This window comes from Longitalea luteola, assembly GCF_017356035.1.
Classification (GTDB): domain Bacteria; phylum Bacteroidota; class Bacteroidia; order Chitinophagales; family Chitinophagaceae; genus Niastella; species Niastella luteola.
This window is the reverse complement of the sequence record NZ_JAFIQX010000002.1, coordinates 980,416-1,032,695: the sequence shown is the minus strand read 5'-3', so window position 1 is coordinate 1,032,695 and position 52,280 is coordinate 980,416. Positions and strand designations below refer to the sequence as shown.

The following is a 52,280-nucleotide window of genomic DNA, read 5'->3' as shown; positions in this document are numbered from 1 at the left end:
CTTCTGCACGGGGAGTTCGGGATATTAATTTCTTCTTATTTAGACTCCAAAAAATCTATGCTTAACAACCTAATCCCCCAACAATTTGACTTGATCCAGAATATACCGTCTTCAGATGATATAAAAGTGTATCAACGATTTGAACTGCAACTCTATAATCTTTGTCATCAACAACTATGTTCTTTGGCAGCTTGTCAGCCGTTTCCAGGTGGCGAAATGCAGAAAATATCATTGCTATTCTATAGCAAACTAAACAGGTACGTTTAACACTCGCGAGAATATGTTCACCATGTTCACTATACAATTGTTGTAACTTAGCACTAAAATACTGGTTTAACTGATTAATCTGTTCTTTGGTAAAATCAATAATTGTATCAAAACCTCCATAATGATCCTTCCATAGCTCTAACATATAGTCGGCAGCTTTATCAAAAAACGCTTCAATATCATTATTACGCTGACCAAACTGATCTTTCCAGACAACTGGCGCTTTAAAATCAATAAAAACAAATCTGCTAAAAAATCCGTTCTCAACACTTTCCAGCAATGAACTTATTTGATTAGGTGTGCCGCTTAACACAACTGATAAATGCGGCTTCTCTATTTCAATATATTCATTGTTACCTCGCCGAGCCATTGAAACAGTTTCATGGTGAAATGCTCGTCGTAGTATATCACTGAAATCACCCCAATCATTCTTAAATGCTTGAGTAAGTGTATCGCCTTCAGTTTCGAAAATTACACCAAAATTATTATTAGCACCCATCAGTTGAGTAATCTTTGATACTGAACTATTGGCGGGAATGAATAACGTTTTCTGTTGAGGTTCTTCAGGCATATCAGCATCCGGATTGCAGGAACCGTTTTGCCTATAATCGGCCATATCAGCCAAATATCTTTTATGGTCATTTTGGTACTTCTCCTTTAAAAATCTTTGAACCTTGTTTCCCAGTGCTCGACTCCACATCATTACACCTTTGCCAGAAGATGCGGGAGCGGAAACAAATAAATAAAGATTACAACCCACTTTTGTTCCATCATAGATGCCTTTAATCGTGGGCAATAAAGAACTTGTTACCCCTAAAGCGGAAAGCAGAATAAGTTCTTTATCTCTTTTATCTGTAAACTGAGAACATAAGATTTGTAAAAATTCAGGTAGATTTTCGTATATGTCACTGGGCAGATAAGGGGAATTGTCGGATAAATCTGTAGCAGTTGGTTCGCTTATCATATCAGAGCAGTTGTTGTGCGCTCTATGCTCAAGCCCATTTTTCAATTGCTCTACATTCATTCCTAAGTGCAGATAATCAGAAACATCTTTCCCGCCTAAATCTAATAGTTCATTGGGCAAATTATAAGCAGATACATTGAACTCACCTTTATACTTATTGACAATTGCTTCTGCTTGCTTCTTTCCTGTTTCATCAATATCGTATAAAACGACAATACTTTTATACCAGTGAAACAAAACTTCAGTTGCTACTATAGGTACTACCGCTGTTTCACTGTTAAAACAAACTGCATCAAAACCTAAACTTGATAAGGTCAATACATCTTTCTCGCCACCAGTTATTATTAATGTATCCCGATAAATTTGCTTCTTACGTCTCCGCCTTTCAATTTGATCAAACCCAAAAATATAGTTTTTGGTTTTCTTGCCAACATACCAGAAGGCTTTAGGATCAGGAGAATAGAGTTTGGTAAAGTTAGCATCACAATAACCAGCAACAAATCTTCCTTTCGTATAATACTTATGCTTTATGTTACCTTTCTGATCAACCCACTTATACGATAACACTGACCGTACATTATATTCTGACAGCACATCTTTTGTTATTCCGTACTTAGAAAAAAACCTGTGAGCATCGTTTAGACCATTGTCACTACCACGATAAATTATTTCAAAACCCATTAACCATGCAATGTAATCTTCTGGCTCACCTTGATAATTAAATAAAAGATCCTCCCAGTCATAGTCATATTGTTGAAATGGCACGTCTTCCGCCTCCAACTTTACTTTAAGATCACTGGCCATCTTCTGCATAATTCTTCCGAAATCTTTTCTCACATCCAGGTCATAATAATATGCTGCAAAATCGAACACATCACCTTTATAGTCGGTATCACCATAATCATAGAAAAGCCATTTCTCATTTTCATTATTGTAATAGATCCTAAGAGACGGATTCTTATCCCCATAAAAAGGGTTATAGGTATTTTTACATTTATCTTCATCAATAAACTCTAAATCAGGAATAACAAATTGATAGAAATCTATACCACCATTAGTTGCTGTAATAAATTCATTCTTTTTATAAAAAGTCGTTTTCATGTTTACTTATTTAATTGTTCAATGAAATATTTGTTTGCCTTCGATTTTACGTTACTTGTTTCTGCAGCGTTTTGCTTTAAGAACTCAACCACATCCTCCACATCGAAATAGATCATTTTGCCAAAGGGCCGGTAAAACTTTACTTTACCAGTTGATGTAAGATGATATGCATATGCTTTTGAAATGCCAGTATACGTACAGAACTCATTCAGATTTAAAACTCGTTTCTGTAAAGCAAGAAGCTGCTTAATTTCCTGCAGTTCCTGCAAAATCGCATTACCCATATAATTATTTTTAATATTTAATGAATACAAAACAATACCTCTTGCCGCAGTGAACAGAAATATTCACCACTTGAAATAAAAACCAATAAAATGTAGATGTGAATTTTTAGAATACCTAAAGGATCTCTTTAGTTAGGTTCAATGCGAGTTTTGTACGAGGTAATGTAGCGAAAAAGTGTCTGTGTGTAATGATTGTTTAAATCGGAATTAGACGATAAGCTACGTAAAATTGTACTTTATTAAAGCATTGCATAACAAATATAAAACAAAGGGAGTAAACTGCAAAATGTTCACTCCCCGCAATTCTTATTTAACTTTTCAAAAGGCTATCAACTCTGGCATTTTCTTAGCAGCTTCTATTTTCTTCTTGTCAATCACTTTCGCATATATCTCCGTTGTTTTCAAATGCCTATGGCCTAACAACTTTGAAACCGTGTATATATCTGTATTCATCGAAAGCTGTAACGTTGCAAAACTATGCCTTGCGCAATGGAAGGTTATCTTCTTTGTAATCCCAGCAGTCATAACCCATTCTCTCAACTTCAAATTATTCCATGCGCTATAATCAAGACTGTCAAATATTTCGACTCCCGAATTCTTTTTCTCCCCTAACATCTTAATAGCTTGCTCTGATACTGGTAATATCTCTGCTCCTTTTGTTTTCTTTTGGGTAAACTGTAAAGACCATCCATCGGTTTCACTATACTTAATATTCTCCCATCGAAGCGCTTTTACATCCGAGAATCGCAAGCCTGTCAATGCACTGAAAAGAAAAGCCCTTTTTAAAATCGGCAGTTCGCAATCTGTCTTAGCTAATTGCTGTAATTCTTCTAACGTCAAAAATTGTCGATGGGTTTCTGCTGATTTAACCGATTTAACTCTGGTTGACGGGTTTTCCTTAATCATTCTGTTTTGATACGCTTCCCGTAATGCAGCTCTCACTTTATTAAAATACGACAAAACCGAATTCTGGTTCAATTTAGCAGTGCCTTTGCCTTTGCGGGTCTTACACGATAATAGATACTCCTTGAAAGATTCAAGAAAACGGTCGTCGATGTTTTCGATTGCAATATCCTTTCCATTACAGAAATCATGTAAATGTTGATAAGTACTTAACCAATTACCATAGTTTCCCCCTGAATCAAAACGCTTCTCTGTTAATTTTTTAAAGTACGATAAAAATCCAACCTTCGATCTAACGCTACTTACAAAACCATGTGCTGTTGTTTGCGAATCAATAACTTTCTGCGCTTTGATTGTTTCTGCCAGCTTTAACGATTCTTTGTTATGGTCTCTTTCAAGATTGTTCTTCGGCTTATCGTATAGATATAAATCGAGAAATTCATATTCGCGTTTCTGGCCTGTACTGAAATGATATGCCAGGTATAAACTGATCTTTCTGCTTTTACCTTTTTTCTCGTTTTCAGAAGAAAGTCTACCTTTACGTTTCAATAAGTAAATCTTCATGACAAAATGCTTTATTTGTTACTAATTTTGCCACAACCTTCAGATGAATTTCTCAATCAAACAACAGCTCACCCTATTGACGCGGGTTTTACACGATCAAACCAGTATTCAGTACTTTCTACGTTAGAAAATACCTTCGAATTAGGCAAATAGATAAAAGTAAATGGCGGTTTAAAGCGTTTTAAAACGCCAAATTTTCGTTTTACCGCGGTTTTCCTATAATTCCTACGTTTCCTACAATTCCTCGTTTTATACCGATAGAATTACCTTTAAATACAGCTTTCTGAAATTGGCAATTATTATGCATAAAAACACCAATAATTTCATATCAGGTAACATGATATAACTGTATCAGATATTCGCTTATTACTTACTAGGTTACATGCTTTTTTATACTTTAAAAATAAATGCTGCAACACCTTTGAATCATCGATAAACAATCACTGCCTTTTAATTCTGAGAATCATAGTATACTGCATAATATATGTTACTGAATATAAAAGGGTTATCCTCCCATTTCTACGGCTATCTTTACCTAAGCACAACAAAAGCCATCTAAAAAAGTAAATAGATTTATTAAGGCTCGCACTTTTTATGAGCCAGCTTTAAATATTGGATGACTCGTAGGAATCGTGGGATTTGTAGGAAATAGTTTAGATTAATAATAACGTTCTTGTTGTACAGAACAAAAACTGTTGCGATAGTGCATGCAAAAATTATATGAATCATTTTCTTAATCGCCCTGACATATACAATCAACCTATACGCTTAACAAATGAGAGCCCGCAAGAAGTAATAAAAGACTTCTTTTTAAACTTTCACCTTTCAGATGTACGGCAGGAATTATGGAATATGGTAGAAGCTGTTCTTACTACTAATCACCCAAATTATTCTGAAGGCAAAAGCCGGGATACGCTATTGTACTTTTATTCTCAACTTGAGTTATTAATTGAGGCTGTTTTTATCGAGATGAATAAGCAACCCAAAAAGGAATAAAAAGTAGGGCTGAACAATACTAATTGATTACTGAAATTTCACCGTACCCAACTCTGCCCGGTGCTCCGCGTATATCGTCCTGTAAATTGCAGGATTAGGTGTTATTTCACTCTTATAAAACCACATCATTTCTTAGTAGTTAATGTGAAGCATTCACTATAACTCTTTAACAGGAAGGGAAGCACGAAGAATCAAGTGCTTTTTACCTGCCTTTTGAGATTTTACTTTACCGGATAGCACCCACCTCCTCATTGTGAGTTCGGATATATTGAGTAGGGTCGCAGCTTCTTTAAGTGTAAGTATTGCCTTGACATTAATCAGCTTAATTTGATCTTCTGTAATAAATGCCTTGGGCTTTTGCTTTATTTCAGTTTTCAAATTAGCCTGTGCGATCTTTTCATCTCTTTTCTTTCTCTTATATAATCGCTTTGCGCAATCGTCAGAACAGCATTGTGTAACGGTTGTCTTTGCAATAAAGTCTTTCTTACAGAATTCGCAGGTTTTTTCAATTCGTATATTGCTACTCATAGTTTGTATTTGTGATTGTCACTATTAGTAGCATAAAAATCCTTTTAAAAACCTTATAAGGCAACACAATTGGCTATACTGAAACTGGCTTGATTTATCCACGCATAAGAAAGTCGCTTTTCATTTTCTGCCTAACTAAATTCGGATTCTTAAGATATAGTTCACATGCTTTTCGCATCTCGCCTAAGGTCATATTATTTGTAATCCCTTCAATTCTTAATCCAAACTCAACCATGCTTTCAACTCGCTTATTGAACTCTTCAGGATTTTTTAATTTTTCTTCATACTCAGACACTATCCGATCGTAAACTATCTCGGCATGATAAAAACCAAATTTTTCAGTTAAATCGTTATTCTCATTCAACTTTTCGACAGCAAGATCAAAATCTATATCATTTAAATTCTCTGTAGCAAAAAGAAACTCAAAAAACCGAGTGAAGCTTGCCATAATCTCATCCGAAGTGACAGGATTCCACGGACCAATAATTGCAAAAAAAGGCGCAGGCAAAGAAGGTAATATGCTTTCATAAATAAAACCACCATAACAGGTGGCTAGCGAAACTATTGTGTTGTTTCTTGTCTTAATATTTATATCCCTTAATAAATCTGCAATTTCCTTCCATGACACAGCCTCATTAGAGTTTAACACCAATCCCTCTCTTGAACCATGAACTTCAAAATGCAAAAAGGGATGTGTACCATAAGCATGAACTTCTTCATTTAATCCCTTAAACAATTGTATTAATTCAATTTTGCTATTAACCTTAAATAGTTTGCATTTTAGAAATTCTATTTTGTATTGAATGTACCGCAATATACCATGCAGTGCTTCACCCGTTTGCATCTCATCATTATTCAATGAGTCAATAATATATACTGCGTTAAACCTAAGATATCTTTTATCATCATCATTCATAGACAAAATATTAAGCATTAATGTATCATACCGTATCATTGCGTATCATACCGTATCAATTTTCCACAGTAGTGACCATGAAATTCCCGTAATTTTTAAGTAGTAACCAAATCACAACAAGAAAACGGCTAGTAAAGGCAGAAAAAGACAATGAAAGGCAAATGTAAATCTTTCAGAATCAGTGAAAATCTCGTAAACCCCGCATTACACGTATATGCGGTTACTTCCCAATACAAAACTTACTAAATATATAATCTAACTGATCCTCGGTTGTAATTTCGCCGGTGATCTCACCGAGATAATGCAGGCAGCGGCGGATGTCGAGGGCCACCAGGTCGCCGGGGATCTTGTTCTCCAATCCATTTCGGATATCGATCAGCGATTGCAACACTTCCTGCAAGGCATGAAAATGGCGGGCATTGGTAATGATCGTATCGTCGGCCTGTATTTTGCCCTGCAACACCAGGTCTACCAACTTTTCCTTTAATACTTCCGTATGCGCGTTCGCTTTGGCAGAAATAAAGATAATACCGGGAATGGAGCTGAATTTCTCGCGCAGCCTGGCTTCAGGCAAGATATCTGATTTATTACCAGCCAGGATGTATTTCCTTTTTTTGCTATTCAGTTCATCGACGATGGACTGCAATTCAACGGCGTTGACTTCATTCACATCGAACAGATAGATCACCACATCGGCCTGCTGCATTTTGGCCAGCGCCTTTTCCATCCCGATGCTTTCTATTACATCGTGGGTATGTTCGCGGATACCGGCTGTGTCGATGAGCCGGAACAGGATGCCATCGATGTTCAGCACTTCTTCAATGGTATCGCGGGTGGTGCCGGCAATGTCGCTTACAATGGCGCGGTTCTCATTGAGGAGGGTATTGAGCAGGGTCGATTTACCGGCATTCGGTTTTCCAATGATCGCTACGCTCACGCCGTTCTTGATCACATTGCCGAGCTGAAAACTGTTGGCCAGCTGCTGCGTGGTTTGCTGCGCTTCGGTCAACAGGTTGAACAGCTGGGTGCGGTCTGCAAATTCTACATCTTCCTGGGAAAAGTCGAGCTCCAGCTCTATGAGCGCGGAAAACATGATCAGCCGTTCGCGCAGGTTCTTCAGGCGTTCTGAAAAACCGCCGCGGATATTATGAAGGGCGGTCTTGCGCGACGCTTCTGTATTACTGGCAATAAGGTCGGCTACCGCTTCAGCCTGCGCGAGGTCGAGCTTGCCATTTAAAAAGGCGCGCTGGGTAAATTCTCCGGGTTTGGCCAACCGCGCTCCCTGGTTCACGCAGGCCTGTATAATCTGCTGTAAAACGAAGGGGGAACCATGCCCTGATATTTCTACCACATCTTCGCCAGTGTACGATTTTGGGCCTTTAAACAGCGATACGACCACTTCATCGAGCACCTTCCCATTCTCCTTCAAATAGCCAACATGCAGGGTATGGGAAGGCTGCCGGGTCAGGTCCTTGGAGGAAAATAATCCATTGATGATATCGAACGCCTGCCGGCCGCTCAGGCGTATTACGCCAATAGCGCCAATTCCCTGCGCGGTTGCCAGTGCTACGATGGTATCCTCCCAGCCTATTGATTTTCCCTGCATAGCTATATCCTTGTTTGAATGAGGGCAAAAATACAATAAATGGGCAGAAGGCAGTTACCGGTTGGGAGTTCACAGTTCACAGTTCTAAGTTCACAGTTCAAAGTTCAAAGTTCAAAGTTCGCAGCGCCAGTTCGCGGTTCCGGCATTAAGACTACTGGCATCGTTCCCGGGGTGGTTGGTAAGACACAAAAAAGTGCCACGGCTTTGCACCGTGACACCAGTAAAAACTGAGACCCATTTAGAAAACCGTTGCTATTATTCTTCAGCCATTCTGAACCCGACAGGCTGCTTTTTGTAAGATTTCACCTTGTTACCATTTTGAATGGCAGGCGTCCATTTGCCGCTTTTCCTGATAACACGGATGGCTTCTGCCTGCAATTCCTGCGGACCGCTCACCGCTTCCACATCGCTCACATTGCCTTCTTTGTCTACTATGAACTGTACCACTACCACTCCCTGGATATTCTGATCAACAGCCTCCTGCGGATACCGCAGATTCTTGTACAGGAATCGTTGCCAGGCTGCCAGGCCGCCAGGATACTCCGATTCAATTTCCACTTTCCGGAAAATCCCGTCATCAGCTCTATCTTCTTTCTTCGGCCGTTCAATGATCCCTTGTCCCTGCACATCACCCGGCGGAGCGATCACCAGGTCGCCCTCGGGCACGCCATCAATTGTTTTGGAACCAATTTTAACATGCTCCTGGGCTTCTACCGGCGGCATTTCAGTTTGTGGTATCTGTTCGTCCGGAACGATGCGGAGTGGTGTAACCTTTAGCGTTTGCACCTGTACAGGCGGGTGCGATTGCTTAGCCGGTGGTGGTGGCAATTTTATCTCCTTCTCCACCGGTGGCGGCGGCTCCAGTATAACATCCGGCCCAATGATAAACTCTTTTGCTACGGTTGTTTTTTTGCCGGCAAATGCAAAACCAATGAACAACATACAGGTAACCAACAACATAACAGTAAGGGACATTGCCAATCGTTTATTATATGTGCGCCGCAAATCATAAGCGCCATATTCTTTATTACGTCCGTCAAACAAAATATCGAGTACATCTGCGGTTAGAATGGTAGAAGTTTCCATATGCTTGCTTTATTACTAAGACGCATACACTAATCAATTCCATAACCATCCAATTATTTGCAAGCAAACCCTCTTCTCAATGTGATAATGTGATGATGTGATAATATGATGATGTGATAATGGAAAACAAAAACCAATCATTATTGTATGAGTTTGCATAATTGAAGCCGCTATTAGTTATTAGTTTCAAAGAATTGTATTCATTATCAAATTATCAAATCATCTAATTATCACATTATAAAAAAGTCCTCCCAACATTGAGAGGACTTGAAACAATGTATATCACCGTTGTGTTTATTCTTCATTCACCTCCAAGACGAAAAAGGATCGACTGTGTCTTGTACGATTTTACCTGGCGGCCATTTTGTATGGCTGGTGTCCATTTACCGCTTTTCTTAATAACGCGCACTCCTTCCGGACGTAATTCTTCCGGTCCGCTAATGGCCACAACGTTACTTACGTTGCCCTCGACATCTACTACGAATTGTACCAGTACAGTACCTTGCACCTCGTTATCAATAGCCTCCTGTGGAAACCGAAGATTCCTGTTCAGGAAACGCTGCCAGGCAGCTGGTCCTCCGGGGTATTCAGATTCTATTTCCACTTTGGTAAAGGTTTTGCCCCAGTCTTCTTCTTCTTTCTGTGGTGCTACTACCACTCCCCTATTGCCATCCTCAACAGGCGGGGCTACTATACCATCATCTCTCAATCCTTCCTGGTTCATTGTTCCGATCCTGGTGTCTTCCAGTTTTGTCATTTCCGGCGGCTTCTCATCTTCTTTCACTTCATCATCGCGCACAATTTTGGGTGGGGTGAATTTTGCCATTTCCATTTTAGGCGGTTCTGGTTGTTTGGGTGGGGGCGGCGGCGGGAGTGGCTCTTCTTTTTTCTCTTCCTGAATTTTTTCCAGTGCAAGATCAGGCGGAAGAATAATGGTTGTTAATTTTTCTTTCTTTCCTCCTGCAAAGACGAACCCGATACAGCATAAAAGAATTACTGATAACATAACGGCAATGGACGTCCATAATCGTTTACTGTACGTGCGCCGCAGCTGATAAGCGCCATAATCCTTGTTGCGTCCCTCGAAGATGATATCGAGTACATCTGCCGTTAGAATGGTTGAACTTTCCATGGCGATACTTTATTATTAAGATGCAGGCCATGGTGGTTTCCACAAAGCCATGTCTCAAATGTTTGCTTTGAGCCCTAAAGAAGGCAATGTGCTAATTAGCTAATGTGCTAATTAGCTAATGTGATAATGTGATAATTCGATAATGTGATAATGGAAAACACACTGTAGATTGAAAGATGAGAAAAAAAGATATGGAGATCGGAAAGGTATAGGCCTGAGCGTTAGCATGGAAGCTTCATCGTAAATGCGTCGCAGGTAATGAAATCGCATGTTGCAGCGTAAGGTGTATCTGTATTTCATTAGCACATCAGCTATTTAGAACATTAGCACATGCCTTGATGTCTGCTATTAATTATTAGTTTCAAAGTAAAATTGTATTCATTATCGAATTATCACATCATCACAACTTGTCCCGGCTCTGGTCGGGATCATCACATTAGATTGATGGCTATAAAAACAAAAAAGTCCTCTCTGTAATAGAGAGGACTTAAATTATTTTCCAAAGCAGGGTTAGCTTATCCTTCAGCTTCGAGACGGAAAACGATCGGTTGCTTCTTGTACGATTTTACCTGGCGTCCGTTCTGCACAGCTGGTGTCCATTTACCACTCTTCTTGATTACGCGAACAGCTTCACCACGTAATTCGTTGGGTCCGCTGATGGCTTCAACATCACTCACATTACCTTCTTTGTCCACGATGAACTGTACTACTACTGCACCTTGTACTTCGTTATCGATAGCTTCCTGGGGATAGCGGAGGTTCCTGTTCAGGTAGCGCTGCCAGGCGGCTGCTCCACCGGGGTACTCCGACTCAATTTCTACCTTGGTAAAGGTTTTATCCCAGTCTTCTTCTTCTTTCTTGGGAGCTTCCACAACCCCTTTTCCGGCATCTTCAACGGGAGGAGCCACAATACCTTCGTCTTTCTGACCTTCCTGGTTCATGGTACCGATCTTGGTCTCTTCCAGTTTCTCTACTTCTGGTGGCTTTTCCTCTTCTTTTACCTCTTCATCTTTTACGATCTTGGGAGGTGTGAATTTAGCCATTTCCACTTTTGGTGGCTCTGGTGGTTTGGGCGGAGGCGGTGGTGGCGGCTCTTCCCTTTTTTCTTCCTGTTTTATTTCTTCGAGCTGCACGTCCTGCACCACCACTTTATTGACGTCTTCCTTTGTCTCCAGTAAAGAGGATACGAGATATCCTATAAACATCAGAAGACAAAGTGCACCAACTATAAGCAGCGATGTGATCAATCGCCTGTTATAGGTTTTGCGCAGTTCATAAGCACCGTAGTCCTTATTCCGGCCCTCGAAGATGATGTCAAGAACATCAGCGCTTAATATTTTATTGACTTCCATATTAAAAAATCTTTGTAATTAGATGCACAGAATATAAAATTCCATAAAGCAACTTTTATTTAACGCCGCCACTTGTTTCGGTAGCTCTCATCAAATCAAGTTCAGTTTGGAAAATATCTACCATCGCATAACGCTTAACATCATTGATGGTCATTTCATCAAGCATGTCAACGGTGTTTTTGTAGGTAGCCTCGGGGCCGGGTTTAATTACCACTACAAAATCCTGCGGGTTAGTAGATTTCTTTTTATTGATGATAACCTGACGGATATCTTTAAAGTTACTTGATTTGAAGTTGGAACCATCTGCTGCTAACTCGCCTTCATAATAATATACTCCATTTCCTCTACCGAGCATGATAGACAAAGCGCCAGACGCTTTGATCTTATTCTGCTCTTCGGGCTTTTCGGTGTCTTTCGGCAGGAAAAGCTTCATGGCCGTAGGCTGGCTCATGGTAGTGGTGAATATGAAGAACGTTATCAGCAGGAATCCCAGATCCACCATCGGCGTAAGGTCAACGCGCGTAGAAAGTTTCTTCCCCTTCTTAACGCCCGGGCCTTTTTTATGTCCTCCCCCACCGGAGGAGGTATCCATTTCTGCCATATCGCACTTTTTTTAAGTTAATAATTTAATTCGCTGTTACTCCTCTTTAGCACCGGTTGCTCTCTTCGTGGCCAGTGCGGTACCTTCAGGAACTCCCTCAGGGTTGGTTACCATCGAGAATTTAAAGATCTCATTTCTTTTAAATGCGTCGATTACCCCTTTGAATGACGGATACTTGGCGTTGTTGTCACCTTTTACCATCAGGGCCATTTTGGCTCCTGAGAAGGCACGGGTGGCAGCATTCATCCATACGACCAATTCGTTGTTAGCGGTATCTGTTGGAATACCCGGCGCCTTGTAATTCTTCAGCTGGTCGGGCGATAATTGCAGGTACGACTTCAACATGGCAAATGGAACGCCTACATACGAACCGGATCTTGTAAAGGCAGCTTTTTCCTGATCGGTCAAATTCAGGCTTTTTCCTTCATTGACCATATCAATGATCTGCGCTTTTTCATCCACGCTTTCATCACCAACAGAGAAGAACACTTTCCCCTCTTTGTCCATGATGACCTGCACCACATTCTTGGCCTCTACCGGTTTGGTTGACACCGAGTTTGGTGTTACAACTTCCACAGCATCAGGCGATTTGAACTTGGTGGTCAGGATGAAGAAAGAAAGCAGCAGGAATGCCACATCACACATCGCGGTCATGTCCACAGCGGTACTCTTTCGCGGCATTTTTACTTTAGGCATATTATAATTATTTCAGATTCTGGTATAAGATTCACTTTCTTCCAATTTCCATATGCATCACATGCACTTTTTTCAAAAAAAAGCTTCCCCATTTTGGGGATGCTGATTATTTGTACAGAGATGCAAAGCTTTGGGTCAGGGTGAAACCAGACTCATCGATGCCATAAGTTATAGAGTCGATCTTGGTTGTAAAGATGTTATACATGATGATCGCGATCGCTGAAGTACCGATACCCAGGGCCGTGTTATACAGGGCCTCAGAGATACCTCTTGATAACTCAGCGGCAGCACCACCACCACCATCAGAAGCCAGGGCAGCGAATGAAGTGATCATACCTAATACCGTTCCTAACAGACCCAACAGGGTTGCCACAGAGGCGATAGTAGACAGGAACACCAGGTTCTTCTCCAGCATAGGCAGTTCCAGTGCTGTAGCTTCTTCTACTTCTTTTTGAATAGCCAATACTTTTTGCTCGGTATCCAGCTCAGTATTAGAGATCATTTCTTTGTACTTGCGCAGACCGGCTTTCATCACATTACCAACGCTTCCTTTTTGACGATCGCACTCAGAAATAGCCTGGTCAACATTTTTGTTAGCCAGGTGATATTGTACTTTGCGGATGAACTCTGCAATGTTACCAGTACCGGTAGCTTTCAGAATGGTCATCAAACGCTCAATAACGAAAGTAACTACTGTTAAAAATGTTGCGATCAGCAGAGGTACGATAATACCACCTTCATACATTCTCACCAAACCACCTTTAGGTCCTTTATGATGAGGCCAAAATCCACCGGCTGGATCTGGTTGAGTAAAGTTGGATGGATCTCCGAGGAGAAAACGCCAGATAACATAACCGGCGATGATACAAACAACAGGGGCTACCCATGAAATGGCATTGGATCTCTTTTTTGGTTGAACGGATGTACTACTCTTCGCTGCGGTTGCAGTCGCAACGGGTCTTGTTTCAGCCATGATTGTGTTTTTTTAGTGTTTTATAAATTTTAAGCTATCAGTAGATTCTAAATGGGCTCACAATTCTAAGGAAAAAGTCTTTTCACTTGATCAAAAAGATCAAGAAAAATTTTGATAAGGTTCACAAGTTAAGAAATTTCTTAAATGGTCGCCTAAAAAACAGGCGATTTGATTGAATAGAACGGCAACAATATAGGGCATAATTAGAAACAAAACAAGCACTTGAACCAACAGGCAATGTGCAAGCTTCCAACCTGACTGCAGGCTGGCCGGTTGCCAAATAGTATCGGTAATGGCCTGCCTGCTGCCAATCGTCAGTTGCCTATTGTCTATAAGAACGCCATATAATACTTTTTTGATCAGCGGTAACGCGCCAGCATCTTCACACATTAGGATTTTGCTACCTTCATCCATTAATTTTTTGCAATGGTTTAATCATTCAGATGGATAGCGTAATACCGATTTTCAACGACCCCGAGCTATGAAATTAAGTATCCATTAAAATTCATCTGAACTTCTAAAAAACAATTACTATTAATGATGAAAAAATGTTTTTCCTTACTGGTGGTATTAGGCTGCTGTAGTGTAATGTCATTTGCACAACAAAAAAGATCCGGTAGCCCTGCTCCTGCAGCCGATACTGCCAAACGCCCGACTGCCGCCCCCAAACCGCCTACAACCGGCCCGAAACCTTACAAAGAAGTGATCACTGGCAAGGCAAATACCCGCAAAGGCCTTTTTACAGTGCACAAACAGGAAGACAAATGGTATTTCGAAATGGCCGATTCCTTATTAGGCAGGGATGTGCTGGTAGTGAACCGTATTTCCAAAGCACCCATCAATACCCGCGCCGGTTTCTTTGGTTATGCCGGTGATGAGATCAATGAAAATGTGATCCGCTTTGAAAAAGGTCCGAACAACAAGATCTTCCTCCGCAATATTTCCTACTCTGTATATGCCAAGGATTCATCCAAGCCCATGTACAAATCGGTTCAGAACAGCAATATTCAACCCATCGCTGCCGCTTTCGATATTAAAGCTTTTTCTAATGACAGTGCCGGCTTTGTGATTGACGTAACCGACTTCATTAACAGCGATAACGATATCCTGTTCTTTGCGTCTTACTTTAAATCATCACTTCGCATTGGTGGCGTTCAACTCGATAAATCGTATATCTCTGATATCAAGACCTTCCCCATCAATACCGAGATCAAAACAGTTAAGACCTATAATAAAACACCGGCGCCCAGTCCGTTCCCGGGCATGCCGGTAGCGCCTGCCGGCAACGCTACGTTCGAGCTCAACAGCTCGCTGGTGTTGTTGCCCAAGACGCCTATGCGGCCGCGCTTTTATGACGACCGCGTAGCCTATTTCACTACTGAATACACTGATTTTGACGCCGATCCTCAAGGTGTAAAAGACATCAGCCTCATTACCCGCTGGCGACTGGAGCCGAAAGAGGAAGACATGGAAAAGTACAAACGGGGTGAACTGGTGGAACCTAAAAAACCCATCATCTTTTATATTGATCCCAATACGCCTGAAAAATGGATCCCCTACCTGATCCTGGGTGTTAACGACTGGCAGAAGGCTTTTGAAAAGGCCGGCTTCAAGAACGCCATTATGGCCCGCAGAGCCCCCAAGCCCGAGGAAGACAGCACCTGGAGCCTCGAAGACGCCCGTTATTCTGCTGTAGTATATAAACCCTCCGAGATCCCCAATGCCCGCGGTCCGCACGTGCATGACCCCCGCAGCGGTGAGATCCTGGAATCGCATATCGACTGGTACCATAATGTAATGTCATTGCTGCGCAACTGGTACCTCATCCAGGCTTCACCCAGCGATCCCCGCGCCCGCACAGGCCGTTTCAGTGATTCGCTGATGGGCGACCTCATTCGCTTTGTATCATCCCACGAAGTAGGCCATACCCTGGGTCTGCCGCACAACATGGGCGCTTCTTCGGCCACACCGGTTGAAAAGCTGCGCGATAAAGCCTGGGTTGAAGAACATGGTCACACTTCTTCCATTATGGATTACGCCCGCTTTAATTATGTAGCCCAACCGGAAGACAAAGTCGGCATCGCCGGTTTGTACCCCCGCATCGGAGAATACGACCTGTGGTCTATTGAATGGGGCTACAAACTGCTGCCCGGCAAAACCGAGGAAGAAGAAAAAGATATATTAAATGACTGGGTAAAAAGCCGTTATGGCAATAAACGCCTGCGCTTTTTACATGCCGATGGCGTTGATCCCCGCGCGCAGACCGAGAGCCTGGGCGACGATAACATGAAGGCCAATGAGTATGGCATCAAGAACCTGAAATGGATCGTTCCGCAATTGCCTAAATGGCTGAATGAAAAAGGCGAGAACTATAAAAGCCTCGATGGCGTGTATGATGAAGTATATAACACCTTCAGCCGCTATATGGGCCATGCAGTTACTCATATCGGCGGTGTTTATACTGATCTGAAAACTACCGAACAGGATGGCGCCGTGTACACTGTAGTGCCTAAAGCAGTGCAAAAAGAAGCCCTGGCCTTCTTGCAGAGGAACCTGTTCACCACGCCGACCTGGCTGCTGAATAAATCGATTATGGAGAAAGTAACTTCTCCTACAGAGGACAAGATCAGCAGTTTGCAGGATACCTGGCTGGGCGCCCTGTTAAACACGATGCGTTTACAGCGCCTCATCACGTCTACCAACCGCGATGCGAATGCTTATCACATCGACGAGTTTATGAACGACCTGAAAAAAGGGATCTGGAGTGAACTGCCGGCCCGTGCGCCTATTGACAATTACCGCCGCAACCTGCAAAAATCTTTTGTAGAAAGATTGAGCACACTGGCTACCATTACTCCTTCACCGGCTGGCGGTGGTGGTGGTGGTATCACCATCACGTTTGGTCCGTCGGTAGATGTAAAGAAGACCGATATCATTTCTGTAGCTCGTGGTACATTACGTACGCTGAAAGCGGAGATCGCCGCAGCTATCCCGGCGTATACCGACAGAATGAGCCGGTACCATTTACAGGACCTGAGCGAGCGGATCGACCGGGTGTTGAATCCGAGATAATAGCGAAGCAAACGGGGGATTTATCTCCCGCCCTTAAAGGGGCTGAAGCAAACAAGCAGAGTATATCAAAATAGAAGGTCCGAAAGCGGGTAACCATTTTCGGACCTTTTTTATTTCCATTTTTTGGGAGTCTGCAGCGATTTAACCGATCGGAAATAGTTTGTAGCGGGGCGCTAAAAATTGTTTTCGACCCATGTACAGCTGTTCGCACCTCATATTCAGCTGGAAACCTTACGCCACAAGCTATTTTTACCCTGTTACCAGCTAGAAACCGTACGCCACATACTAATTTCATACTGTTTCCAGCCGGAAATGATACGCTAAAAATTATTACCGACCCATTTCCAGCTATAAATCATACGACGCAAACGCTTACAGTCCCGTTGTCAGCTATAAACCATACGCCACAAACTCCCGGAGACCCGTTTGTAGCTATATACCATACGCTAAAAACTATTAACGCCCCATTTCCAGCTATAAATCATCCGCCACCAACTTTTTGGGAAGGCCGTTAGTGGGTGGGATAATACGCCACGAGCATTTCACATTTGTCTAATTGCCAATTGGATATTGCGCATTGTCTATTGCCGATTGTCTGTTCCCCACTGGGTTACTCGTACCGCAATGCCTCGATCGGGTTTAACCGGGCGGCTTTGATGGCAGGATATAAGCCGGCCAGCAAGCCAACTACCGAGCAAATAATAACCCCGGTAAATACCCAGTTCCAGGGGATCACAAAACTGGTGCTCAGCAGGATACCAACCACATTCCCTAAAATAATGCCCAGCACAATGCCGATGGCAGCGCCCAGTAAACTGATGATGATAGATTCGTAGAGGAACTGGTATCGCACATTTTTTCGCTTGCCGCCAATGGCTTTAACCAGTCCGATCTCCTTGGTGCGTTCAGTAACCGCCACCAGCATAATATTCATTAATCCTATGGCGGCGCCCACCAGGGTGATCACCCCTATCAGCAGAGCGGCCATGGTAATAAGGCTCAGGTTGCGCAGCAGCATTTCGACAATGCTGTCGCTTTTGTCGATCATGAAATTATCGCTCTCCGTGACCGTTAGTTTCCTGATAGTGCGGAAAGTGCCGGTAGCTTCGCCTATAGCGCCATCCATATATTTAATATCGGGCACCTTCACCTGGATATTAAAGGATGCATTGGGATTGCTGTTGAAATAGCGGCGAACGTTTGTATAAGAAGTAATGATAATGTTATCAAGGCTGCGCCCAAAGGTTGATCCCTTCGGCTTCAGCGTTCCGACTATGCGGAACGGAATATTATTAATGCGAATGATCTTGTCGATGGGCCGTTCATAACTCTCGCCAAAGAAACGCGTAGCTACATCTTTTCCTATCAAACATACATTACGGCTGCTTTGAATATCCAGTGTATTCAGGTCGCGGCCATACAACACAGAAAAGCCATTTAAATTGGTGTAATTCTCATCACCGCCCACTACCCATACGTTGGGATTGGTCTTTTCGTTTTTATAGGCAATGATCGCATTGCGGCTACCCATGAGGTTGGTGCTTACCATCGCCGGAAACTGATAGGCTTCCTTAAACGCCTCGGCCTGCTTTTCGGTAATGATCTTGCCCATGCTCGATTTCTTCTCTTTTTTCGCCCCCTTTTTCTCTTTTTTTATTTCATCGTTATTGAAGTTGCGGCGCGGCTCCTGGTACCGGATGGTGAAGCCGGTAGCACCCATTGACGAGAAGCTTTCGAGGAATTTTTGCTGAATGGCAACAATGGCGGTATTGATGCCTATGAGCGCGGTAATGCCCAGGGCTATGATGGCCACTGTAATACCCGTACGTAAACGGTTGCTGCGCACCGTACGAAAAGACAGCGAAAGTGTATCGCGAATTGTCATGCTGAATTGGTATGCCTAATGTAAGAAATATTACGGGCCCGCAGGAAGAAGAATGATGAAAGGTAAAAGGGGTGTGCCACGTCTTAAAGAGGAGTGCCACGTCTTAGAGACGTGGCACTCCTAACAAAGCACAGTTTATAAATTTCGCTATCTATCTATACTATACTACAAATAAAAGAAAGAATACAACTGATTAATGAGCCAGTGCGGGAAGATACCCAGCAGCACTACGACCGCCGCGATCACGATCAGTAACCCTTTGAACCCGCGGGAAGTTTCAATTTCCTGGGGCTCGCCGTCTTTAAAGTACATAGCCTGAATTACGCGGAAATAATAATAAACGCTCACAGCGGCACATAATACGCCAACGATAACCAGCCACATTACATTGCCATTATTGATGGCGGCTGATAACATATAGAATTTGGCCCAGAAACCAGCGGTAGCAGGTATACCGGCCAATGATAACAGGAATATGGTATTGGTAGCAGCCAGCACCGGTTGGCGCTTGGCCAGCCCGTTAAAGCCTTCAAAAGTATAATCCTTCATTTTCAGCAGCACGGCAAAGATGCCAATGGTAGCCAGGCTGTAGGCGGCTGCATAAAAGATCAAGCCTTCTTTAGCGGTTTCATTCATGGCCACCAGGGCAAACAGCATAAAGCCGGCCTGTGCAATACTGGAGTAAGACAGCATTCTTTTCACGCTTTGCTGGAAAACAGCGGTGATATTGCCGATGAACAAGGTGGCAGCCGTAATAATAGCGGCCAGCAATTGCCATTGCTTGTGCACTTCGCCAAAACAGCCTTCGAACAAACGGATGAAAGCAATAAAGCCGGCCACCTTTACAATGGTTGCCATGAAAGACGTGAACACCGTGGGTGCCCCGTCGTATGCATCGGGCGTCCAGAAGTGGAAGGGTACAGCCGATACCTTGAACGACATAGCGAATAACAGCAGCAATAAACCGGCTGCCAGCATAGGCGTTAAGGTCGTAGTGCCAGAGCGGATCACTTCCATATTAAAGCTTCCTTTTGCGCCATAAAGCAGGGTAATACCCATCAGCATGATTCCCGTAGAGAAAGCTCCCATGAGGAAGTATTTCAGCGCTGCCTCATTGCTTTTTAAATTGCGTTTATCGCTTCCGGTTAAAATGTATAATGGAATAGAAATGATCTCGATACCGAGGAACAGCATCAGCAGGGAATTGAAGGCCGATACAATGGCAATACCGCACAGAACAAAGAATATCAATGCAAAGTATTCAGCCAGGTTTACGCCTACGCGTTCCATATCGCGGCCCGACAGCAGGAAATAGATCCAGGTGGCGGCAAAGGCGATGGTATTGAACAGCAGGCCAAAAATATCGAAGGCCAGCATACCGTTTACGTTCACATTAAAGAAATGATAGCCGCCCATGTCGAGCACGTTGGCTATTAGCAAACCTAACAGGCCAATAATAGCTACAAAACGCACAGCAGGTTTACTATTCGTGAACACGCCACAAAACATCATCACTACACCCAGAACAGCCGAAATTACAATTGCATTCATAGATCAATTTGAAAATTAGCAAAGTAGCCAATGTGCCAATGGAATACAGTATTTTTCATTTTCGCATTGCACATTATCACATTTGCACATTTATTAGTTCGCTTATGGTAATTTGATAAACATCTTTGAATAAATGGCATCTACCGCATGCTTTGTTGCTTCGATCATTGGTTTGGGATAAACTCCCATTATCACGATGCCTATCAACAATACAGCCAGCACAAACTTTTCATTTACCCGGATGTCGCGGGCATTGGCAGTTAAGCTGCTGGTGTTGCCATAAAATACTTTCTGGATCATATTCAAAGTATAAATAGCCGACAGAATGATGCTGATACCGCCCACCACCATAAAGATGTAATGATAGTTGGAAGCCTTGGAGCTGAATACGCCATTGAACATCATGAACTCACCAATAAAGGCATTGGTCAGGGGCAGGGCCACATTGGCCAGGGAAACTACCACGAGCATGATGGCCAGGGAAGGCGCCTGCTGGGCCAGTCCGCCCAACTCACTCATCTTACGGGTTCCAAACTGGCGTTCGATCAGCTCAACCACGATCCACATACCGATGATGTTGATACCGTGGTTGAACATCTGGATCATCACCCCCTGAATACCTATTGATGAAGTAACGAAAATGGCCAGTCCCATCAGGCCCATGTGGGCTATGGAAGAATAAGCCACCAGGCGTTTAAGGTCGTCCTGCTGCATGGCCACAACAGAGGCATAGATCATCCCGATCACACACATAGAAGCGGCGGGATCGCCATAGCCCCACAAACCAACCGGTAATACGGGCGCCAGCCAGCGCAGGATGCCAAACACCCCCATCTTAACCATGATGCCGCTCAATACCATGGTAACCGCCGTGGGCGATTGCTCATAGGTATCGGGCTGCCAGGTATGGAAAGGCCAAAGTGGTATTTTAATGGCAAAGGCCAGGAAGAACAACCAGAACAACCAGCCTTGCGTATTACCGGGCAGGTTCACCTTGTAAAAAGAGGTCATGGCAAAAGAGTGATCCGGTGTATGCATATACACCCAGATAATGCCCACGAGCATCAACAGGGAGCCTACAAACGTATAAATGAAGAATTTAAAGGTAACAGCCACTCTCCGTTCACCGCCCCAGATAGAGCACAGGAAGTAAGCCGGAATAAGCGCCAGTTCCCAGAAGAAGTAGAACAGCAGCGCGTCTGATGCTACAAATACCCCTAACAAACCGGTTTGCATCAACAGCATCAATGCATAGAACTGATGAGGATTCTTATAAGTTGAATGCCAGGTTGCGATAAATATTCCGGGATAGGCAATACCGGTGAGCAGGCACAGCAGCTTGCTCATACCATCCATGGTAAGGGAAAAACTACTGTTAAGGTTTGGTAACCAGGCAACATCGGTATGCAGGTATTCGGGTTTGTGAAACACAGCTATGCCGAGTATGGCAACCACCATTGTAACAAGCGATGTTAATAGTGACCATACTTTTACGTTCTTCTCCTGTTTTATCAGGAAAGCCAGTAAACCACTCACCAAAGGAATAACTATCAGCAGAACAGGTATCATTATAATTTCTTGATTTCTTGATTTCTGATTTCTAGATATATAGATTTTTCTCTACCCTACTCACTACTTGCTGTTCAGTAAGAATTTCACAACAAACAGCGCCAGCATGCTGAGCACCATCAACAACACGTAGTTGCCCACCAAACCGCTTTGCAGCAGGCGAACCTGGCGGCTCGAATAGTTTACCAGGCGGCCAACCCCATTCACCAGTCCATCGATAAACTTCTTCTCAAAAAAGCTGTTCAGCCATTTAGCCAGCCAGTTCAACGGTTTAACTATAACGAAGTTGTATAACTCATCGATGTACCATTTGTCGGCCAGTACTTTTCCAAAGCCTGCTGGCTCATGCAGTTCAGGCTTTTTGCTGTACCGGAACAGGGCCACCAGGATGGCGATCACTGCAAGGCCAACAGAAAGGCCCATCAGCATGTATTCTGTGTTGTGGTCGAGGTGATGCACTTCGCCTTTAATACGGGCAGACTCTGCAAATACTGGTGCCAGGAAATGTTCCAGCCAATGTGCTTCGGGTTTGAATACCTCCGGTACACCCAGGAAACCACCTGCCACGCTCAGGATAGCCAGCACGATCAAAGGAATGGTCATGGCGGCAGGGCTTTCATGCAGGTGATGCTTTTGTTCTTCGGTTCCGCGGAACTTACCCAGGAAGGTAGTAGCGTATAAACGGAACATATAAAAAGCCGTCATCATGGCGCCAACAATACCCAGGATATAATACAATTTATCTTTTGTATAGGCGGCTGCTAATATTTCATCTTTGGAGAAGAAACCACTGAAGGGTGGAATACCGGCAATGGCAATACATCCTATGAGGAATGTAATATGGGTGATGGGCAGTTTTTTCGCCAGTCCACCCATGCGGCGGATATCCTGCTCATGGTGCATGGCATGGATCACCGAACCTGCACCCAGGAACAACAGGGCTTTAAAGAAGGCGTGTGTCATTACATGGAACACAGCGCCGGTAAAGGCGCCAACGCCTAAGCCCAGGAACATATAACCCAGCTGGCTCACGGTACTGTATGCCAGTACTTTTTTAATATCGTTCTGTTTAATGGCAATGGTGGCCGCGAACAGCGCAGTGGCCAGACCGATAGCCGCTACCACGCTCAGGGTCTCGGGCGCCATTGTATATAATACGTTGCTGCGGGCGATCATGTAAATACCCGCTGTTACCATCGTAGCGGCATGGATCAGCGCCGATACCGGGGTTGGACCCGCCATGGCATCAGGCAGCCAGGTATATAAAGGGATCTGTGCACTTTTACCGGTAGCTCCTACAAACAGTAAAAGCGTAATGCCGATCACATCCGTTCTTGTTAATTTTTGATACAGATCAAACACTCCGGCGCCGTCAGTTGTAGTATATGTAACGGTGCCCAGTTTGGCAATGATCCAGAAGATAGCGATCAAAAAGCCCAGGTCACCAATACGGTTCATGATAAAGGCCTTCTTGGCGGCGTTGGTATACTCTGTATTCTTGAACCAGTAGCCGATGAGCAGGTAAGAACACAATCCAACACCTTCCCAACCGATGAACATGATCAGGTAGTTGGCGCCCAGTACGAGCAGCAACATGGAGAACACGAAGAGGTTGAGGTAACAGAAATAGCGGCCGAAATGCTCATTCCGTTCTTCATGCATATAAGCGGCTGAATACAGATGTATGAGGAACCCTACACCGGTTATGATGAGCAGGAAGAGGGAAGAAAGCTGGTCTATCTGAAAAGCGAAAGGAATTTTTAAATTGCCGGCACTGATAAAATCAAACAGGTTGACCACAGCGGTGTTCCCTTGCTTTACCTCGGTAAACAGCAGCACACTCACAATAAACGAGGCAAGTACCATACCGCTGCCAATAATGCTGATCAACGATTTGGGAAGTTGTTTTCTGAGCAAACCATTGATCAGAAAGCCAACCAGTGGAAAAAAGGGAACCAACCAGACTAATTGTAACACGTTCATATTTTTAAGCTTAACGCTGAACGCATAACGCTGAACGCTGCTCTCCGAAATTCGAACCTCCGCAAAGCGCCCGAACATCTAGAAATGCGGGCAGAGGCGTTGAGCGTTCCGCGTTTAGCGTTTCGCGTTTTTAGTGTTTTAACCTGTTTAAAAAATTTACATCCACCGAATGGGTATTTCGATACATCATAACAATAATGGCCAGGCCCACACTTACCTCTGCCGCCGCCACTACCATGATGAAGAAAACGAAAAGCTGTCCTTCAATTCCGGCTGTAGCTCCTTTGGCCACGGCAGCTGCATGATGCATTTTTGAAAAAGCCACCAGCAACAGGTTCACGGCATTCAGCATGAGCTCGATGCACATGAAAATGATGATGGCATTCCGGCGGGCAAGCACCCCTACAATGCCGATACAAAAAAGGGCAATAGCCAGGTAGATATATTTTTCAATTAACATAAATCACTTTTAAAAATTCCAAATCTCAAATTTCAAGAACCCAAAAAAATCTCAAATCTCAAGCTCCAAATAACTCTCAAACTTCAAATCACAACATGTCTTGCAAGTAGGATTTGGTATTTATTTTTTGGTTCTTGGTGCTTGGATCTTGTTATTTTTTTCCGATAACAACGGCACCAACCATGGCGCTCAGGAACAGAATGCTGCTGATCTCAAAAGGCACTACGAAATCGGTGAACAGGGCTTTACCCAGGTTACGGATCAAACCGATATCACCGGTTTCCAGCATAGCCACCTTTCCTTTTACTTCAGCCTGTTTCAAAGCAGCCACCAGTACCAGCAGCAGACATCCGCCTGCTACCACACCGGCCAGCTTCAGCCATTTATTCTTCTGTGGTTCTGTTTCGGCATTCAGGTTCATCAACATGATCACGAACAGGAACAATACCATGATGGCACCTGCATATACGATCAGGTTCACAATACCCAGGAACTGGGCATTCATTAAAATATAATGGCCTGAAATAGCAAAGAATGTTATGATAAGCCACAATACACTATGTACCGGGTTACGACTGATAACGACCATAATGGCGCTGCCCAGTGCCATTGCACTTAAAGCATAAAATAATACTTGTGATATATCCATTGCAGCTTGTTGGTGTTAATTGCTCTGTTCTTTGTTTGCTTTCCGGTTACCCACCGCTTTCCAGTATTCGCCGGGGTTATCCTTAGGGTTCGGGATCAACAGATCCTGCTTTCCATATATAAACCCTTTACGCTGATAATTCGAAGGCGCAAAGGTTTCACTTAAATACACAGCGTCTTTCGGGCACGCCTCTTCGCACAGACCACAGAAAATACACCGCAGCATATTGATCTCATATTTGGCGGCATACTTCTCTTCCCTGTACAAATTCTCTTCGCCCGGTAAACGTTCTGCAGCTTCCATGGTAATGGCTTCGGCCGGACAAGCCAGGGCACACAATCCACAGGCTGTACAACGTTCGCGGCCCTCTTCGTCGCGGTTCAGGATATGCAAACCACGGAACACGGGACTGAACGGACGTTTTTCCTCCGGATAACTAATGGTCGCTTTCTTTTTAAATAAGTGCCGTAAGGTGATCATCATACCCTTGAAGATGCTCCAGACGTAGAGCTTCTCTAGAAATGTCATGGGTTTACGATCAACCGGTTTGGCTCTGCTAGTTAATGCTTGCATTTATAATCAGTTAAATCAACTCACAATTTCAAATCACAAATCTCAAATCTCAAGACCCAAATAAATCTCAAATCTCAAGAACCAAATAAATCTCAAAACCTACATTTCTAGTTTGAAAGGAAAACCAAAATTCCAAATTTCAGTTCCGGGAAATCTCAAATCACAAACTTCAGGATTGGGGATTTGGGATTTTGTATTTGTTTTTTGGTTCCTGGTGCTTGGTTCTTGGTTCTTGTTATTCGGGATTTTGCGCAAAAGTATCTTATCCTTTCAATACTCCAATTAAATCCCGGCCTTAAAACTTCCAGCCATTGGTCTTCAACAATACGATCGCCGCGGTAACGATCATATTTACCAGGCTGAGCGGAATTAATGCTTTCCAGCCCAGGTTCATCAGCTGGTCGTAGCGGAAGCGCGGAATGGTCCAGCGCACCCACATGAACACGAAGATGAAGATGGCCACTTTTATGAACAATGACAATCCCTGCAACAGCACCAGCCAGTTCCCCATACCGGTGAGGCTGGCATCATTGACGAACGGAATATCATAACCACCCCAGAACAGGGTTGCCATTACCACGCTGCTGATGAACATATTGATGTATTCAGCAAACAGGTAGAAACCCAGTTTCATAGAGGAGTACTCCTGGTGATAACCAAAGTTCAGCTCATTTTCTGCTTCAGGCAGATCGAACGGTGTACGGTTACATTCTGCAAATGCGCACACCAGGAAAATAAAGAATCCCAGCGGCTGGTATAGTACGTTGTACCAGCTATCGATCTGCTGGCCAACGATCTCACTCATTTTCAAAGAACCGGTCAACATCAGCAAGGCGATCAACGACAAGCCCATGGGCAGCTCATAACTGATCACCTGTGAGGCGCCGCGCAGGGCAGCCATCAACGAGAACTTGTTGTTGGAAGCCCAGCCTCCGATCATAATTCCATATACCCCCATGCTCACAACGCCAAATACATATAAGATACCTATGTTAATGTCTGCGATCTGCAAATTCACTTCGCGGCCAAACACATTCAGCGTACCGCCCCAGGGAATTACTGCCGAGGTCATCATAGCTGCCAGCATAGCCAGACACGGACCCAGGATGAACAGGAAACGGTTCGATGTATTGGGAATGATCTCTTCCTTCATGAACAGTTTCAACCCGTCGGCCAGCGGTTGTAAGATCCCGAACGGACCTGCCCGGTTCGGCCCGCGACGATCCTGGATAAAAGCAGCTACTTTACGTTCGGCATACGTTTCATACATGGCAATAACCAATGAAATAGAAACGATGCCTACAATGAGTACCAGTTTCTCGATCACTAAAAACAAGTCAATAGCTAATAAAGCAGAATGCATCTTAAAATTTTATATAGTCAACTGTTTGTTCTCTTATCGGCTGCTGTTGCGTCGCACACTTCATGGCATGGTTCGCTAATCAGCTTTCTCGTGAATCGTCAATCGTCATTTTGTACTTCTTATTTCTTACTTCCTACTTCTTACTTCCTATATCCAATTCCTTTCCAACTTAGCCCTTACTCTCTTTAAAGTCATTCGAGTGCGCCGGGCCCAGGATCTTCGACAGATCGACATTCGGTTTATTCACTTCACTAACCGAATGAATATCCATCAGCAGGCGGGGCTGACGGCCTCCCAACACCTGAGGCAAGGCTTCCTGTGGTTTTGTGGTGCCAACATAATGGTTGGCGCTGATCACCGAGTGGCGGCTTACCTTGGTTGGACCTTCAATCACCCAATCACTCGCTTTCTTTTTCTCGAAGCGGCATTCATTACAGATCCAGTCCTGCACCTCACCCCACTGATCTTTACGGCCGGTTACCCGGAACACTTCATCGCCGCGGTGCCACAAGGTTACTTTACCAGAACACTTCGGACAATCGCGGTGCGCATCTACCGGTTTCAGGAACCATACGCGGTTCTTGAACCGGAAGGTCTTGTCGGTCAATGCCCCTACCGGACAAACGTCAATTACGTTACCGATAAAGTCATTATCCAGCGATTTTTCGATGTAGGTAGCTATTTCAGCGTGGTCGCCACGGTCCAATACCCCGTGAACGCGTTTATTGGTCAACTGGTCGGCCGTAAATACACAACGGTAACACAGGATGCAACGCGTCATGTGCAGTTGGATATAGGGCCCCAGGTTATGTTTTTCGAATTGACGGCGCGGGAATTCATAGCGGGTGCCTTCTGCGCCATGTTCGTAGCTCAGGTCCTGCAGGTGGCATTCACCGGCCTGATCGCAGATAGGACAATCCAGCGGATGGTTGATCAGCAACAACTCCACTACGCCTTTTCTGGCATCCTGAACCCGCTCACTGGTAATATTTTTCACCACCATGCCATCCATGACATTGGTACGGCAACTGGCCACCAGTTTGGGCATCGGACGCGGATCGGCTGTTGAGCCTGCTGCTACTTCTACCAGACAGGTACGGCATTTACCACCGCTGCCTTTCAGCTTGCTGTAGTAACACATGGCGGGCGGCGCTACATCGCCTCCGATCATCCGGGCTGCATTCAGGATACTTGTTCCCGCCTCCACCTCAATGGTGATATTATCGATGGTTACTTTAAATAATTTAGGTTGATCAGCCATATACCCTAACCCCAAACCCCTAAAGGGGCTTTTAAAAACTCGCGAAACCTTATGCAGACTTCACTTGTTGGTTAATTAATAAATTGATTTTCTCTATTACTAATTCTTTATTCTTAAGAACTTCTTCGTTTGTGAATCTTATCACTCTTAATCCATCGAGCTCCAGCTGTCGCTGTGGCTCTGCATCAGCAACTCTTACTTCGTTTTCTCCGTGCACACTTCCATCTACTTCAATGACCAGCTTTAATTTATGGCAGTAAAAATCCACTATATAAATGCGTAATGGATGTTGTCTTCTAAACTTATATCCATTAGGATGCTGTCTTAAATATCCCAAAGAACTAACTCCGCTTGTGTCATGTTCTCACGAAGCCCTTTTGCTTTTTGAAAAAGCAAATGCGAAGCACCGAGGAACATTTTTTTTCATCCGCTGCGATTTACCTCTCAGTTTCCCTTTTTTACTCCCCCTTTAGGGGGCTGGGGGCTAGGTTTTAGCCGCTACGGGCAGCGGATCGGCATAATGCGCCAAACCATAGTTCCTGTTCTGTGCCGCATTCGGATATAACACATGCCATTCAAACTCATCTCTGAAATGACGGATGGCTGCTGCTACCGGCCAGGCCGCGGCATCGCCTAACGGACAAATCGTATTACCCTCTATCTTCCGCTGAATATCCCACAACAGATCGATATCGCTCTTCTTGCCTTTCCCGTATTCAATATTCTTCAGGATCTTTTCCATCCAGCCCGTTCCCTCACGGCAGGGTGAACATTGTCCGCAGCTTTCATGACGGTAAAAACGCGCCAGCGTCAATGTATGACGCACCACGCACTGGTCTTCATCGAGCACAATAAAACCACCCGATCCCATCATGGTGCCGGTGGCAAAACCACCATCAGACAAACTTTCGTAGTTCATCATCCGCTTCTCCCCTTTTGCTGTTTTCAACAACAGGTTAGCGGGCAGAATAGGCACTGACGAACCGCCGGGAATACAGGCCTTCAAACGTTTGCCATCGGGAATACCGCCGCAATATTCGTCGCTGTAGATGAACTCTTCTACCGAAATGGTCATGTCGATCTCATATACGCCAGGCTTGTTGATATTACCGCAAGCCGAAATAAGCTTGGTACCGGTTGATTTACCAACGCCGATTTTCGCGTATTCATCACCGCCGATATTGATTATGGGTACTACAGCGGCCAGCGTTTCCACGTTGTTCACCACGGTAGGACTATCCCACAAACCTTTTACGGCAGGGAATGGCGGTTTTATCCTGGGGTTGCCTCTTTTACCTTCCAGCGACTCCAGCAGGGCTGTTTCTTCCCCACAGATATAGGCGCCGGCGCCACGTTGTACATAAATTTCCAGGTCGAAGCCGGTGCCGAGAATGTTTTTTCCCAGCCAGCCGTTGTTCTTTGCTTCGGCGATGGCCTGTTCGAGTATATCAACGATCCACGCATATTCGCCGCGGATGTAAATAAATGTTTTGTTAGAACCTAACGCATAAGAAGCTACGATCAAACCTTCCACCAGCAGGTGAGGAATGAATTCCATCAGGTAACGATCTTTGAATGTACCAGGCTCCGATTCGTCGGCATTACACACCAGGTAACGCGGAACACCTTCAGGCTTGGCCAGAAAGCTCCATTTCATACCGGCCGGGAAACCTGCGCCACCACGACCCCGCAAACCACTTTTCTTAACTTCTTCAGTAACCTGGTCGGGAGTCATGGTCTTGAGCGCTTTTTCTACACTGCGGTAGCCGCCTTCGCGACGGTATACCTCGTACGTGCGGATCCCCGGAACATGCGCTTTTTCTAATAATAGTTTTCTTCCCATATTTATCAGAAGAACCGTTCCAGGTTTCAGGTTTCATGTTACAGGGATTTCCCTGCAACACTTGTAACTTGTAACCTGTAACAGCCCACTACTTTTAACAACGTTATAATGAACTACAATCTTTAATTATTCGTTACGGCATTCCTTTCACACTCTTCAATAATAGCGTCGATCTTCTCCTTTGTCAGGTGCTCACGGTAGTGTTTACCCAGTTGCATCATGGGAGCATATCCGCAGGCGCCCAGGCATTCTACCGTTTTCAGCGTAAACAAACCATCAGCGGTTGTTTCGCCTACTTTAATGCCCAGCTTGTCCTTTATATATTCAATAATATCGTCGCTGCCGTTCAACATGCACGGACCGGTTTGGCAAACTTCAAATACATATTTACCTACCGGCTTCAGGTTGTACATAGAGTAAAAAGTAGCTACCTCATACACCTCAATTGGTTCTATTTTGAGTAAAGAAGCCACATAGTCCATGGTCTCTGCACTCAACCAGCCACCAAACTCTTCCTGGGCAAGATGCAATACGGGTATCAACGCACTCTTTTGCTTTCCTGCCGGATAGCGTGCAATGATCTCGTTTACCTTATTTAATTTCTCTGCAGAAAATTGAGCCACTGTTATTACTGATATTTATGTTTATTAATTTCTATAGCTAATTAGCAAACCGGCTTTTGTTTTCCATCATGACATTTGTCTTCCAATCATCACATTAGCTAATTATCAAATTATCACATTGATTACGCGTCCATCTCCCCTGCGATCAGGTTCAGGCTACTCAGGGTTATGATCGCATCGCTCAACATGGCGCCTTTTGATATTTCCTCGTATGCCTGATAGTAAACGAAACAAGGACGACGGAAGTGTAGCCGGTAGGGCGTACGGCCACCGTCGGAGATCAGGTAAAACCCTAATTCACCATTGGCGCCTTCCACCGATTGATACACTTCGCCAGCTGGCATATCAATTTCACCCATGATGATCTTGAAGTGCCAGATCAGCGCTTCCATCTTCGTATATACATCCTTTTTCTCAGGCAGGTAATATTCCGGGATATCGGCGTGAAAAACTTCGGCCTCTTTGCCTTTGAACTCTTTCACCTTTTTCATAGCCTGCTCAATGATACGCAGTGACTGCCACATTTCCTGGTTACGTACCAGAAAACGATCGTAACAGTCGCCCGTGCTGCCCACCGGTATATCAAATTCAAATTCTTCGTAACTGCTGTACGGCGTATGCACGCGCACATCATAATCTACACCGGCCGCCCGCAGGTTTGGACCGGTAAAACCATAGTTCAGCGCTCTTTCGCCGGTGATTGGTCCGCAGCCGATGGTACGTTCCATAAAGATGCGGTTGCGGGTGAACAGGTTCTCAAATTCTTTCAGCACTTTGGGGTATTCGCGCAGGAATTTCTCGATCTTTTCAAATGCGGTATTGTTGAAATTCCTTTCAAAACCGCCTATACGGCCAATATTGGTAGTAAGGCGCGACCCACACACTTCTTCATATATTTCGTAGATCAATTCACGGTATTGCATCACATACAAAAACCCGGTGAATGCGCCGGTATCAACCCCCACAATGGAGTTACAAATAAGGTGATCGGCGATACGCGCCAGCTCCATAACAATGACCCGCAGATAATCGACCCGCTTGGGGGTTTTTACCCCTAACAACTTTTCACAGGTGATATGCCAGCCCATATTATTGATGGGCGCTGAGCAGTAATTCAACCGGTCGGTCAGCGGGGTGATCTGGTACAGGGGTCTGCGCTCGGCAATCTTTTCAAACGCACGGTGAATATAGCCTATGGTTTGCTCGGCTGAAATGATGCGTTCACCATCCAGTTCCAGGATATTCTGAAATACGCCGTGGGTAGCCGGGTGCGTAGGCCCCAGGTTCAGGGTTGTGGTCTGCTTCTCAATGGAGCCTTCGGGTAATTTTATATGATGATCACTCATAAATTCGAAAATTAGCAAATTTGAAAATATGCAAATGGAGCTGCTGATTTCAATTCAAAATCGTTTACATCCTCGGTTTTCATTTGCACATCTTCTCATTTTCACATTTGCACATTGGTATTAGCGTCCGAACATATCATCGTCCTTATCAATACGGGTTTGCTCTTCCAGCGGAAACTCCTTACGCATCGGGAAATAATCCATTTCCTCCACATTCAGGATCCGCTTCAGATTGGGATGGCCGATAAAGTTGACACCATAAAAGTCATAGGTCTCTCTTTCCATCCAGTTGGCGGCTGAAAATAACGAAGTGGCACTGAAAACATCCGGGGTTGAAATATCAGTGAACACTTTGAACCGGATGCGTACATTATTGGTAAGGCTGTGCAGGTGATAAACAACCGCCAGCTCACGTCCTTTATTATCGGGATAGTGCACTGCCTGCAGGTCGGTCAGGAATTGAAATCCCAGATCGGCCTCATCGTACAGGAACTGAAGCACTTTCAGGTTTAGTTCTTTAGGCGCTTCAAAAGTAAGCATGCCATAAGGCTCCTGAAATTGCTGAACCTGCTCACCAAATTTTTCAGTTAACCGCTGTTTGATATATTCGTTCGTTAATGCCATATACCCCCATCCCCTAAAGGGGAGATATTTAATTTTTATAGTTAATGACAATTAAGTCCTCCTTACTCCCCCTGTAGGGGGCCGGGGGGCTATTGTATTCCGTAACTTTCCATTAATTGTTTGTACTTATCGCTGTTCCTTCTGCGTAAGCTTTCGTTGCCTATCAGGTCCTGAATTTTCATGATGCCATCGATCACTGCTTCAGGGCGGGGAGGACAACCAGGCACATAAACGTCTACGGGAATGATCTGGTCAATGCCCTGTAAAACACTGTAGGTATCGAAGATGCCGCCACTGCAGGCGCAGGCACCCATGGCCAGCACCCAGCGGGGCTCTGCCATCTGCAAATATACCTGCTTCACTACCGGCGCCATTTTTTTGGCAATGGTACCCATCACCATCAACAGGTCGCACTGACGGGGCGAAAAACCCACCCGCTCTGACCCAAACCGGGCCAGGTCGTAATGCGAAGCCATAGTAGCCATAAATTCAATTCCACAACAGGAAGTCGCGAAAGGCAGGGGCCATATGGAGTTCTTACGGGCCAGGCCAACCACCTTATCGAGGTTGGTTGAAAAGAAACCCTCACCCATATAACCTTCAGGACCTTCCTTAACCAGTTTTACATCGGTTTGACCGTAAATATTATATTGAACAGGACGTGCCATAATAATTTGATAATTTGATAATTAGCTAATTTGACAATTACTCGCTACTGTATAACACCCAGCACATCCTTAATGTTCCCGAAGGCCGCGCAAAAGCATTATCACATTATCGAATTAACACATTAGCTAATTAGTTTTAGTCTTCCCACTTTAACGCTCCTTTCTTGATAATGTATATAAAGCCGCACAGAAAAAATGCAATGAACATCAATACTGCACCGAAACCACTCCATCCCAGCTCTTTAAAGTTCACAGCATAGGGATAAAAAAAGATCACTTCCACATCGAATAACACAAATAAGATCGCTACCAGGAAGTATTTAATGGCCATAGGCTGACGGGCATCGCCATGGCTTTTAATACCGCTGGTAAATGTTTCCAGCTTGTCGGCAGTATTACGCTTGGGGCCCAGCCAGTGGGTAACGCCCATCATACCTGCAACGAAAATAATTGCGAAAATTAATTGAATAGCAATAGGAAGATACCAGAAGGAACTGTCGGGATCGTGGGCAACGGCGGTATTGGAGACTTGTAACAGGTACATATTCATAACCCGTTTTGGTTTAGGCGCAAAAATAAGACAGCGTTTTATATTTTCAACTTCTTAATGGATTAAAATAAAAATCCCCCGCCGTTTTTTGCCGGCAGGGGACTGAATATGATACGATTAATTGTTAGTTTACCATTTTTAACGGTTATTTCTTCTTGGCAGCTGCTGCGCCAGACTTGCTGGATGTAGTGCTTCCGCTTGATTTTTTAGGAGCAGGCGAAGAAGCAGGTTTGCTGGCTTTTTGCAAAATAGGCTTAACCTGGTTAGCGAATGAGTTGCCTGGATCGCTCGCCAGAATGCGGTCAACATAGGTCAACGCTGTTTTCGGGTCCCTTTTTACGTCATTATAATAAGAGGTCAGGGCCGCCCATGCGCCAATAGCCTGCGCTTTATACTTTGTAGAATCCAGCTTCATAGCCATTTCTGCCAGCTTTTCCTGGGCAGGTGCAAACCTTTCTGATTGCATGGTAGTATCGCTGGCCTGAATGGTACGGGCGCACCACAGGTAACCATAGATCTGATCGGGATATTTCGTTTGATAAACATTACAGAAAATGCTGTCGGCTGTAGCATAATTGGCTGCCTGGTAATTAGCCATGCCCCAGTTATACAGATCAGTCTGACTTGGATCTTTTTCCATCTTGTACGCCTCACCCAGCCAGTTGGCTTCCTGCAGGCGGTTGCCACTCTTCTTGGCCAGTGCAGCACCTTTGGTGATGTATTTTATTTTGTTTTCTACAACCGTATCTAAATCAACCGCTTTTTTCAGGTTTTCAAAAGCCTGTGCTTCCTGTCCGGGCGTTTTGCTGTTGATGTTAGCCAGCTCTTCGTAATCGGCAGGCACTACGGCATCAGGGCTTTGTTTGGCAAAATAGTCGGCCATGTATTTATTGGCGCAAGTCATGTCCTGGAGGGTATCACAGGCGTACGCCACCATTTTATACATCCGCGGCTCAACTTTTTCGCCATACTGGCTGATCAAACCCAACGCTTTATCCTTGGCTTCAGCAAATTTGCCGCTGGCAAACAGGAAGTCGGTTCTCAGGTATTCCACTTCGGGGCCCTGGTCGAAATTAGCGATGTAGCTATCGAGGTAAGGAGCCGCTTTGTTTACGTCTTTGAAATACCAGTAGTAGAATAATTCATAGTAAGTGGGTGCATAAGCCGGATCGAGCTTGATAGCCTCTTCGAAATTCTGGAGGAACAGCTCAGAATTCCGTTGAGTAAGGTACACTTTACCGATCTTATGTTTGGCAGCTGCATATTTAGGATCAATATTCAGGGCTTTCTGGTAAGAAAGAACGGCATTACCACCATCAATTAATTTACGGTAAGCATCGCCCATGATAACGTAGGTCTCAGGATTTTTGAAATTCTTTACCTGCGTAGCCTGGTTCAGTTTTTCGATGGCATAAGCGGCATCGCCATTCTTGGCATCTACATTGGCGCGGCCGATAGCATTAAATACCTCAATATCTTTTCCTTTTGTCAAAGAAATGGCGGTTTCAAAGCGCTGGCGGGCATCGTTGGTTTTGCCTTCGCGCAGTTCGATTTCACCCATGCCCACGAGGATCAACGGGGCATTGCCATTTTGCTGCAGTGCCTTCTGATAAAGATTTTTGGCTGCTGTAGAATCTTTTTGCTCAAGCATGGTTTGTCCCAACCAGTATGTTGCTTCAATATTATTCGGATTCGACGCCACCACTTTCTCAAAGTTCTCCCTGGCACTTTTGTACCGTTCGTAATAGAAAAACTTCCTCCCCTGCTCCACACTCTGGGCAAATAGCACATTGCTACCCAGTACAACCATGGTTACAAAACTGATGAATCGCTTGCTCATTGTAAGTCGCTATTTTTTTAAAGTTTTATAATGTATTAGGAATCCGCTGATTAATTTAATTGCTTATTTGCATTTTCCGCTCTACAAAGCTCATTCTGGCAGGCAATAAGTATGCCCGATTGAATATCTTCTGCCCCTTTTCGTAGATAAGAAAGTTTGCAAAACCGTTGCCAAGCCCGTCAAAATTCTCTTTTAAAATGAAATACAGGGGCCTGATCATCGGATACCTGTCATACGCAATATTATATTGAACAGGATCAACATACGTGCCATCACATCCCCGGCATTCTATTTTTGCAATTTTAACCTTTTTCAGGAAACTAAGCTGGGTGGTATCATCTTTATTCCCGATCCAGCTAACCCCCAGCAAACCAATGGCATCCTGGTTGTTAGACACATATTCGATCACCCCTTCGGAGTTCTGTGCCGCCACTACGTTCGGCGACAGCGGTTGTCCTTTTAACAGCGAATCCACTACAAACCGTACGGTGCTGGTAGCCGTTTTGCCATCGAGCAAAACCTTGTACTTATAACCACTGGTGCCTTTCGCCATCGAACGGATATCCTGCATGGTAAACAAAGTATCCTTTACCTGGTTGTTCACGATCACCGCAATAGCGTCAAAAGCGAGGGGACCATAACTGGGCCTGAATTGCAGCTTGTTGGTAAGGGCCTTTTCTTCTGCCTCGGTCAGCGGCCTTGTTACGATCACCATCCGGATACTGTCAACATTCAGATCGCGCAGGCATTCCGCCTCCGGTTTGTACTGAACCATTATGTGTGCGTCAGGATGTTGCGATTCGAATACCTTGATCTGTGAGTCGATCACCGGTTTGAAGCTTTCATCCACGCTGATGTGGATGGTGCCACTAACTGTAGTTTCCTGGGGTTTACTGGTGGGTGTACTACATGCAGTTACAAACAAATTAATGCCACTTATCACTACCAATCCCCGGAAAACCGATCGAGCGAACCCTATCCATTTCATCTTTATATCTTCTTTATTTATCAAAACCTGGCAGTCCCTTCAAACCTTTCATTTAATTACATTTTAATACCGGTTCCGCCAGTTAAATACCATTAACAATTTTTTTCAGCAACAGTAGGTACTCCACAGCGTTAGCGGATGCTGTACCTGTTTATCGGTAATAATTTCTCTTTATGCCGCGGTAGATCCTGAATCCGCCATACAACAAACATATTCCACCGAAAATGTAGGAAAAAGGCGCAGTAAATATCTCTCCCAATCCCACTTTCTCTGCAAACATCATTGCCCCTCCCATGCCGGCATAAATGATCCCCATTCCAAGATCCATAATTGACCGCCTGTTAACATACGCCCTTTGTTTTTTGTCTTCAATATCCGATGCCATTTTAACATATTTAGGGTCCGGGCAAGATAAGAAATAAACACGTTACGAAAATCCCGGTTTTCATGACTTTATTCAAAAAAATAAGATGCAAATGGAGGGGATTTCCATAAACAGGGGCACAGGGCCAACCTTCTAATCCTATTCTAATGCCGCCGGTGCTCCTGCGAACAAAGCAGAAACTATCAGTTATCTTTGCCGGCTGTAGAACCCTATCCCGTTAGCCCGGAATGGTTCTGCCTGGCTCAAAAAAGAATAATACAGCTGATGAAAATTTTAATGGTTTGTCTGGGAAATATTTGCAGGAGCCCGCTGGCCGAAGGCATTTTGCAGCATAAAGCGCAGCAGGCAGGTTTATCGTGGATCGTCGACAGCGCCGGCACCAATGGCTATCATATAGGCGAAGCACCGCACCGGTTATCGCAAAAAGTAGCGCTGCTGCACGGCATTGATATCAGCCACCAGTGCGCCCGCCGGTTCAAAGCGGCCGATTTCAAACAGTACGACAAGATCTACGCCATGGCCGAAGATGTGATAGATGAAATGCAACGCATCGCGGGTAAAGATTTTGATGCCGCCAAAGTCGATCTGCTGATGAATGAACTGCATCCCGGAAAAAATATGGACGTGCCTGATCCCTGGTATGGCACCGAACCCGACTACCATGAAGTATTTGCCATGATCGACCAGGCATGCGATAAGATCGTGGAGAAATACAGGGTCCTGAATAATGATCGCCCGCTATCCAGGTAAGAGCTTCTAACAACCATCATTCAATTAAAAATTACCAAAACAGCATAATGGCTAAACCAGGTTTACCACAGGGTACAAGAGATTTCGGACCGGAAGTGGTTCGTAAAAGACAATATATTTTCAATACTATTCGCAGTGTTTTTGAATTGTATGGATTTCAGCCGTTGGAAACGCCGGCCATGGAGAACCTCGACACCCTCATGGGTAAATACGGCGAAGAAGGCGATAAGCTGATCTTTAAGATATTGAATAACGGACTCGACAATGCCGACAAACACGAACAGGCGCGCGCCGATTTTGAAAAAGTGCTGGAAGGGAAAAATGTAAAAGGCCTCACTGAGCGGGCGCTCAAATACGATCTCACCATTCCGTTTGCCCGCTACGTGGCCATGAACCATGGTCAGCTTACCTTCCCCTTCAAACGCTACCAGATACAACCGGTATGGCGTGCCGACCGGCCACAGCGGGGCCGTTACCGCGAATTTTACCAATGTGATGCCGACGTAGTGGGTAGTAACTCCCTGCTGAATGAAGTGGAGCTGGCAAATATCTATAAGGATGTGTTCGATCAACTGGGGTTAACCGGCTTTGAACTGTGCATCAACAGCCGAAAGATCCTCGCCGCCCTGGCAGAATATTGCGGTGGGGCAGAAAAAATGACCGACATCACGATCGCCATCGACAAACTCGATAAGATCGGGCTCGATAAAGTAAAAGCAGAACTGGCCCAACGTGGATTGAACGACGACCAGATCAATACTATTGAAAAATATTTGGGCATTTCCGGTTCAAACGAAGAGAAACTGCAACGGATCGGCGTTTTGCTCGGTCACCTCGAGACGGGCAAAAAAGGTATTGAAGAGCTGGACTTCGTCAACCGGCAATGCGCCGGCGCTTCGGGGGGCAGTCTTGTGATCGACTTCACCCTTGCCCGCGGATTGAACTACTACACCGGCATTATTTTCGAGGCCAAAGCGCCTGCAACGGTAAAGATTGGCAGTATTGGCGGCGGCGGCCGCTATGATGACCTTACAGGTCTTTTTGGCGTTCCCAATATCCCCGGCGTGGGCATCAGCTTTGGGGTCGACCGCATTTACGATGTTCTGGAAGAACTGAACCTGTTCCCGGAAGGCGTTTACACCGGTACCCAGGTGTTATTCTTTAACCTGGGCGCCGAAGAAAGCAAAACTGCCTTCACCACCATGCAGGACCTGCGTAAACAGGGCGTTCGCTGCGAATTGTATCATGAACCTGCGAAAATGAACAAACAGTTCAATTATGCAGAAAAGAAAAATATCGGTTTTGCCGTAATTATTGGTAGTCAGGAGATACAAAACAATTCTGCTGTGGTGAAAAACCTGAAAACAGGCACCCAGGAAACCGTGGCACTTGCAGACCTAAGCAATAAATTGTTTATTTGAGCTCTATTTTAAACAAAACGATGATATGCAACGTAACCTGTTATCCATTTTAGTGCTGGCAATAGCCATGGTCAGCATCGTATCCTGTAAAACCAACAAATCGGGCATCGCCATCCCAAATGACGCTTCTTTTGCAATTGTAGTAAACACCAGTTCATTAACTTCCAAAGTGAGCTGGCAGGAAATACAACAAAGTGAATGGTTCAAAAAATTATACGCTGAAGAAACTGATTCTTTAAGCAGAAAATTACTGAACGATCCTACCAGTTCCGGAATTGATCTGAAAAATGAGCTGGCCTTTTTCGTTAAAAAACAAGGCAAAGGTGGTTATCTGGCCTTTGAAGGAGGTGTAAGAGACGCTGCCGCCTTCGAAGTATTTGCCTCCAGGCTGAATCAGGACAGTAAAAAAGCGGTTAAAAGCGGCGACGTGAGTGTGATCACTTACAGTGGCAAAAGCCTGGTAGCCTGGACCAACAACCGCTTTGTATACATTACCGATGCTCCCATACCGGATGCAGGCAAAAGTTATCTCAACAAAGAAGACAGTCAACCTTTCTCCTTTTCAACTGACAGCTTGCAAAAATTTGCCGTGCAGCTGTTCGATCTGCCAGGCAAAAATAACCTGATGAGCGACGACCGCTTTGCAGCTGTAAGAAAAGAATCCGGCGATCTGCATTACTGGGTAAATGCCGAATCTTATTACAACAGCCTGGGCGGCTTGTTATCGGTGCTTAAAATGAATGTACTGTTTGAAGGCAACGCTTATGGCGCTGCGCTGAACTTCGATAACGGCAAGATCACCCTGAAGTCAAAAGCTTTCTACAACAAGGACATGAAGGCCCTGATGGAAAAATATGCCGGTGGTAAAGTAACCGATGCAATGATCAACCGCATTCCTTCAAAGAATGTAGTGGCTGTATTTGCATTTAAATATCCGCCACAGGGATTGATCGACCTGTTTAAACTGATGGGTGTCGATGGCATTGTGAACGGCTTCCTGGGCGGCGAAGGGTTCAGCACCGAGGAATTCGTAAAAGCCAACAAAGGCGATGTACTGTTATCAGTAAGCGATTTCGAGATCAAACCAACTGAAACTACATTTACCGATCCGGAGACCGGTGATCCTGTTACCTTAAAGAACGAAACGCCCAATGCAAATATCTTATTTGCCACATCGGTGAACGAAAAGCCTGCATTCGACAAACTGTTCGGTATACTGCAAACCAAAGTGCAACAACTTTCACCAGCCATTACCAGCAAGGTGCATTTCCAGCTGAACAACGAATGGTTTGCAGCCGGTAATTCGCCCGAGCAGGTGAACGGCTTTTTAAAAGGCGGCAATAATCAGTTGCCTTTCACCAGCCGCATCAGTGGCAAACTGTTCGGTGGTTACATCAATGTACAGCAAATACTGAAGAACACCGCGCCCGCCATTACCGACAGCAGCGCGAAAGTAGCTATGGATCTGTCAGTGAGGATGTGGCAGGACATATACATGACCAGTGGAGGTTTGAAGAACGGTGCTTTTGAAGGCGAGGCAGAAATCAATCTTGTTGATAAAAGCACCAACAGTCTGAAACAACTGAACAAGTACCTGGATGCCATTTCAAAACAACTGAATGGAAACCGTAACCAATACGATGACCAGGCAGTGTTGAAACACAGCGACCCGGCCGCATTGAGCCTGGCAGCGCTTGAACCTGCTTTGCATTAGTAAACAATATTCAGGCATGCCCGTTACCTGCGAAATCGCTGAAAGCGTGGCACTCCTTTATTACAAGCCTGCTCACCGGACTAACAACCAGGGCAGGCTTGTTTCATGATCCAGTAATTATTTGGCAACATGCAACTTCAATTACAGCAACTCTTACCCGTTTATTTCGATGAAAGCCAGCGCAGTGCTTCTGAAGTGTGGCGTAAGGACCTTAGCTTTTCCAAAGGTGAGTACATAAAGATCGTGGCGCCTTCAGGCAGTGGTAAATCTTCCCTCATGCATTTTTTGTATGGACTGCGTAATGAGTATAACGGTAACATCGTGTACAATAACCGTCCCCTCAGGCAATACACGGCGGAAGATTTTGCCAGCTATCGCAAAGATCATGTAAGCATTGTATTCCAGGACCTGCGTTTGTTTCCCGAGCAAACGGTTTTTGAGAACATCGAGCTGAAACGGCAATTGAATCCCTTCCATCCTGCTGAAAAGATCAGGGAAATGGCAGAACGCCTCGGCATTGGCAATAAGCTTGCCTCAAAAAGCCGTATCTGCTCCTATGGCGAACAACAGCGGGTGGCTATCATCCGGGCGCTGATGCAGCCCTTTGATTTCTTACTGCTCGATGAGCCGTTCAGTCACCTCGATGATAAGAATTCGCAAAACGCCATGGGGCTCATGCTGGAAGAAGCCAAATTGCGCAATGCGGCCATCATCTTTGCCGACCTTGAACGCATCGATTATTTTCCATACACCCGATTGTTTCATTTGTAATTTTAATCCGTGGCAGCATCTTTCAAACCCATCCGCTCATTACTACAAACAGGCACCAACAGCGGTTCGCGCTGGTTCTCCTACATTGGTTTAGGTATTGGTGTATTGCTTTTGTTGTGCTCCATTCAAATGTTCATCAACATTCAGCAATTAGTAGGTGGTGAAAGCAAACGCAAGGAAGGTTACGACTTTATCTCTATCTCCAAGACCATTACCAATGAGACCATGGGCCAATTGGAGAAAAACCTGTTCAATGAAACTGACATTAAAGAAATCGCTGCCCAACCATTCATCCAGGGGGTGTCGCCGTTAGTGGCCAACCGCTTCCGCGTTCAGCTAAGCGCCGGTGATATTATTCCCTTCAGCACCGACATGTTCCTCGAATCGCTGGACAATAATTTTATTGACACGGTTCCACCCAACTTCAGCTGGCAGGAAGGACAGGATTATATTCCGATCGTTTTCTCTTCTGATTTCCTGGAAATATATAATGTATTTGCCCCCGGTTATGGACTACCGCAATTGTCTGAAGCAACTGCCTCGCAGGTAGTGGTGTATATTACCTGCTATGGACCCAACGGCGTGCAGCAAACTTTCCGCGGTTCTATTGTAGCCCTGAGCGACCGCGTGAACTCGATCATTGTCCCCAAAAACTTCCTCGACTGGGCGAATAACAAATTTGGCAATACAACCAGCGTACGTGCATCCCGGCTGTATATAAAGACCAACGACGCCAATAACCCTGATTTCCTCAACTACCTGCAGCAAAAGAATTACAAGGTCAATAAGGATAAAACAAAATTCGGCCGGGTTAAACAGGTACTGCAGGGCATTTTCAGCGGACTGGGCATATTCGGCCTGCTGGTGGTCATCCTGGCGCTGATGCTGTTCTCATTTTACCTGCAGTTGATGATCGCGCGCAGTAAAGATAATTTGCAACTATTGCTCCTGATGGGTTATTCGCCCAACTGGCTCAGCAAAAATGTGTCGAAGCAGTTTGTTCCTGTATATATTCTGGTGGTATTGGTGGCGTTGGCCCTCACTGGAGGCATGCAATGGGCTTTTCATCATTTTGCCATGTTCGACCGGCCTGAGCTCTCGTCTATGCTGCACTGGACCGTATTGGCCACCGCACTCTTCTTGATCGGGTTGTCGCTGTTCACGAACTACCGCATGGTCAGGAAACTATTATACCGGCTGGTGTAGGCCTTCAATCAAAGATCTGCCGCAGGTGGTGCTCCATATGCTCAACATAATCAATAGCGAGCCATTCGAGGGTTTTGGCATCGCCTGATGGAATGATGACCGTATAAGCCAGCTTATCAGCAGGGATGGTACTTACTACGTGCAGCACCTGCTTATTCAACAATTGCCATAATTGCAATAAATGTTCTATTGATAATTGCTGGTAGCGATTGATAATTACCAGCTCATCCTGGTTATAACGGATAACGGTGTAAGGCTGCGGAAAATATTGGGTATCGGTAAAACGCTTCAGATTATTTATGGCCGAATCAATGAGGTGCCCCAGTATTTCCTGTTTCGACCATTTGCCAGGCGCCGGCTTTGCGAGAATAATAACCGACGACAGTTGTTTAAACCGGGCAGGAACTTCCTGAATATGTTTCTCTAATTGTATTAAAGCAGTTTGCAGGTTCATACGCGCGTATTGAACCTGCAAACTAATAATTTATGACGATTCCTCTTAATTTCCATCTTTGGTGATCCTGTTTCCGCTCACCCGGTATTTTTCATAGCTGTCCTTATATGCCACTACCGTGCTGTTCTTGCAATTCACAAACTGGTATTCAAAAGGCAATACCACATTATTATGATTGTAAATATCAACCACGCCATACTTCCCGCCCTTTCCTGCTATTACCAGGAATGAATTCATATACTGCAGGTCGTCATAATTGAAGGGCAACAGTACATTGCCATTTATTTCTATCATTCCGTATTTACCGTTCCTGACAGCGATGATCGAATTATTGAAGTTCTCTGTGGAGCTATAGCTGTACTTGCGATAGCCGATCAGATCGTCATACACGAACTCGATGCGCGGTTTACCGCTTATGGCATCAACAACCCCTTTTTTTCCGTTCCGGGTGGCCAGCAGATAAGAGGTGCTGTAGCTATCTGCCATATACATTCTGCTCATGGCTTCGTATTCAACCGGCAGCAAAAATGCACCTGAACGATTCACCACACCATATTTACTGTCTTTTTTTATCATCAGGTAACGGTCGGCGTCAACAATATCATCATATTCTACCGCCAATACCGGTGTTCCTTCAGTGGTCAGCAGTCCTTTTTTATTATTTTTTGTAACGACAACCAGGTCATAACCACTTGTTGTTATCATGCTGTACTGAAATGGCAGCACTATTTTTCCATCGCGCCCCAGGATGCCGTACCTGCCAGCCCTGGCTGCAATGAAAAACGTATTGGTAGAAGAATAACCATTGCGCAGGCGGGTCAATACCTCATATTCCAGCGGAATGGTCTTTTTTTCTGCCAGGCTGATCACGCCCTTTTTACCATTCAGCTCAACCAACGCATAGTCACTGTCAATATTGATGTCCAATTGCGAATACCAGTTGGAAAAGACCTGCTCGCCGCTGAGGTTAAACAGCGTATAAAGATTTCCTTTACGCACCTGTACCAGGTTGTTCGACAATACATCTACGCGCTCATATATGGCCGGTATCACCATTTTGCGGGATACAAAATTCATCAGGCCATACCTGCCATTTTTAGATACCTCGAGATGCATGGAAGAATTGTAAGACTTCCTGATATTGCCATACTCAAAAGGAATTACGGTCTCATTCTGCGCATTGATCACTCCTTCCCTTCCGCCTTTGCTCACTACATAATACGCCATACCATCGATGGTCATGCTGGTCATTTCATCATAAATGCAGGGAATGATGATCTGCCCTTTGGTATTGATAACGCCGTATTTTCCATTCAGCTTTACCTGCGAAAGGTCATTATCATAAAAACTGCCAATGTTCTCGAAGACAAAAGGAGTGATCTTTTTCTTAGAAAAATATTCGAGCAGGGCATAGCGCTTGATTTCATAATCAGCGCCTGTGTGGGCAATGATGAGGTTCTTTTCGCGATAGCTGGTATATATGTAGAACGGTTCCCCATCGACTACATTGTTACCATTGGACGACCCGGAAGAAACAGTTTCCACTTTCACATCTTCCATTACAGGCTCAGCTATGCCTATGCTTTCCTCTTTCACGCTTTCCATTTTGGTTTCTTCAATGATCTCGTTTTCCTGAACAACGCCTATCCCTTTTTCAACCGGTACCTCTTTGCTCACAGGCTTCTCTGCTGTTTTTGTTTCCTTCTTTTTAACAGCCGGCTTCTTTGTTTGGGCATTTACGAACATCGTGCTTAACAATCCAAGGACAAGTAAAATTTTTCGCATAAGGGTTTTTATATTGAATGGTAAAAGTAGAAATTCGTAATTCCCCTGCAAGTAAACTTTGTTAAATAAAAGTGGAAGGGCGGCGGTTGATACGGGCCTGTTGTTTATTCACAAACTCCCTGGTAAACGTTTCTTTTACAGTTAGTTGAGCGCCAGCAGCCCGCCATTGGTCAACCAGTGTGCACAGTATTGTATAACCATCGTAGTCGGGCAAATGAAAATCAAAATCATAAACAACTCCATTACAATAGATAACCAGTGCATTATTATCACCATACGTAATCTGGGGTTTCAATAACCCTTCGCGGCGTATGTGATATATAAATCCATCGTAGGCGTTTATATGCAAGTCAATTTTAATATCACGTATGGAATATTTTTGGTGGCCAACCTGGATATACGCGGCAGTGAAAGTGAGCCGGCGGTTATCGATCGTCCTGAAATTGAAGACCGTTTTTTGAGAAATAGCGCCATACACCAGCGGCATTGCCCAGAAACATAATGCCAGCCAGACGATGTACATGGGTATTACTTCGCTGACAAGCGCGCAAAGGACCAACATGCTTACGATATACAATACCACGATAAATCGCGCATACGGATTGTATTTATAAATAACCGTGGTAAGTACAGTTTCCGGCATAATTCCCTGGGCTATGGGGATAAAAATAATAAATTACCGGCATCCCTTAAGCGCCCTCGTACACAATGGCAGCCCCCTGCCCCACGCCCACACACATGGTAGCCAGGCCATACCTTGACCCGCGCTTTTTCATTTCATGCAGTAAGGTGGCCGAGATACGTACGCCACTACAGCCCAACGGGTGACCAATGGCAATAGAACCACCATTTACGTTTACTTTGTTAGGGTCCAGTTTCAGGTCCTGCATACAGGCAATAGATTGAGCGGCAAATGCTTCATTCAGCTCAACCAGGTCAAGATCATTCACGGTGATACCAGCCCGTTCGAGAGCTTTCCGGCTGGCAGGAACAGGGCCAATGCCCATAATGGCCGGGTCAACGCCTGCAACGGCCATGGATACAATGCGGGCCATTGGCTGCAGATTGTATTTTTCTACCGCTTCTTCACTGGCCAGCAGCATGGCGGCAGCGCCATCATTGATGCCTGATGAATTACCGGCCGTTACGGTACCGTCTTTTATAAATGCAGGACGCAGGGAACTCAGCTTTTCCAGTGAAGTAATACGGGGTGGTTCATCTTTTTCAAGAAAAATTTTTTCGTCTTTACCACCAAAGATCTCTACCCCGCTGATCTCTTCTTTCCAACGGCCTTTTTCCAGCGCCGCAAAGTATTTTTCCTGGCTTTGCAGGGCAAACTCATCCTGGGCCTGCCGGCCGATCTTCCATTGTTTGGCTACGTTCTCGGCAGTTTCGCCCATGGAATATGGGTGATATTTATCGGTGAGTTTTTTGTTCGGGAAGCGCCAGCCAATGGTTGAATCAACCACTTCGGGCGTACGGTTCCAGGCGCCGGATGATTTCAACATCACGAAGGGAGCCCTGGTCATGCTTTCAACGCCACCGGCGATCAACAGGTCGCCATCGCCGCACATGATGGCGCGGGCTGCATCCATCACTGCCTGCAGACCCGAAGCGCATAAGCGGTTTACGGTATTGCCCGGCACGGTCACGGGCAAACCAGCCAGCAGGGCCGCCATCCGGGCCACATTGCGATTGTCTTCCCCCGCCTGGTTAGCATCACCGGCGATCACATCTTCGATAGCATTTACATCTATAGCCGCATTGCGTTGTAATAGTGATTTGATCACATGGGCCAGCAGATCGTCGGGACGGATCGTACTTAATGCGCCACCATATTTTCCAATAGGTGTTCTAACCGCATCAATGACATATACTTTCTTCATATAGTTTTTATTTGAGCATGTATTTCGCGTTCGCAAAGTAATTGTAAAGTATTTAACCGGAAACCTTTATTAAAAACTTTAATAATTAAAACAATTGCCACCGCTTACCAGACCGATTACCTTCGGGGTATTCGTGAACACTATTCACACCGCCGGTAGTTGAAGAATAACTTCTTTAACTTAACCTTTAATAACTGACTTTCAGGGTTATAGCTTCAATCCGCACATCTATGCAAACGTCTCATTAGCTAATCCGCCCAACCCGTTGTACCTTTGCAGAATGTTAAAAACGGCGAATAAGAATATCAGGCAGTTGAGCCTCAGTGAGCTGGAACAGTATTTTGAAACCCTGGGCGAGAAGAAATTCCGCGCCAAACAGGTATATGAATGGCTATGGCTGAAACAGGCCCATTCTTTTGAGGCCATGACCAACCTGAGCAAGGAGTTGCGAGCCAAACTGGCCGATAACTTTTCTTTGCCGGCTTTAACAGTAGACGCTACCCAATATTCTGCCGATGGTACTATCAAATCGCGTTTCCGTACGCAGGACGGCCACCTCGTGGAAGGTGTGCTGATCCCTACCGACGAACGCAAAACCGCCTGCGTTTCTTCGCAGATCGGATGTTCGCTAAGCTGTAAGTTCTGCGCAACCGGCTACATGGAGCGTAAACGGAACCTCGAATTTGACGAGATCTATGATGAAGTAGTGCTGATCAACCAGCAATGCGAACGTGTGTACAATAAAAAGCTGAGCAATATCGTGTTCATGGGCATGGGCGAACCCCTGCTCAATTACAAGAACGTATTGCGGGCCATCGAGCGCATTACCTCACCCGATGGATTGGGGATGAGCGCCCGACGCATCACCGTTTCTACTGCTGGTGTTGCCAAAATGATCAAACAGCTGGGCGACGACAAAGTGCGGTTCAAACTCGCATTATCCTTACATGCCGCCAATGATAAAAAGCGCAATGAGATCATGCCCATCAATGAGACCAATAACCTCAAAGCGCTGATCGAGGCCCTGAACTATTTTTATCAGAAAACAGAGAACGAGATCACTTTCGAATATATCCTCTTTAAGAACTTTAACGACAGTTTAAAGGATGCCGATGAACTGATCAGGATCTACCGGCAGGTACCTGCTGACCTGGTGAATATTATTGAATACAACCCCATCGATGCTGCGCGTTTTGAAAAGCCTGAGGAAGATACCGTAAATCAATTCATGAGCTACCTGGAACGTAACCGGGTAAACGCCCGCCTGCGCCGCAGCCGTGGCAAGGATATCGACGCGGCGTGCGGACAGCTGGCTAATAAGGATCATGTTTAAGAGTTATTCAGTTATTCAGTTATTCAGTTATTCAAACCTCGCGACTGAATTTAAGTTAATAACTTAGGAACTCAATAACTTATGAACTTAGGAACTTAATAACTTAATAACTTAATAACTTAGGAACTTAGGAAACTTAAGAACTTGTTAACGCCACCGCTCATCCTTGAATAACTCCATCTACGAAGATATTCATACACGAATTAAACCTGCTTCTCCAACTGCCGTCTACAATACTGTTTAAAAGATTTAATTAACAAACCGTGCCGAAGGCTAACAACCCAACCGGCATCTAAACAGTAAAATAGACAAGTATGAAAAAAGCAATTGTAGGAATAGCGTTAGCCACTTTTGTAGCGCTTGGCGCCAGTGCACAGGATGATCAGTCGATGAGCTTTAACGACCGTCCCAAACGACACCACCAACGTTATGATAAGCTGCAACAGCTTAATTTAACCGATGAGCAGAAAACAGCTATGAAGTCGATAAACGAAGACTTCAAACAACAGATGACCGATCTTAAAAAGAGTGAGGACAGGATCACCGTTACCGAATGGAAAAGCAAAATGGCCACGATTCGTAAAGATCGTCATGAAAAAGTAGATAAGGTGCTTACGGCCGGGCAAAAAGCTGAGCTGAAAAAGATGAAGCCGCACGGCAAAAAGTTCCGCCAGGATAAACATAACCGCATTGACAGAATGCAGCAGGAACTGAACTTAACCGCTGAGCAAAGAGCCGCTGTGGAAAAGCATTTTTCTGAAAGCCAGATAAAGATGAGAGCAGTGCATGATGACAAATCACTGACCGAAGATCAAAAGAAACAACAGTACAAAACCTTGCATACCCAGCAGCAGGAAAACCTGAAATCGATCCTGACCGCAGACCAATGGAATAAATACCAGGAGCTGAAGAAGAATCGCAGGCACGGAAAGCCTGTTCAATCATAAAGGCTCACTGTTTATCGTTACCGCTCTCCCGGCAAAAACCGGGAGAGTTTTTTATTTTGTACCTTTGCCGCTCACTACTGTTGAAAAACAGCAAACTACTACACATGGCACAAGGATTCAAGAAATTTATGGACAAGGGCGACAGCGGCGCCAAAAAGAAAGAACGCATCCGCCAGGAAAAGAAAAAGGTGCGCCAGGAAACCAAAGAATACTTTGAAAAGAAAAAGCAGGAAGCCCGGGAGGCAAGAGCCCAGGGTCAGGCAGGTGGTTACCAGTCGGAAAGAGGCAGAAAGGATTTTAAGCAGGGGATAGAAAAAGGCAACGAGGCAAAAAGGCATAAAGGCATAGAGAAAGGCAGCGAAAGAACCGAATACCAAAAGCCGAAGGCAAAGTTCGGGAAAGCGGAAGGTGCGCGAACCAAACCACAAACCACAAACAACAAACCACAAACCGGCATCAGGGCCGCAGCACAAGGGAAAGGCCAGGTGGGCGAGAACCAACCGGCAACTGGCAACCGGCAACCGGTAACCGGCAGCATGCCCCTGAACAAATTCATTGCTCATGCCGGCATCTGTTCCCGCCGCGATGCAGCCGACCTGGTAAAAGCAGGCAAGGTGATCGTGAATGGAGAAAAGATCATAGAGCCCGGTCATAAAGTGACCGACAAAGACGATATCAAAGTGAACGGCAAAAAGCTGTTCATCCGCAGGAACCTGGTATATATCCTCATTAACAAACCCAAGGATTATATCACCACGACCGAAGACCCGCAAGGAAGAAAAACGGTTCTCGACATTATACGGAATGCTACAGAAGAACGCGTGTACCCGATCGGCCGTTTAGACAGGAACACTACCGGTGTATTGTTACTCACCAATGATGGTGAGTTGGCCCAAAAACTATCGCACCCCAGTTACGAAATAAAAAAGATCTACGAAGTAAAACTTGATAAGCCGCTCATAAAAAAAGATTTCGACACCATCGTGAACGGTATTACCCTCGAAGATGGTTTTATTGCGCCTGATTCACTTGCTTATGCCGATCCAAAAGACAAAAGCGTGATCGGGATCGAGATCCACAGCGGCCGCAACCGCATCGTTCGCCGTATATTCGAACACATGGGTTACGATGTACGCAACCTCGACCGCGTGATGTACGCAAACCTCACTAAAAAGAATGTAGACCGAGGCAAATGGCGCTTTTTAACAGAGAAAGAAGTACGCCTGTTAAAATACCTGAACGCCTCCTATACAAAAAACAAAACCGTTACACGTGGTTAAATTATCACCGGAGATCATTTTCGAGAACGAATATCTTATTGTAATAAATAAACCGCCGGGACTGTTAAGCATTCCCGACCGCGAGGGAAAAGAAACATCCCTTAAGGATCTGTTGCTGCAGAAATATGAGCAGGTATTTACGGTGCACCGCCTCGACCGCGAGACCAGCGGCATCATTGTATTTGCCAAAGACCCCGAAACCCACAAGTTCCTGTCACAGGCATTCGAAGAAAGAACCGTAGAAAAATACTACCAGGGCATTGTTACCGGTACCTTACCGGAAAAACAAAAGACCATCGACGCGGCCATCAGGGAAAGCACCGTTAAAAGAGGCGTCATGCTCATTCACAAGAATGGTAAGCCTGCCGTTACCGACTATGAAGTGCTGGAAGAATTCGGGAAGTTTTCGCTGCTGCAGTTCCGGATTCATACGGGCCGCACGCACCAGATCAGGGTGCATATGCAATATGTGGGTCACCCATTGGTGTGCGATGAATTGTATGGCGACGGCCTGCCTGTAAAGATCTCTTCTTTTAAACGCAATTATAAACTCTCGAAAAACGAGGAAGAAGAACGGCCCATTCTTTCCAGGACCGGCCTGCACGCTCAACGCTTATGTTTTACCGATATGCAGGGCAATAAGTACGATCTGCAGGCCGAAATGCCGAAGGATATGAGGGCGTTACTGCAACAGCTTCGTAAAAACTCATAAAAGTTGGCGAGTTAACCAGTTAACTAGTTAACTCGTCAACTGGTTAACTTTCCAACTACTTATAAACCACCCCATCCTTCATCACAAAAACGACCCGGCCCATCACCTGAATGTCTTTTACAGGATCACCATCAAGAGCGATAATGTCAGCTAATTTACCCTTCTCAATACTACCGATCTTATCCCAAACGCCAACGAGATTGGCCGCCGCCACCGTGGCAGATTGAATGGCTTCCATGGCCGGCATACCCGACTCCACCATATAAACGAATTCAAGCCAGTTCTTGCCATGTGCATAAACACCGGCGTCTGTACCAAAAGCGATCTTTACCCCGGCCTTATACGCTTTACCGAAGGTGCTTTGTATTTTCGGACCGATCGACAAAGCCTTGGGCGTTACCAGGGCCGGATAATAACCGGGTTTCTTTGCAGAATCACCGACGGATCTTCCGGCAGTGATAGTAGGTACATAGTAGGTGCCATGCTGTTTCATTAACTGCATTACTTCATCATCCATGAACGTGCCATGCTCGATACTGTTCACGCCGGCTTTCACGGCTCTTTTCATCGCCTCGGCGCCATGGCAGTGAGCCGCCACTTTATACCCATAATCATGAGCTGTTTCTACAATGGCTTTTATTTCTTCTTCTGTAAACTGAGGATTCTCACCGCTTTTGGCTACACTCAATACACCACCGGATGCGGTGATCTTTATTACATCGCTGCCTTCTTTATAACGCTGCCGCACCGCCTTCCGGCATTCATCCGGGCCATTGACCACACCCGCCGCCGGTCCCGGATCTCCCATCAGGTCTCTCC

The 52,280-nt window shown here is 44.9% G+C and carries 48 protein-coding genes (1 of these 48 running past the window's edge); 11 read left to right on the top strand and 37 right to left on the bottom strand.

Going from position 1 to position 52,280, the window contains the following annotated elements; all coding sequences use genetic code 11:
* Positions 1 to 61 precede the first annotated feature (61 nt).
* The 3 genes from JUB15_RS08555 to JUB15_RS08545 all read right to left on the bottom strand — a co-directional run bounded on the left by JUB15_RS08555 (position 62) and on the right by JUB15_RS08545 (position 4,083).
* Positions 62 to 2,332 (bottom strand): DUF3987 domain-containing protein, encoded by a 2,271-nt coding sequence (locus tag JUB15_RS08555; protein ID WP_207512035.1) that lies wholly within the window; start codon positions 2,330 to 2,332, stop codon positions 62 to 64.
* A 2-nt stretch (positions 2,333 to 2,334) separates the two neighbouring features.
* Positions 2,335 to 2,616 (bottom strand): helix-turn-helix transcriptional regulator, encoded by a 282-nt coding sequence (locus JUB15_RS08550; protein ID WP_207512034.1) that lies wholly within the window; start codon positions 2,614 to 2,616, stop codon positions 2,335 to 2,337.
* A gap of 318 nt (positions 2,617 to 2,934) precedes the next feature.
* Positions 2,935 to 4,083, bottom strand: a complete 1,149-nt coding sequence (locus tag JUB15_RS08545) for a site-specific integrase (protein WP_207512033.1) — start codon at positions 4,081 to 4,083, stop codon at positions 2,935 to 2,937.
* Positions 4,084 to 4,803: 720 nt separating this feature from the next.
* Here JUB15_RS08545 and JUB15_RS08540 point away from each other — a divergent pair.
* Positions 4,804 to 5,079, top strand: coding sequence for a hypothetical protein (locus JUB15_RS08540; RefSeq protein WP_207512032.1), 276 nt, complete (start codon positions 4,804 to 4,806; stop codon positions 5,077 to 5,079).
* 156 nt (positions 5,080 to 5,235) lie between these two features.
* Here JUB15_RS08540 and JUB15_RS08535 read toward each other — a convergent pair whose 3' ends face one another.
* The 10 genes from JUB15_RS08535 to JUB15_RS08490 form a co-directional block, all read right to left on the bottom strand.
* On the bottom strand, positions 5,236 to 5,607 hold the full coding sequence (locus JUB15_RS08535) for a helix-turn-helix domain-containing protein (RefSeq protein WP_207512031.1): 372 nt from the start codon (positions 5,605 to 5,607) through the stop codon (positions 5,236 to 5,238).
* A 94-nt stretch (positions 5,608 to 5,701) separates the two neighbouring features.
* On the bottom strand, positions 5,702 to 6,523 hold the full coding sequence (locus JUB15_RS08530; protein WP_207512030.1) for a hypothetical protein: 822 nt from the start codon (positions 6,521 to 6,523) through the stop codon (positions 5,702 to 5,704).
* Positions 6,524 to 6,743: 220 nt separating this feature from the next.
* The gene (gene mnmE, locus JUB15_RS08525; protein ID WP_207512029.1) at positions 6,744 to 8,129 is read right to left on the bottom strand and encodes a tRNA uridine-5-carboxymethylaminomethyl(34) synthesis GTPase MnmE; all 1,386 of its coding nucleotides are present in this window, start codon (positions 8,127 to 8,129) and stop codon (positions 6,744 to 6,746) included.
* A 255-nt stretch (positions 8,130 to 8,384) separates the two neighbouring features.
* Positions 8,385 to 9,215 carry an energy transducer TonB gene (locus JUB15_RS08520; RefSeq protein ID WP_207512028.1) on the bottom strand — a complete coding sequence of 277 codons (831 nt, stop codon included), beginning with the start codon at positions 9,213 to 9,215 and terminating at the stop codon, positions 8,385 to 8,387.
* Between the two features lie 301 nt (positions 9,216 to 9,516).
* A complete protein-coding gene (locus tag JUB15_RS08515) occupies positions 9,517 to 10,347 on the bottom strand; it encodes an energy transducer TonB (protein ID WP_207512027.1) in 831 nt (276 codons plus the stop codon).
* A gap of 515 nt (positions 10,348 to 10,862) precedes the next feature.
* Positions 10,863 to 11,699 carry an energy transducer TonB gene (locus JUB15_RS08510; protein ID WP_207512026.1) on the bottom strand — a complete coding sequence of 279 codons (837 nt, stop codon included), beginning with the start codon at positions 11,697 to 11,699 and terminating at the stop codon, positions 10,863 to 10,865.
* Positions 11,700 to 11,754: 55 nt separating this feature from the next.
* Positions 11,755 to 12,300, bottom strand: a complete 546-nt coding sequence (locus JUB15_RS08505; RefSeq protein ID WP_207512025.1) for an ExbD/TolR family protein — start codon at positions 12,298 to 12,300, stop codon at positions 11,755 to 11,757.
* Positions 12,301 to 12,336: 36 nt separating this feature from the next.
* Positions 12,337 to 12,996 carry an ExbD/TolR family protein gene (locus JUB15_RS08500; protein WP_207512024.1) on the bottom strand — a complete coding sequence of 220 codons (660 nt, stop codon included), beginning with the start codon at positions 12,994 to 12,996 and terminating at the stop codon, positions 12,337 to 12,339.
* 106 nt (positions 12,997 to 13,102) lie between these two features.
* The gene (locus JUB15_RS08495; RefSeq protein WP_207512023.1) at positions 13,103 to 13,969 is read right to left on the bottom strand and encodes a MotA/TolQ/ExbB proton channel family protein; all 867 of its coding nucleotides are present in this window, start codon (positions 13,967 to 13,969) and stop codon (positions 13,103 to 13,105) included.
* 99 nt (positions 13,970 to 14,068) lie between these two features.
* Positions 14,069 to 14,383, bottom strand: a complete 315-nt coding sequence (locus tag JUB15_RS08490; protein WP_207512022.1) for a hypothetical protein — start codon at positions 14,381 to 14,383, stop codon at positions 14,069 to 14,071.
* Between the two features lie 123 nt (positions 14,384 to 14,506).
* Here JUB15_RS08490 and JUB15_RS08485 point away from each other — a divergent pair, with 123 nt between their 5' ends.
* Entirely contained in the window at positions 14,507 to 17,041 is a 2,535-nt protein-coding gene (locus JUB15_RS08485; protein WP_242696247.1) for a zinc-dependent metalloprotease, read from the top strand.
* Positions 17,042 to 17,651: 610 nt separating this feature from the next.
* On the opposite strand, the gene JUB15_RS08480 is transcribed toward JUB15_RS08485, so the two are convergent.
* The 19 genes from JUB15_RS08480 to JUB15_RS08390 all read right to left on the bottom strand — a co-directional run bounded on the left by JUB15_RS08480 (position 17,652) and on the right by JUB15_RS08390 (position 37,202).
* Positions 17,652 to 18,926: an ABC transporter permease gene (locus JUB15_RS08480; protein WP_207512021.1), complete on the bottom strand. Its 1,275-nt coding sequence runs from the start codon at positions 18,924 to 18,926 to the stop codon at positions 17,652 to 17,654.
* A 165-nt stretch (positions 18,927 to 19,091) separates the two neighbouring features.
* Positions 19,092 to 20,477, bottom strand: a complete 1,386-nt coding sequence (locus tag JUB15_RS08475; protein WP_207512020.1) for an NADH-quinone oxidoreductase subunit N — start codon at positions 20,475 to 20,477, stop codon at positions 19,092 to 19,094.
* 102 nt (positions 20,478 to 20,579) lie between these two features.
* On the bottom strand, positions 20,580 to 22,046 hold the full coding sequence (locus JUB15_RS08470; RefSeq protein WP_207512019.1) for a complex I subunit 4 family protein: 1,467 nt from the start codon (positions 22,044 to 22,046) through the stop codon (positions 20,580 to 20,582).
* Positions 22,047 to 22,109: 63 nt separating this feature from the next.
* Positions 22,110 to 24,029 carry an NADH-quinone oxidoreductase subunit L gene (gene nuoL / locus JUB15_RS08465; protein WP_207512018.1) on the bottom strand — a complete coding sequence of 640 codons (1,920 nt, stop codon included), beginning with the start codon at positions 24,027 to 24,029 and terminating at the stop codon, positions 22,110 to 22,112.
* A 130-nt stretch (positions 24,030 to 24,159) separates the two neighbouring features.
* A complete protein-coding gene (gene nuoK / locus JUB15_RS08460) occupies positions 24,160 to 24,489 on the bottom strand; it encodes an NADH-quinone oxidoreductase subunit NuoK (protein WP_207512017.1) in 330 nt (109 codons plus the stop codon).
* Between the two features lie 151 nt (positions 24,490 to 24,640).
* Positions 24,641 to 25,138 carry an NADH-quinone oxidoreductase subunit J family protein gene (locus JUB15_RS08455; RefSeq protein WP_205508835.1) on the bottom strand — a complete coding sequence of 166 codons (498 nt, stop codon included), beginning with the start codon at positions 25,136 to 25,138 and terminating at the stop codon, positions 24,641 to 24,643.
* 15 nt (positions 25,139 to 25,153) lie between these two features.
* Positions 25,154 to 25,711 (bottom strand): NADH-quinone oxidoreductase subunit NuoI, encoded by a 558-nt coding sequence (nuoI, locus tag JUB15_RS08450; RefSeq protein ID WP_207512016.1) that lies wholly within the window; start codon positions 25,709 to 25,711, stop codon positions 25,154 to 25,156.
* Positions 25,712 to 26,006: 295 nt separating this feature from the next.
* Positions 26,007 to 27,074, bottom strand: a complete 1,068-nt coding sequence (nuoH, locus tag JUB15_RS08445) for an NADH-quinone oxidoreductase subunit NuoH (protein ID WP_207512015.1) — start codon at positions 27,072 to 27,074, stop codon at positions 26,007 to 26,009.
* Between the two features lie 169 nt (positions 27,075 to 27,243).
* A complete protein-coding gene (locus JUB15_RS08440; protein ID WP_207512014.1) occupies positions 27,244 to 28,335 on the bottom strand; it encodes an NADH-quinone oxidoreductase subunit G in 1,092 nt (363 codons plus the stop codon).
* 49 nt (positions 28,336 to 28,384) lie between these two features.
* Positions 28,385 to 28,672: an endonuclease domain-containing protein gene (locus JUB15_RS08435; protein WP_207512013.1), complete on the bottom strand. Its 288-nt coding sequence runs from the start codon at positions 28,670 to 28,672 to the stop codon at positions 28,385 to 28,387.
* Positions 28,673 to 28,819: 147 nt separating this feature from the next.
* Complete coding sequence (gene nuoF, locus JUB15_RS08430; protein ID WP_207512012.1) at positions 28,820 to 30,178, bottom strand: NADH-quinone oxidoreductase subunit NuoF; 1,359 nt, start codon at positions 30,176 to 30,178, stop codon at positions 28,820 to 28,822.
* Positions 30,179 to 30,300: 122 nt separating this feature from the next.
* Entirely contained in the window at positions 30,301 to 30,801 is a 501-nt protein-coding gene (locus JUB15_RS08425; RefSeq protein ID WP_207512011.1) for an NADH-quinone oxidoreductase subunit NuoE family protein, read from the bottom strand.
* Positions 30,802 to 30,923: 122 nt separating this feature from the next.
* Complete coding sequence (locus tag JUB15_RS08420) at positions 30,924 to 32,147, bottom strand: NADH-quinone oxidoreductase subunit D (RefSeq protein ID WP_207512010.1); 1,224 nt, start codon at positions 32,145 to 32,147, stop codon at positions 30,924 to 30,926.
* Positions 32,148 to 32,267: 120 nt separating this feature from the next.
* Positions 32,268 to 32,771, bottom strand: a complete 504-nt coding sequence (locus JUB15_RS08415) for an NADH-quinone oxidoreductase subunit C (RefSeq protein ID WP_207512009.1) — start codon at positions 32,769 to 32,771, stop codon at positions 32,268 to 32,270.
* A gap of 89 nt (positions 32,772 to 32,860) precedes the next feature.
* Positions 32,861 to 33,439: an NADH-quinone oxidoreductase subunit B gene (locus JUB15_RS08410; RefSeq protein ID WP_207512008.1), complete on the bottom strand. Its 579-nt coding sequence runs from the start codon at positions 33,437 to 33,439 to the stop codon at positions 32,861 to 32,863.
* A gap of 136 nt (positions 33,440 to 33,575) precedes the next feature.
* The gene (locus JUB15_RS08405) at positions 33,576 to 33,983 is read right to left on the bottom strand and encodes an NADH-quinone oxidoreductase subunit A (RefSeq protein WP_207512007.1); all 408 of its coding nucleotides are present in this window, start codon (positions 33,981 to 33,983) and stop codon (positions 33,576 to 33,578) included.
* Between the two features lie 151 nt (positions 33,984 to 34,134).
* A complete protein-coding gene (locus JUB15_RS08400; RefSeq protein WP_207512006.1) occupies positions 34,135 to 35,829 on the bottom strand; it encodes a tetratricopeptide repeat protein in 1,695 nt (564 codons plus the stop codon).
* 55 nt (positions 35,830 to 35,884) lie between these two features.
* Positions 35,885 to 36,817 (bottom strand): PstS family phosphate ABC transporter substrate-binding protein, encoded by a 933-nt coding sequence (locus tag JUB15_RS08395; RefSeq protein ID WP_207512005.1) that lies wholly within the window; start codon positions 36,815 to 36,817, stop codon positions 35,885 to 35,887.
* Between the two features lie 151 nt (positions 36,818 to 36,968).
* The gene (locus JUB15_RS08390; RefSeq protein ID WP_207512004.1) at positions 36,969 to 37,202 is read right to left on the bottom strand and encodes a hypothetical protein; all 234 of its coding nucleotides are present in this window, start codon (positions 37,200 to 37,202) and stop codon (positions 36,969 to 36,971) included.
* A 264-nt stretch (positions 37,203 to 37,466) separates the two neighbouring features.
* Here JUB15_RS08390 and JUB15_RS08385 point away from each other — a divergent pair, with 264 nt between their 5' ends.
* From JUB15_RS08385 to JUB15_RS08365, 5 genes are all read left to right on the top strand, one after another.
* A complete protein-coding gene (locus JUB15_RS08385) occupies positions 37,467 to 37,952 on the top strand; it encodes a low molecular weight protein-tyrosine-phosphatase (RefSeq protein WP_242696246.1) in 486 nt (161 codons plus the stop codon).
* Positions 37,953 to 37,999: 47 nt separating this feature from the next.
* Complete coding sequence (gene hisS / locus JUB15_RS08380; protein WP_207512003.1) at positions 38,000 to 39,373, top strand: histidine--tRNA ligase; 1,374 nt, start codon at positions 38,000 to 38,002, stop codon at positions 39,371 to 39,373.
* Between the two features lie 25 nt (positions 39,374 to 39,398).
* Positions 39,399 to 41,087: a DUF4836 family protein gene (locus JUB15_RS08375; protein WP_207512002.1), complete on the top strand. Its 1,689-nt coding sequence runs from the start codon at positions 39,399 to 39,401 to the stop codon at positions 41,085 to 41,087.
* Positions 41,088 to 41,216: 129 nt separating this feature from the next.
* Positions 41,217 to 41,858 (top strand): ATP-binding cassette domain-containing protein, encoded by a 642-nt coding sequence (locus JUB15_RS08370; protein WP_207512001.1) that lies wholly within the window; start codon positions 41,217 to 41,219, stop codon positions 41,856 to 41,858.
* A gap of 9 nt (positions 41,859 to 41,867) precedes the next feature.
* Positions 41,868 to 43,064, top strand: coding sequence for a transporter (locus JUB15_RS08365; protein ID WP_207512000.1), 1,197 nt, complete (start codon positions 41,868 to 41,870; stop codon positions 43,062 to 43,064).
* 4 nt (positions 43,065 to 43,068) lie between these two features.
* Here JUB15_RS08365 and JUB15_RS08360 read toward each other — a convergent pair whose 3' ends face one another.
* The 4 genes from JUB15_RS08360 to JUB15_RS08345 all read right to left on the bottom strand — a co-directional run bounded on the left by JUB15_RS08360 (position 43,069) and on the right by JUB15_RS08345 (position 47,189).
* Complete coding sequence (locus JUB15_RS08360; RefSeq protein WP_207511999.1) at positions 43,069 to 43,518, bottom strand: DinB family protein; 450 nt, start codon at positions 43,516 to 43,518, stop codon at positions 43,069 to 43,071.
* 45 nt (positions 43,519 to 43,563) lie between these two features.
* Complete coding sequence (locus JUB15_RS08355; RefSeq protein ID WP_207511998.1) at positions 43,564 to 45,303, bottom strand: WG repeat-containing protein; 1,740 nt, start codon at positions 45,301 to 45,303, stop codon at positions 43,564 to 43,566.
* Positions 45,304 to 45,364: 61 nt separating this feature from the next.
* Entirely contained in the window at positions 45,365 to 45,946 is a 582-nt protein-coding gene (locus tag JUB15_RS08350; RefSeq protein WP_207511997.1) for a hypothetical protein, read from the bottom strand.
* Between the two features lie 46 nt (positions 45,947 to 45,992).
* A complete protein-coding gene (locus tag JUB15_RS08345; RefSeq protein WP_207511996.1) occupies positions 45,993 to 47,189 on the bottom strand; it encodes a thiolase family protein in 1,197 nt (398 codons plus the stop codon).
* A gap of 280 nt (positions 47,190 to 47,469) precedes the next feature.
* Here JUB15_RS08345 and rlmN point away from each other — a divergent pair, with 280 nt between their 5' ends.
* The 4 genes from rlmN to JUB15_RS08325 all read left to right on the top strand — a co-directional run bounded on the left by rlmN (position 47,470) and on the right by JUB15_RS08325 (position 51,461).
* On the top strand, positions 47,470 to 48,522 hold the full coding sequence (gene rlmN / locus JUB15_RS08340; RefSeq protein WP_207511995.1) for a dual-specificity RNA methyltransferase RlmN: 1,053 nt from the start codon (positions 47,470 to 47,472) through the stop codon (positions 48,520 to 48,522).
* 314 nt (positions 48,523 to 48,836) lie between these two features.
* Positions 48,837 to 49,469: a Spy/CpxP family protein refolding chaperone gene (locus tag JUB15_RS08335; protein ID WP_207511994.1), complete on the top strand. Its 633-nt coding sequence runs from the start codon at positions 48,837 to 48,839 to the stop codon at positions 49,467 to 49,469.
* 104 nt (positions 49,470 to 49,573) lie between these two features.
* The gene (locus JUB15_RS08330; protein WP_242696245.1) at positions 49,574 to 50,749 is read left to right on the top strand and encodes a pseudouridine synthase; all 1,176 of its coding nucleotides are present in this window, start codon (positions 49,574 to 49,576) and stop codon (positions 50,747 to 50,749) included.
* Complete coding sequence (locus tag JUB15_RS08325; protein ID WP_207511993.1) at positions 50,742 to 51,461, top strand: RluA family pseudouridine synthase; 720 nt, start codon at positions 50,742 to 50,744, stop codon at positions 51,459 to 51,461. Before JUB15_RS08330 ends, JUB15_RS08325 begins: the two co-directional genes overlap by 8 nt.
* A gap of 55 nt (positions 51,462 to 51,516) precedes the next feature.
* Here the strand turns inward: JUB15_RS08325 and JUB15_RS08320 are convergent, their stop codons facing one another.
* Positions 51,517 to 52,280 carry the 3' portion of a metal-dependent hydrolase family protein gene (locus tag JUB15_RS08320; RefSeq protein WP_207511992.1) on the bottom strand. It continues 508 nt past the right edge of the window, so the window shows 764 of its 1,272 coding nt (coding positions 509-1,272); the start codon falls outside the window, past its right edge; its stop codon occupies positions 51,517 to 51,519.

Coding starts and splice junctions, on each gene's coding strand:
- JUB15_RS08555 (WP_207512035.1), bottom strand. CDS start 2,332: ATGAAAACGACTTTTTATAAAAAGAATGAATTTATTACAGCAACTAAT.
- JUB15_RS08550 (WP_207512034.1), bottom strand. CDS start 2,616: ATGGGTAATGCGATTTTGCAGGAACTGCAGGAAATTAAGCAGCTTCTT.
- JUB15_RS08545 (WP_207512033.1), bottom strand. CDS start 4,083: ATGAAGATTTACTTATTGAAACGTAAAGGTAGACTTTCTTCTGAAAAC.
- JUB15_RS08540 (WP_207512032.1), top strand. CDS start 4,804: ATGAATCATTTTCTTAATCGCCCTGACATATACAATCAACCTATACGC.
- JUB15_RS08535 (WP_207512031.1), bottom strand. CDS start 5,607: ATGAGTAGCAATATACGAATTGAAAAAACCTGCGAATTCTGTAAGAAA.
- JUB15_RS08530 (WP_207512030.1), bottom strand. CDS start 6,523: ATGAATGATGATGATAAAAGATATCTTAGGTTTAACGCAGTATATATT.
- mnmE (WP_207512029.1), bottom strand. CDS start 8,129: ATGCAGGGAAAATCAATAGGCTGGGAGGATACCATCGTAGCACTGGCA.
- JUB15_RS08520 (WP_207512028.1), bottom strand. CDS start 9,215: ATGGAAACTTCTACCATTCTAACCGCAGATGTACTCGATATTTTGTTT.
- JUB15_RS08515 (WP_207512027.1), bottom strand. CDS start 10,347: ATGGAAAGTTCAACCATTCTAACGGCAGATGTACTCGATATCATCTTC.
- JUB15_RS08510 (WP_207512026.1), bottom strand. CDS start 11,699: ATGGAAGTCAATAAAATATTAAGCGCTGATGTTCTTGACATCATCTTC.
- JUB15_RS08505 (WP_207512025.1), bottom strand. CDS start 12,300: ATGGCAGAAATGGATACCTCCTCCGGTGGGGGAGGACATAAAAAAGGC.
- JUB15_RS08500 (WP_207512024.1), bottom strand. CDS start 12,996: ATGCCTAAAGTAAAAATGCCGCGAAAGAGTACCGCTGTGGACATGACC.
- JUB15_RS08495 (WP_207512023.1), bottom strand. CDS start 13,969: ATGGCTGAAACAAGACCCGTTGCGACTGCAACCGCAGCGAAGAGTAGT.
- JUB15_RS08490 (WP_207512022.1), bottom strand. CDS start 14,383: ATGGATGAAGGTAGCAAAATCCTAATGTGTGAAGATGCTGGCGCGTTA.
- JUB15_RS08485 (WP_242696247.1), top strand. CDS start 14,507: ATGATGAAAAAATGTTTTTCCTTACTGGTGGTATTAGGCTGCTGTAGT.
- JUB15_RS08480 (WP_207512021.1), bottom strand. CDS start 18,926: ATGACAATTCGCGATACACTTTCGCTGTCTTTTCGTACGGTGCGCAGC.
- JUB15_RS08475 (WP_207512020.1), bottom strand. CDS start 20,477: ATGAATGCAATTGTAATTTCGGCTGTTCTGGGTGTAGTGATGATGTTT.
- JUB15_RS08470 (WP_207512019.1), bottom strand. CDS start 22,046: ATGATACCTGTTCTGCTGATAGTTATTCCTTTGGTGAGTGGTTTACTG.
- nuoL (WP_207512018.1), bottom strand. CDS start 24,029: ATGAACGTGTTACAATTAGTCTGGTTGGTTCCCTTTTTTCCACTGGTT.
- nuoK (WP_207512017.1), bottom strand. CDS start 24,489: ATGTTAATTGAAAAATATATCTACCTGGCTATTGCCCTTTTTTGTATC.
- JUB15_RS08455 (WP_205508835.1), bottom strand. CDS start 25,138: ATGGATATATCACAAGTATTATTTTATGCTTTAAGTGCAATGGCACTG.
- nuoI (WP_207512016.1), bottom strand. CDS start 25,711: ATGCAAGCATTAACTAGCAGAGCCAAACCGGTTGATCGTAAACCCATG.
- nuoH (WP_207512015.1), bottom strand. CDS start 27,074: ATGCATTCTGCTTTATTAGCTATTGACTTGTTTTTAGTGATCGAGAAA.
- JUB15_RS08440 (WP_207512014.1), bottom strand. CDS start 28,335: ATGGCTGATCAACCTAAATTATTTAAAGTAACCATCGATAATATCACC.
- nuoF (WP_207512012.1), bottom strand. CDS start 30,178: ATGGGAAGAAAACTATTATTAGAAAAAGCGCATGTTCCGGGGATCCGC.
- JUB15_RS08420 (WP_207512010.1), bottom strand. CDS start 32,147: ATGAGTGATCATCATATAAAATTACCCGAAGGCTCCATTGAGAAGCAG.
- JUB15_RS08415 (WP_207512009.1), bottom strand. CDS start 32,771: ATGGCATTAACGAACGAATATATCAAACAGCGGTTAACTGAAAAATTT.
- JUB15_RS08410 (WP_207512008.1), bottom strand. CDS start 33,439: ATGGCACGTCCTGTTCAATATAATATTTACGGTCAAACCGATGTAAAA.
- JUB15_RS08405 (WP_207512007.1), bottom strand. CDS start 33,983: ATGTACCTGTTACAAGTCTCCAATACCGCCGTTGCCCACGATCCCGAC.
- JUB15_RS08400 (WP_207512006.1), bottom strand. CDS start 35,829: ATGAGCAAGCGATTCATCAGTTTTGTAACCATGGTTGTACTGGGTAGC.
- JUB15_RS08395 (WP_207512005.1), bottom strand. CDS start 36,817: ATGAAATGGATAGGGTTCGCTCGATCGGTTTTCCGGGGATTGGTAGTG.
- JUB15_RS08390 (WP_207512004.1), bottom strand. CDS start 37,202: ATGGCATCGGATATTGAAGACAAAAAACAAAGGGCGTATGTTAACAGG.
- JUB15_RS08385 (WP_242696246.1), top strand. CDS start 37,467: ATGAAAATTTTAATGGTTTGTCTGGGAAATATTTGCAGGAGCCCGCTG.
- hisS (WP_207512003.1), top strand. CDS start 38,000: ATGGCTAAACCAGGTTTACCACAGGGTACAAGAGATTTCGGACCGGAA.
- JUB15_RS08375 (WP_207512002.1), top strand. CDS start 39,399: ATGCAACGTAACCTGTTATCCATTTTAGTGCTGGCAATAGCCATGGTC.
- JUB15_RS08370 (WP_207512001.1), top strand. CDS start 41,217: ATGCAACTTCAATTACAGCAACTCTTACCCGTTTATTTCGATGAAAGC.
- JUB15_RS08360 (WP_207511999.1), bottom strand. CDS start 43,518: ATGAACCTGCAAACTGCTTTAATACAATTAGAGAAACATATTCAGGAA.
- JUB15_RS08355 (WP_207511998.1), bottom strand. CDS start 45,303: ATGCGAAAAATTTTACTTGTCCTTGGATTGTTAAGCACGATGTTCGTA.
- JUB15_RS08350 (WP_207511997.1), bottom strand. CDS start 45,946: ATGCCGGAAACTGTACTTACCACGGTTATTTATAAATACAATCCGTAT.
- JUB15_RS08345 (WP_207511996.1), bottom strand. CDS start 47,189: ATGAAGAAAGTATATGTCATTGATGCGGTTAGAACACCTATTGGAAAA.
- rlmN (WP_207511995.1), top strand. CDS start 47,470: ATGTTAAAAACGGCGAATAAGAATATCAGGCAGTTGAGCCTCAGTGAG.
- JUB15_RS08335 (WP_207511994.1), top strand. CDS start 48,837: ATGAAAAAAGCAATTGTAGGAATAGCGTTAGCCACTTTTGTAGCGCTT.
- JUB15_RS08330 (WP_242696245.1), top strand. CDS start 49,574: ATGGCACAAGGATTCAAGAAATTTATGGACAAGGGCGACAGCGGCGCC.